This window comes from Dongia sp. (genome assembly GCF_041905885.1).
GTDB lineage: Bacteria > Pseudomonadota > Alphaproteobacteria > Dongiales > Dongiaceae > Dongia.
This window is the reverse complement of sequence record NZ_JAYRKD010000011.1, coordinates 115,344-161,034: the sequence shown is the minus strand read 5'-3', so window position 1 is coordinate 161,034 and position 45,691 is coordinate 115,344. Positions and strand designations below refer to the sequence as shown.

Sequence of the window (45,691 nt, the reverse complement as noted above, 5' to 3'; positions counted from 1 at the left end):
AGGCCGATGGGCACTTTCCAGGATAGAACCTCCATGGACCGCATCCTGTTCGCCGTCTTCACCCACGAAAACAAGTCACAGGGCGTCAGTACCCTCTTCCTCCTGACACACAACAATTGACGTTACCCGCGCTCATATTCAAGCTGCGCGAATTCCGCGCGATCCCGAATTCTTCTGCGACGCTCCAACATCAGGCATCGAAGCGATGGTATTCGCGGTGCCACTTCAAGAAGGCCGGGTGCGGACGTTCAAGAGGATTCCGCGGCTGCAGCGCATAGCCGCTCTTGTTGATCAGGCCGCGGACACCGTCAGCATCGTTCACCTTCCGCGAGATCAAGATGCGCAAGTCGTCCGCCAGGCTGAGCAAGCCTCGATCGAACATCCAATTCACGGTGCCCGATAGGGGCGATCCCGTTGCAGGGCCCGTTTCGTTCAGCAGTTCCGACGTCGGTGTGGCGCAAGGCGTGTTGAACGAGCAAGAAGGGATATCGGGACGCGCGCACAGTCCGCAGGCACCCGAAAGCCAATCCAAAGCACCCAACCGATTTGAAAACAGCACAGCTTGTTTTGCACGGTATTATACCGTACATTGATCAAGAAGGAGAGTGCTATGCCTACAGCCTCGAATCGCCAGAAATCGTCCTCCGAAATCAAGCGCGAACGAATCGAACTGCGCGTCGGCACCTCGGCCAAGGAACTGATCCAGCGAGCCATGGCCGTCACTGGCCTGACGGCGGGCGACCTCGCCTATGAGGGTGCGCGCCGGGTGCTGGACGAACACGAACGGATGATGCTGGCCGGTGCCGACCGGGAAGCCTTCTTCGACGCGCTCATGAATCCGCCGGAACCTTCCGAGAAGCTCATTGCCGCCCTTCGCCGCCATCGCGACCTGATGGGCTGACGATTGGGCATCATCCTGGAGCCGCTCGGCAGGCATGATCGGACGAAGTTTGCTTGCGGAGAGGCCGAGTTGGATGACTGGTTCCGGCGACGGGCCAGCCAGGACGAGCGCCGCAATATCGCGCGCGTGTTCGTTGCTACGGACTCAGAACTGGGCGTGGTTGGCTTTTACAGTCTGAGCTCCTTCAAATTGGACGTGGGCGATCTTACGGAGGAGATCGCCCGCAAGCTTCCCCGTTATGACAGAATTCCGGCCGCGTTGATCGGACGCTTGGCCCGCGACATCCGTGCGCGTGGCAAGGGCGTCGGTGAGCTTCTCGTGGCGGACGCGGTGCGGCGCATCCTGAGTGCCGCGCAATCGCTCGCTGTCTTCGCGATCATGGTTGAAGCCAAGGATGAGCGTGCGGCCACGTTTTATGAGCGGTTCGGCTTCCGCCGCTTCCCGCTGCGTCCGAACCGTCTATTCCTGCTGGCATCGTCCGCGGCGACGGCGTTGGAGCGAATGTAGGCATGGCGGCGCTCCGGTATTTTGCCTATGGCTCGAACTTGCTTACCGAACGTCTGCGCGCACGCTGCCCGTCTGCAAGGGTTCGGCAAGTTGCGCGGGCTGACAAGTATGCGCTGACGTTTTGCAAGAAAAGCGGCGATAGATCGGGAAAGGCAATGCTTTCGCCGACTTGAAGTTTGGCAGGATCAGGCCGGACGTCGCCGCAGCAGACTTGTCGGGCGAAGGAGCACAAGGTCCCGTTGCGAATCGTGAGCCAACCCTCTTTTAAGTCCACGCGGCTGGACCCGAGAGGTGTCTCGGGTCCCGACCCTCGGAAGACTTCGCGCTCCGGGCAATCCACGGAAGAAGCCCAGGACGAGCCTCAGGCCGCAGGCGACTTTTCGACGTCGTCGGAAGAAATGGCGCGCCCGAAGAGATTCGAACTCCTAACCTTCTGATCCGTAGTCCGAACGGGAGCCTGAACATAGAGGAGCATAGAAGCACTTAAGTCACTTAGATCATTGGCTTTTTCGGTGATACAATGGTGCATAGAAGTACCCCGAAAAACCCTGCTACGCCAACGATCGAGGAGCCTAGGAAGTGCCTAAGATGCGTCTTAGCGACCTAGCCCTCCGGTCGCTCAAACCTCCTGCTGAGGGTCAAATCACCTACTGGGATGAACTACCGGGTTTCGGTGTCCGCGTCTCTCAAGGCGGTGCCAAGACCTTCATTCTCCAGCGCGGAAAGGAGCGCGCCCGGACTACGATTGGCAGATACCCGATCATATCCCTTCTCGACGCCAGAAACGAGGCTAAGCGCCTTCTCGCCGAAGAGACCCTAGGAAAGCCCAAGGAGGCGTCCATAGCCTTCTCAGAGGCCCTAGAAGGCTTCGCAGCCGTCAAGGAGAAGAAGAACCGGGCAAGGACGGCTAAGGAGACCAAACGGCTTCTTACGAAGCATTTTAAGCCGGATCTCGGTTCGACCCTGGTTTCCAAGATTACCGAGGCCGACATTTCGAAAATCCTCGACGGCCTGGCCCAAACTCCCCAGACCGCCAACCACGCCTACACCGCCCTCAAGACCTTTCTCCGTTGGGCCGTTCGGAAGCGTTATCTTTCGCACAGTCCCCTTGAAGACATGGAGCGGCCGGCGGCGATCGTTTCCCGAGACCGGGTTCTTACCGACCGGGAACTTGTCCACATCTACCGCACAGCGGAACAGTACGGCTACCCCTACGGGACGATCGTGCAGCTCCTCATCCTCACCGGCCAGCGCCGCGGGGAGATTGCAGCTCTCGCCGAGCACTACATTGTTTCGGCCGAGTCGCTCGTTAATCTTCCTAAAGAGCTGACGAAGAACGGGCGACCGCACACGTTTCCCTTTGGCCCGATGACGGCAAAGGTTCTTGCCGGCATCCCGAAGTTCGGAACAGTACTCTTCCCGGCACGGGGAAACTCTGAGGCGATCTTCTCAGGCTGGTCTAAGTCCAAGGACGCTTTCGACAAACTCTGTCCGATCGATCATTGGACCTTGCACGACCTGAGGCGAACTCTCGCGACCGGCATGGCCGCCCAAGGCGTCCAGCCGCACATTGTCGAGAGGTACATTAACCACGCCTCCGGCGTCGTCTCGGGCGTCGCCGCGATCTACAACCGCTTTCAATACCTACCCGAAATGCGGGACGCGGCTATGCGGTGGGAACGGCACCTTTCTCGACTCCTCTCCGACCCGTGCCTATAGTTGTGGTCGCCTCCGGATGGCTTTTGTAACCGGAGCACCGGTGCTCCCTTCAATGGGAGTTACCGATGTCTCACGAACTGAAGCTCATCACGAAGAAGGAGTTGAAGGGTGTATACGGTATCCCTTACTGCTCACAGCATATCCAGCGCCTCGAAGATGCTGGGAAGTTCCCGAAGCGGTTACAGCTCGGCAAAAATCGCGTCGCTTGGTACGCAGTTGAGATAGAGAAGTGGATAACGGAGCGCCCTCGCAGCGCTTGAGAAAGCCTGACTCCCCTTAAGGGGCAGGGAGGGACCTTCGGCAACGTCCGGAGGTCCCTCTTTTCATTTCCGGCACGGCAAGCAAGCCATGCATACGGATATATATACTGTATGTACCCTTCAGCCTTACTTTTCCCCTTATTCCGCCACACAGTCCGTCGGCCTCACGGCACGACTCCTCGCCGCTATCGGCGTCCCTATCGGTCCAGCCGCTCGCGCCCACGCGGGCGCTCGTAAACGACACCGTAGGATGTCCTTTACATTCGCTTCCTTGGGGATTGCGGCGAGGAGTCGTGCCGCTTCGCGTCACCGACGGACTGTGGGCGGCACACTTCATCCCGCTTGCGCGGTATACTTACGGAAGAACTGTTCTTTTCTGGCCTCACGGCCAGACCCGATCCGCGATGACGCGAGCGCACGGTTACCCATGCCCTCTGCCGCTCATCCTTCGCGGCTCGGTCCTGGACATGAACCACTCACACCATTACGCGATCGGCCAAACCGGCACCGGCAAGACTTCGTTTTTGAAAAATCAGATCGCGCGAAACATCACGGCTGATGTCGGCTTCTGTTTCATCGACCCTCACGGCGACGCTGCAAACGACGCCCTTTTCCTCATTCCCCGAGAGAAGCAAGACCGCGCAATCTACATCGACGTTGCCGACACGGCGTTTCCTGTCGGGATCAACCCCATCTCTGCCGTCCCTGTGGACGAAAGGGCGCTAGTTACCGAAGAGATCGTATCAGCCTTCATCCACCTGTTCGGGCAAAACGCTATCGGCCCCCGCTCTGCCCAAGTCCTCAGAAACTCTGTGAGGACCCTTCTCGACTATCCAAACGCCTCCCTCCTCCAGATCCCTAAACTTCTCACCGATCAGACATTTCGCAAAAGGACATATGGCTTTGTCCTTGAGCCTTCCGTGCTCTCCTACTGGCGCGACCAGTTCGACAAATACGACGACCGCTTCCGGACCGAAGTTATCTCACCCATCTTGAACAAGCTGGATGCCGTCTTCTTCTCACCAGCTCTCCGGAACATCATCGGGCAAAGGAAGAGCACCGTAGACTTCCGCCGCGCGATGGATGAAGGACAATTCATCATCGTAAACCTGGCTAAAGGACAGATAGGCGAAGGCCCGGCGCACATCCTCGGAGCCCTTATAGTTTCAGCGATTACTCAAGCCGCCTTTTCCCGCTTCGATACTTCCCCGGACGACCGGCGCCCTTTCTGCCTGATCGTTGACGAGTTCCAGAACTTCACCACCGATGCTTTTCCGACGATCCTTTCCGAGGCTCGGAAGTATCAGCTCTACCTCACGCTCTCTCACCAGTTCATGTCGCAGCTTCCCGAGGCAATCCAAGATGCCATCCTGGGAAACGTGAGCCACATGCACGTCTTCCGGATCGGGGCAAAGGATGCCGCAATCCTGGGCCGCCATATCGACTTCAACCCTCAAGCTCTCATGGACCTACCAAACCACGTCGCCTTTGAACGGCGAATTGAGGCCGGATCGGTTTCCGAGGCACGGCAGAAAATACAGCCTCACCCTCCTACCCCAACAATCACTGACGCTCAGGTCATGCTCCGCCATTCTCGCCGAAAATACGGCTCATTACGCGAGAAAGTTGAGAACTACATTAGACGTACCCTTGACTCTTAGCCGACCCCCTGGATTCCTAATCGGGGGAGCTGCCTATGAGCGGGTTTGTCCTTATCCTGATGATCGGCGGGGTCTGCTATGGCCTGTGGTGGGCCTTTCAGCAGTATGAAAAGAACGAACGCGACAAGCAGGACAAGGCCATTATCCAGAAGTACCGCCTGCCAGAGTTGGAACAGGCGGCTTCAAAAGCCTTCCGAACTCGTCAGCCAATCTCAGTTGAAGGATTGAAAGAGCGTCTTACCGCGATACTTGTCGGCAAGGACTACCCCGTCACCGCAGCTTACCTTCTCGGATGGGCAGCGGCTTTTTATGAAAAGAAACGCTCGAAGCTAGCATTTGGCGAACCGCCGCAGTTTGGCGAGCTGCCGGTTGGGATGGTACGCGACGGTCAGATGGATCCGATCGTTACCCCCGTCGTGGACTACATCGAGAAGGCGAAGAAACTTCAGGAAGAGAGCCAGCATCTAACCGGTGAAATTGAAAGACTGATTGCGGGTTATTGGAGAGCCCTCCCACCAGAGGCACCCGACGGGTTCTTAGCCGTCAACCTTGAGGACCTTTACGAGGCTCCTCCAATGGAGAAAATCTATCACCTGGAATACAGCGATCTTCGCTCATACGCGATCGGCTTCTTTCCGCCAGAGAAACTTCGCTTCGAGCATCAATGGATCGTCGCAGGATCGGGGCACGGTAAGACCCAGCTTCTTCAGGCGATGATAGCTACCGATCTTCCTCGCGTCGCTAAAGGGGAATGCTCAATCGTAGTGATCGATAGCCAGAAGGATATGATCCGGAACCTTTCATCCCTCAAGTTCTTCGCGGAGCACCCTGACCGACTGGTGATCGTAGACCCTGAAGACATGGAGTATCCCATTGCCCTCAATCTCTTTGATATGGGCAGGGGTCGCTTCGATAAGCGCTCGCTCGCTGAGAAGGAGATGCTGCTATCGAGCGTAACCCAAGTCCTCGATTATGTCTTAGGGGCGTTGCTATCAGACGACCTTACCGCGAAACAGGGCACGCTCTTCCGCTTCGTCACCAGGCTCATGCTTGAGATCGAGGGCGCGAACCTCCGGACTTTCCTGGAGCTGATGACTAAGGAGGGGTATGCAAAGTACGAGGACTATGTATCTCGACTTGGCAAAACGGCGCAGGAGTTCTTTCGCACCCAGTTCAACGTAGACAAACAATACAAGGAGACGAAAGAGCAAATTGTCCGCCGCCTTTGGGACATCATGGAGAGCGGGGCGTTTTCGCGAATGTTCTCAAACCCGCGCAGTAAGCTGGATCTCTTTAAAGAGATGAACAGCGGTAAGGTCATTCTGGTAAACACCGCACAGAGTATTCTCGGAGAGGAACCATCAAAGCTCTTCGGCCGCTTTTTCATAGCGCTTATAACGCAGGCAGCTCAGGAGCGGGCGACCCTTCCAGAAGATCAACGCCTGCCAACATTCGTCTACGTTGATGAGGCACACGAGTATATAGACGACCGAGTTGGGGTCATGCTTGAGCAGGCGAGGAAGCGTAAGATCGGCTTGATTCTTGCCCACCAGTACCTCGGGCAGCTCAACAGCAAGATCTACGAGAACCTTAAAGCGAACACCTCAATACAGCTCGTCGGTGGTGCATCCATAGATGACGCGCAGCAATTCGCGAAGATGATGCAGAGGGATGTTGCGGAAATTAAGGCTCTCCCCAAGGGCAAGTTCATGGGCGCGTTCGGGCCGATGTTTTCCGGCAAAGGCGTTACGGTTTCAGTTCCGCATCGCGTCGTTGAGACGATGCCCCAGATGACAGCCGCGGAGTTCAAATGGCTCCAAACCCAGCAACGAGCAAGGTATGCTGTTCACGTCTCGGAAACGGAAGTTCCGGATGAGCCAGCACCCGCTATGAAAGACATAACGCCCGAACCGTCTGGCAGCTCTGGCAATGCCAAGCTCATAGAGTACCGTGGGCCTAGCTCAGACCAGCCCGGAGAATGGTAGTCTGTGCTACAATGTGATGAGTGCGCACCGTAGAACACTGCGGTAGCCCTCAGCCTCTCGCAACACTTGGCTCACGTTGCCTCCGCGCGATCTCTGCGCGACTACATCTCCATGAAAGAACCCAAAGAACGACGGAACCGCTGGGAGCGGAAACCGACCGGCCGAAAGGTCGAAGTTACCGACCGCGATCTTAAATGGTTGACGGCGCTTGCCCGCTACCAGTTCCTCAATACGAACTACCTTCACGCCTTCGCTGGCGGCAGCCTCGCACGCTTCAATCATCACTTGGGCGATCTTCACCATGAGCGGAAACTGACCGACCGACCGCTTGAAGCGCGCGACTATCCGAACGAAAACTACCGGCCCATCGTCTACGAGCTAAATCACAAGGGCTATCAGTATCTCCAAGAGCGCGGCATCGTCCTGCCGAAGCGGTATGTCATCGACCGCAAGGGAGAAGGTGGACACCGGAACTTCAGCCATCAGCTCGGGGCCTGTGAGGTTATGGCTTCTATCGAGCTTGAGATCAGGAACCATCCCGATCTTGAGTTCATCCCGCAGCACGAGGCGATAAAGAAAGCGCCGCAGGCGACCTTAGAAGCCCGCGTCCCATTCGCAATTCCGGACAGCGAAGACCGGGGAAGCGCAAAGACGTTCCTGATCCCTGACGGCCTCTTCGGTATCCGTTACCTCAAGGCGCCGAGCAATCGGAACGTCCGCTTCTTCGCTCTTGAGTTCGACAACGGCACAATGCCTGTGGAGCGCGCCGAATCTCGTGGAACTTCTGTTGAGCGCAAGTTTCTCTCCTACCAAAACATCATCAACCGCCGGCTCTACGAGAAGCATTTGGGTATTCCGAGCTTCATGCCGCTCTTCGTTACGATTTCGGAAGAGCGCATGGAGAACATGCTGCGAGTTCTCGACAAGATCCCAGGCGCTTCCAAGAACGCCTTTATCTTCCAATCGACCTTCCCATTAGGCGACATGAGGAAGTCGCCCCGCCCCGAGCCTGGTTTCCTCACCGGAGCATACAAGCGCGCCGGCCAGCCAGACTATTTCATCCATACCCCGACAGGAGGTTTGAATGGCTAACTTCGACGACCGCCTAGCACGCATCAAGACACTCATCGAAGACCGAGAGAAGATAGACGCAGAGCTTGCGTCGTACCTGGGAGAAGCACCGAAGCGGCAGCCGCAGAAGTGCGGGAACTGTGGACAAGAAGGACACAGTGCGAGGACATGCCCAAGCAAATCGCAGGAATAAGAAGAGACCCCCGCCTTAAACAGCGGGGGTTTTAGTTTGAAGCGCATTGCGCTCCGGTATGAAGGATCACCGTCCTTCCTTGGGCTCAGGAGTCGTCTTCCTTCGGCGGCACGAGGATGAAGTCGCCATCCCACTGGATCGGGAGGCTTTGAAGCTTCACGACCATGCCTTCGCCTTCCTTGAACGGCCAGGCGGCGCCGATCGTGACCATGTAATCGCTGTCCGGGGATTGCTTCACCCGAGCGATCATCGAAGGCTTGCTGCCGTTCGATTTCTTCTGTGCCATTTGGCACCTCTCTTTCCGGGAACATTCCCGCTCCTAAGCATATCATAGTATGCATGCTAGACTTAGAGCAGGCCTGCACATCAAAAGGAGAGCAGAGATGGCCGAGCTCGTTTCTTTCGACGACCTCAAGGCTCTCGTGAGCATTGAGGAAGTCGCCACTTGGCTAGGCATCCAAACCAAGCCGAGCGGAACTAATGGAGCTTTGCGCGGCAAGTGCCCGCTGTGCTCCGAAGATCGGACTTTCACCATCACTCCCGCAAAAGGTCTCTTTGGTTGCTTCAAGTGCCAGAAGAGAGGTTCGATCCTCGACCTGGTGCACCACGTCCGACGGACCAAGAACGTCCGGGAAGCCGCCTTGCTGATCCAGGAACAGTTCCTCGGGGATGCGGGTGGTAAAGTACCGTCCCAGGAGCTTCGGAAGAGTACTGTACCAGCCGAGCGGAATAGTACTGTTCCAGCCCGTCAGGAGGCCCCACAAAGCCCGTTAAAGCCTTTGGAGCACCTGACGACCAACCACCCGGCTATCGAGGTCCTTGGCCTCACCGCCGGGGCCTGTACGGCTATCGGTATCGGGTACACCAGCAAGGGCATGATGCGGGGTCGCGTAGCAATCCCCCTTCGGCTCCCCGATGGCTCATTGGTCGGCTATCTCGGCATCGCCACGTCGGGCGACCAACAGCCCCTCCTCCTCTTCCCCAAGAACCTGGAGGAGAAAGCCACTGCGGCGGCGACGCCAGCAGCGGAAAAAGAAACGAGCGAGCCCAAGAAGCCCGCCGAAGAACTCCGCAAGCTATTCCGGGTAGTGGGATAAACCCACTCTCTCTTTCCCAAACTGGAACGCCTCGCACCTAGGCAGATCCGGAACGACACCCGAAGCGGTCTTGGGTGCCGGCTGGCGACCGTCTGGAGTTTCCGCCCGCCGCGAAACGCGGTCACGCTCCCACCAGTGCGTTCTTTCTTTAAGGCCCCCGATAGCGAAGGGGGCCTTGTTGTTGTCCGCGACGCCCTATCGAAAGATTTGATATGATGACCTCATATCGCACTTTCGCGCGTTACAGCGCATAGCGGCACATGCCGCACTTTTACCCGCCACATTTCATCTGATTATTCAGGTGTCCTCGCAACTTCGAGGACATCACCGACATGACTGAGAAATACCAAGTTATCTATGCAGACCCGCCGTGGGAGTATCGTCAATCCGGCAGCGCGACAAGCAGCAGAGGTATGGCAAAGCAACACTACCCAACGATGACAACAGAGGCGATCTGTCGCTTACCAGTCGCTCAGTTGAAGACAGACGACGCAGTGTGTTTTATGTGGGCGACATTTCCAAATATAGCTGAAGCATTAAAGGTTTTGCAGGCGTGGGGATTCGAGTACAAAACTGCGGCATTTGTTTGGGTCAAGACTAACCCTCGTTCGGGCAGTCCATTCTGGGGTATGGGCGCTTACACACGGGCCAATGCAGAAGTCTGTCTGCTAGGGATTTCGCCAAACACCAAGGCTAAGACTCAGGTTCAATCGAAGGCAGTCCACCAAATTATTCACTCACCAATTGAGCGTCATTCTAAAAAGCCTGATGAAGTAAGGCGGCGAATTGAGCAGCTTCTCGGTGATGTTCCGCGCCTTGAACTATTTGCAAGGGAAAAGGCAAAGGGGTGGGACGCTTGGGGCAACGAGGTACAGAACGATCTGCAGCTAGTCGCATGACTAAAGCCCCGCTCATTGCGGGGCTTTTTTGTTCGGGGCAACATCAGCAACAAACCGCGCAAGCGCTTCTGGCTTCTCGACTTCGCATTCCCAGATCACCATCGGACGCCAGCCTGCATCTGTGAGCTGTGACCGCACTTCCACATCACGAGCCTTATTGCGATCAATCTTTGCGGTCCACCACTCTACCCGCGATTTCGGTATGCGATGCCGCGGGCAGCCCTCATGGCCGTGCCAGAAGCATCCATGCACAAATACCGCGATCTTGCGAGAAGTGAGAGTCAGGTCCGGGCGACCAGGTACACGCTTATCGTGAAGCCGATACCGCAGGCCCGCACTCCAAAGCGCTTTACGGACGGTCAGCTCGGGAACTGTATTCTTTGATTTGACCCGCGCCATCACCTCGGAGCGGGTCATAGGGGGTCTCTTTTTCCGCTTCGCCATCAGCGAATAATGTCTTTGGCGTACGGATAGTTCTCGTGTTCGGGATAAAGAATGACGCGATTCGAGAAAACGGTAGCTTGCCAGCCAGGCAGTTGCGCGACGACCAGCTTTAGGACATCGCGGAAGGTTAGCGCCGTCCCATGCGGCAACATCACTTGCTTGCCCTGATAGTCTTTGTGACCGACCGTGTACTTCGCGTAGAGCGGCTTTCCATTTTTCTTTTTGCCGATTAGATCGGTGTCGTACCGAAACGTATACGGCAGGTTATCTTTCATCTGAATCAGAAGGCCGAGCAGATCGCGCGGACCTTTCTGGCCAGGGTCAATCTCCATATCAAGATCGATGGGCCATTGCTCATCAATATCCGCTGGCGCTTGCCCATCGCGATTGCGGCCGGGGTCATTCGACCCGAAGCCTGAGTCATTCCATTCAAGGTAATTCGGATCGATAGCGCGCATGCGCTCTATCAGGATGGCTTCCACATCGAAGTTCGAGAACACCATCACCCGCACCGCCTTGAACGACATGTCCGCGATGTCGAGGCCTTTGCGGTGCTGCAGGGTGAACCAGTGGCGATCGAGCCGATTTCGAAAGCCGTGCCGCGTGTCAGTCTTCCCGGCGTAAACCGGCACTCCCTTGTGCAGGAGGATGTAGGCACCCTTGGCTTTCGCCGGGATAGTTTGGATGTTGGCTTGCGTGAGAGGCGCGGAGTCGATTTGGCCGAAGAAGTCCGCAAGCTGCTCGCGCAGCACGCGTTCAATATCCAGCTCGAACTCGTTGTAACCCGGAATCGTTCCCACCGCAGGCGCCCCTTTGGGAGCCCTGCGGGCCATTTCAGGCGGCCCTTCGGGAAGGTTTGCGGTTCTTCAGGCCTCTCGTAACCCAACCGCCGAGCGCGGTAGACAGCTCGACAGGTACAGCGTTGCCAAGCTGCCTCATGCTCTCGCTCCAAGAGGATGCGAATGCCCAATCATCAGGCAGGCCTTGAAGGCGCGCAGCTTCCCGCACGGTGAAGTAACGAACCGAACCGTCGTCCTGCACCATCATATTCTCGCCGCCGGGCACGCCGTGATCTCCGGCCTTGAGCGCTTTAGCCGGTTCATCGAGCGGGCTGCCAGTGTGGCCGACATAAGAGCGAGCGCCAGCCTGGAAGACGTGGTTCGCCTTGCCATTCGGCTTTCCGAGCCCATCAAGGCAATCGCGCACGGTGCGCCAGGCCTCGCCGGCAGGCGGCACCAGCTCATGCTTGAGCGCTTCAACTATATTCAAGTCGGCCGAGGACGGCTCACGCCCGCGCGCCTTCAAGCCGTGACGCTTCCAGTATTCTCCCGTGACGTACTGATCCCACAGGAGCCGTTCGCGCGAGTGGGTCGGGCGGAACTCACCGAGATCCAGGTCAAGATCAGAGCGAACGCCAACGATGACGACGCGGTTTCGCTTTTGAGCCGCGCCATAGTCCGCTGCATTAACCTTGAGTACGCGGACCTGGTACTCGGTCCGGCGGGAACGCCGAATACGGTCGAGGTGGTCGAGATGCGCCTCGCCGCGCTTCCGCTCTACCGAAGGAGCTTGGAGGCTGTGACAGATCCAGTTGAGATAGTCGGAAAACGCGGGCCGAGCGAGGCCGCGGACGTTCTCGAAAACAAAGGCGTCGGGCGACAGCTCGCGCACGGCCCGGACGGCTTCTGGCCACATGTCGCGGGCATCGGCATTGCCGCGGTGCTTGCCGCCAATGGAGAACGGCTGGCAGGGCGGCCCGCCGGCCACCACGTCAACAGAGCCGACCCGCTCAGCCCAATCGATCTCGCGAACGTCCGCCTTCTCGATCGGCCAGCGCTTAACGTGCTCGACGCCGTTCTGTTTGTTGAGGTTCAGGGTGTCGATAGCGTCGATATTCCACTCGACTAGGAGGGAATGCTTGAAGCCCGCTCGGGCCATGCCAAGCGCCAAGCCCCCGCAGCCGGAGAACAACTCCACGCTTCGCATTCCACCCCGCTCCCGCGACTCGACACACACAATTTTCTTTTGTGGGTACCTTATTTGTTCCATGGATTCAAGCAGCTAAGACGAGTCTACCCCGCCAGTCATTCCACAAACTGTGGAAAACTGGCGGGGTAGGTACGGGATAACCTCAGGCGACCACCCGAAGGCGTGGCCGGCGTCGGATGCGCTGCGGCTGGGCCGCCGCTTCGGGCTGCGCCAGCAGCTCTCTCAGTGTCTCGTCTCCAATCACTTCACGGGCGAGCGCCCTGATATCAGCCTTTGAGAGCGAAATCGTGAGGAGGTAGTCGCCCTTCATCTGCACATAGGCTGATTGCGCTTGAATGGTGATCACCGGGTCAGAATCGGTGAGCTGTGCGGTTTCTTTCGTAATGTAGACATTCCCCGCCGTGAGCCAATCCGGCCGGCTATCACGAACCTCGCGCCCTTGAAGCTCACGATCAAACAATGTGTGCGTCAATTCTCTGCGGCGCCATCCGCGTGCTTTCACTTGCATTGCTATCTCCTATTTTTGGGCGTTGGAGGAGTTAGCCTAGGACAGCGGTAGGAGCGGTCAAGCTCCTGCACCCTGAAAAATGCAATTCGCAATCCTGCTATGCGTCCGGGAGCGCGTGCGCCCTTAGCCACGCAGCGGCCCGTTCGTGGTGGACGGCCCAGGAACCGCGCCCGCGCGGCGAATAGAAGAGGTCATCCTCCGCCTTGCCGTTCCAACGGCTCGACTGGCGCGTATGGTGATTGATACAGCTCCGAACGGTCGCCTCGTATTCCTTTGGCTTAGGCAGATCCACCGAGTATCGGATCGCCCACACATCTCGGTAGAGATGCTGCAGGTCGCTTCCGTTTGGCCGGCCATAGAGGACGCGGATTATTTCATAGGTCCACGGCCGCTCTTTGCGCAGCTTCTTTAGCTGCTTCTGCCGCGCATACTGCTCGTCCCATTCTTTGAAAAATGCATCTAGGTCGAGATCCGCTAATGGGTTCTCAAGCATCGCATCACCCAATCCCCAGCCCGACGTGAGCAAAGAGGTTGGTACGCGGTATAATGATTTCAACCACCGCGTATGCAGCTCAAACTATTTCTTTCGATAAAGCCGTATCGCGTTAATCAAGGTTTCGGCCGCGACAACACCGCTGCCTCAGCGCTTCAGACCTACCGAAATCTAGGACTCAACGGCCACAATGGACTCGACCTTCGAGCGAGTCATGGTCAGCCGGTCTACGCTGCTCATGCGGGAGTCGCTTACTACGAGATCGACTCCAATCAAGGCGAGGGAGTCGTCATCCGCACGGCGGAGCCGTTCGACTACAAAGGCGGCCAAGCTTTTTTCAAGACGATCTACTGGCACCTTTGCCATCCAGCGAAGGAGCCCAAGCTTGCCTCTCCTGTCTTTCTCTTTGAGCAGCAGACTCCCGGCCAGGGAATGCCGGTCAAGGCTGGCGATCTTATCGGCTACGCCGACAACACCGGCCTCTCGACCGGCGACCATCTGCACTTCGGCCTTAAGCCGATCCTTCCAGGCGATAACAACGGCACTGACGCCACGGACTTCGGCATCGGCGATTTCTATAACGTCGAGCAGGCGAACGGATATTACGGCGCGATCGATCCGACGCCTTACCTGGTCAACCAGTACGCCCAGGATCTCCCGATGATTGAGGAAGGGCTCTCTACAGCGAAGAAGGCCGCTCAGCTTATCGTCGAGGCCAATCTACCCGACCAGGTGAAGCGCTCGTTCCTTCAGGTGCTCGTCGATTTCCTCAAGAGCATCCGCTTCTAACCGCCATGTCGAGAAACTCGGGCCATCCTCTCAGCTTCGCGGATGCCGAGTATTGCGGCGACAAGCGCAAGTACGACAAGAAGGGCGCCGTGACAGCGAAGAACAAGCGCTATCGCGAAGACCACGAGCGTCTCCGGATTTACCACTGCCCGCGCTGCAACGGCTGGCACCTGACCAGCCAGCCACTCATGACCCCGTACGGCTTGACTCCCGACCGCCGTGCTGGAATCGATAGCACAGTCCCAGGAACGGATCAAGAACATGCCGAACCCCTCAATGCGCCTGCACGATTTAAAGGAGGGCGACGCCCTCGAAATCGCTTGTTGGGAGTGCAAGCGGAAGTCGCTTGTGAGCTATCTTGGTCTGATCGCGAAGGGGATCGCGCCGAACACGACGTTCCTTGAAATCAAAAACCGCTCCGTGTGCAGCAAGTGCGGGAGCCGCTCTGTCTCGGTGACGATCGCGAAGAAGAGGGACTAGAGGTTATCGCGTCCGCTTCCTGCTGAATATCGGTATGAGCTACACCTACGACTTCAAGGGAAAGTAACGTGGCCGGCAAAGAGAAGTCTTCGACTATGAAGGCGCTGGCGAAGCTCATCATCGCCCCAACAGACATCGATGATGCTATGGCCTTCAAAAAGGAGATGAAGCAGCTCCGCAATGATCGCGGCTTCGCAATCCTTGTCGCTGCCAATCTCGAGAATGTAGTTGAGGAAATAATCGCTCGGTTGGTGGTTCCCGATAAGAGAGAAGAGCTATTCGACGGGCCGCTTCACACTTTCTCAGCGAAGCTCCTCATGGCCTATTCCCTTGGAGTGTACGGAAGGGAGACGTATCGAAACCTCGACCACATCAGACAAATACGAAACGTCTTCGCTCACTCAAAGAAGCCCATCACCTTCAAAACGCCCGAGGTGAAGGCGGCATGTGATCTTCTCTCCATTCAGGAAGCGGTTTTTCCCAAGACAGTTCAATCAGCCAAGCTTCGCCCGCACGGCTACTCAGGACGCAAGCGCTTCAATCACGTCTCACAAGTTCTCAGTCATAATTTGGTTTGGCACTCTCTGCGCCTCATCGATCACAAGGGGATCGCGCGTGGTGCTCTCAGGCCGGAGATCGAGAAGAACTTGGACCCTCGGTATCAGCTCCGGCTCATGCCAGATCCGTTGCCCTGAATGGCGGCGCCGGCCTCCGAAACAGAAGGAGCCCGGCCATCTCTGACCAGGCTCCCTCCTAACGATTTCCTCGTCTCCAGCCAGGCCGGAGCCTGGCAACGCCAGAGCCCACCGATTGCTCGGAGCTTCAACGACCCTGGCGATTAAAGATACTCTAGGCTGTTTGCTAAAACAAACTTAAAGCCGAGCAGGGACTTAGGAGACGAGGGTGGGATTTGAACCCACGATGGGGGTTGAAGGCCCCAGCAGATTTCAAAGCTGCTCCGTTCGACCGGGCTCCGGCACCTCGTCAGGGCTACCTTCTACCCCGTCTCGCTGGGTGAGTCCAGAAAAATTATCAGCCCAGCCCATTAAAGACCCAAATAGCGGGTCTAGACCCGCCATCAATGTTGATAATGGGGATAACCTATGATAGGCACTCAGCATGGTTGAAACTCTTAGAGATACACTCGCTAGACTCCAAGAAGACTTGGAATCGAAAATTAGCGAGCTACGCAAACAACTAGCTCCACTTGAGAGAGAACTCGCTGAGGTTAAACGAGTACGAAACACAATCGTACACGGCGAGGTAATGGAGACTATGTTTGATAACCCCCACAGGGGAATGACAGTCTCTTTTGATGATGCTTACAAGAACCTCACGATGAAAGAGTTAGTGAGGATGGCCCTACATGAGCAGTTTAGAGAGGGCGCCACAGCTAAAGAGCTTTTGGAGTTCTTTCACAACGCTTGGCACAGAGAGGACATCACTAGAGAGAGCCTCAGTCCTCAGCTTAGTAGATTGAGAGCAGAGGGTGTCCTAGGCCGATCTCAGAAGCGTTGGTACCTGATAGACGAACCTCCCGTTCACCTACGGAAGCTAGTCAGCAGCTCATAAGAACTACCGTTCTATGGTACAATTCTGAGGTATGGCGAAAGCCAAGCCTCCAAAGAAAACGGGCCGTCCCACCGACTTTACTGAAAATCTAGCCACAGAGATCTGCCTTCGCATTTCCGAAGGCGAGAGTGTGCGCAGCATTGTGAAGGATGAGGACATGCCCTCCTCCTCAACGATTTTCCGCTGGCTACTTGACGAACGCTACAAGACGTTTTGGGAGCAGTACGAGAAGGCTCGAAACATCCAGGCCGAGCTCATGTTCGAAGAGCTGCTCGAAATCGCTGACGACGGCACGAACGACTACACCACCCGAATGCGCGGTGCCGATGGTGAAGAGGAGGAGCATCAGATTCTCAACAGCGAGCACATTCAACGCTCACGCCTCCGCGTAGATACTCGCAAGTGGTATCTCTCCAAAGTCCTTCCCAAGAAATTCGGTGACAAGCTCGACTTGACCTCCAAGGGAGACAAGTTCCCTCAACCACTCTTGTATGCCTTACGCGATAACGACCGCGACGAAGAAGATAGCGGCGCTCAAGAAACGAATTAAAGCCATTCAGGGCGGCACCAGCGCCGGCAAGACCGTCGGCACTCTTGAAGTTCTCATAGACCGCTGCCAGAGCGAAGACGGGCCAGGCGATGTTACGAGCGTCGTTTCCGAGACCTTTCCACACCTCAAGCGTGGTGCGATGCGCGACTTCCTCAGCATCATGGAAGTTCAGGGCTACTTCGAACCGTCGCGCTGGAATAGGTCTGATTCCACCTACACCTTTGAGACAGGCGCCATCCTTGAGTTCTTCTCCGCCGACCAGCCGGGAAAGGTTCGCGGCCCTCGCCGCAAGCGCCTCTACATCAACGAGTGCAACAATATCCCCTATGAGACCTTCGATCAGCTCGAAGTGCGCACGAAGGGCGAGATCTTCCTCGACTGGAATCCGACGAATGAGTTTTGGTTCTACGACAAGGTTGCTCAGCGGGACGACGTTGACCACATCATCCTCACGTATCGCGACAATGAAGCCCTTGACCCTGCAATCGTCGCTTCGATCGAGCAGCGCCGCAATCGGCCGGAATGGTGGAAGGTCTACGGCGAAGGGCAGCTTGGCGAAGTAGAAGGCCGCATCTTCCGAGGCTGGAAGACCGATGTAGACGAGATTCCGCACGAAGCCCGCCTTGAGCGCTACGGCCTCGACTTCGGCTATTCAAACGACCCTACCGCCATTGTCGCCATCTACTACTACAACGGCGGCTATATCCTGGACGAGATCGCATTTCAGAAGGGTCTCAGCAACAAGCAGATCGCGGACATCTTCCTCAACCAGCCTAAGGCACTCATCATCGCCGACAGTGCAGAGCCCAAGTCCATTGACGAGCTGAAGAGCTACGGCCTCAACGTCCTGCCGGCGACGAAAGGACCAGGCTCCGTCCTTCAGCGCATACAGATGGCGCAGGATCAGCAGATAAGCACCACCAAGCGCAGCACCAACGTCATTAAGGAATACCGCAACTACCTTTGGGAAACGGATAAGGATGGTAGAATAATCAATGAGCCCGAGCACGCCTGGTCGCACAGCATGGACGCGTTCATGTACGGCCTCAGCTCGGTAGCGCCGATTATGCGAGCGAGGGAGATGCAGGAGCACCTACCCCGCCGCGAAAGCAAACCTAAGACTAACCGCGCCCTATGACACCCGAGACAGATCTTCGCGACCTCTCGCGCAACAACCGGCGCGCTATAGGCAACGCCATTCCTAACCCCAACCGACTCAAGCTCTACCCTCAGAACATCGGCGAATGTTTCTACTGCGGCGACTATGTTTTCGCGGCACCAGGCCAGGCTATTACATACAAGATCATCACGGACAAGAACGGGAAGTCCGTCTCTATCCCCACCCACAAGGCTTGCAGGAAGAACGCGTGATATAATCTTACTTGTATGCCAACTCCTAAGAAGGCGCGCAAAGCGTCCAAGACCAAGAAGGCGAAGGCCCCGCGCAAGCCACGCACATCAAAGCCGCCTCAGCTCCTTTTTACCGTCACACTCTACGTCAATCGCCTCTTTTTTACGGCCTCAGCGCCTTCAATGCTTGAAGCGGTCGAGGCCACTCTCGCCAAGGCTCCCCAGTTCAAGACCAGAGCATCGCTGAGCGGTGCCTACCGTGAGAAATCCCTCTCTGTCTCGCTGACAATCCCTCAACTCAAGAAGCTCAAGGCCAGCCCCCTCTTCCGCCAAATACTTGCGAAGCGATTAAACTCGGCTGTGACCTGGCATGGATAACTACGAGACAATCTATCCGTACATTGTCGCCGAGGAGGCTGCATATAAGACCGTCGCCGTCCCGATCGCGGACGGCTATGACTGGAATATGTACGAGCACATTCGAAAGTCGGTGCTCTACAAGAACGGCATGTTTGCAAAGGGGAAGAACGACGACACCCGCCCATTCAAGAACATCACCCGCCCGATTCTAAACTTGCAGTACCGCACAGAAGGCTTCGACGTGAAGGACATTGTCCTTTTCGTCAATGACCCCGACGCCTACTACCTCTCATTCCTCATCAAGAAATATCACGAGAAGTGGGCACGAGATAACGACATCGACACCTTTATCGACGATATGGTGGAGAGCTATGTCGATTTTGGCGGCGCACTCATCAAGGATGTGAACGATAAGAAGCCGGAGGTGGTCGAGCTACAAAGCATTGCCTTCTGCGACCAGACCAACCTCCTCGGAGGCCCGCTCGGCATCAAACACAATTTCTCCCCGAGTGATCTCCTCGATATGGCCGACCAGCACTGGGGCGATGAGAACTATGGCGCGACGGTCACGCTAGAGCGACTGATCGAGCTTGCTATGACTGGCAAGAGCGATCCTCAGAACCAGAAGGGCGAGGAGACTAAGACCCCCGGCAAATACATTGAGGCGTACGAAGTCCACGGCTCATTGCCGACCAAGTGGCTCAAGGCTGTCCCCGAGGGGAGCACGGTTAAAAAGTACACGCCTCAGCTTCAAGTCGTCGCCTTCTACCACGATGAGAAGGGCGAGAAGCAGTGGGTAACGCTCTTTAAGGGCAAGGAGACTACAAGCCCATTCAAGAAGGTAATCCGCCACAAGATCTTCGGCCGCGCGCTTGGCATGGGCGGCGCTGAGGAGCTTTTCACGCCTCAAACCTTCACCAACCTGCGGGAAATCCAGATGACGGACATGCTTGAAGCAGCCTCAAAGATCGTCCACGTCACCGACGACGAGACCTTCGCAACGCAGAACAAGCTTTCAGACATTGAGAATAACGAAATCCTGAAGATCACGCCCGAGCGCACCGTTCGCCAGCTCAATACCCAGCCGGTAAATCTTCCCGCCTTCGAGAAGGCATCTAACGAGTGGGAGACGCATGCCAAACTGATCGGCGGCGCCGCAGAGGTGCTTCTCGGTGAATCTCCTACCTCGGGCACACCGTTCAAGCTTCAAGACCTTGTCGTCAGCGAGGCTCACTCCCTGCATGATTACCGCAAGGGCCAGCTCGCCACCTTCACCGACACCATCTATCGTGACTGGGTAATCCCCAACCTGGCCCGTGACATCGCCCAGGGCAGCAAGTTCCTAGCCGAGCTCGCCCTCGACGAATTGCAGGCCGTAGCTGACAGCCTAGTAGCGGTTAAGGCTCATGACCTCATCAAGGAGGAGATACTTGCCGGCCGCAATCCGTACCCGGCAGACATCGAGACCTACAAACAGAAAGTCCGCGACGAGTTCATGAAGGGCGGCAATAAGCGCTTTATCGAAATCTTCAAGGACGAGATGAAGGGGCTTCCGCTTGACGTTTACACCAACATCGCCGGCAAGCAGAAAGACCTCAATAAGATTACCGACAAGCTAGTCAACGTCTTCCGCCAGATGCTTGCTACCTACAATCCTCAGACCGGAAGCTTCGCAATCTTCGACGATCCCCGCATGTCCAAGCTCTTCAACGAGATCATCGAATACTCTGGCCTCTCCCCGATCGACTTCTACGCCAAGGCTGAGAAGAAACAGCCGACCGAACTTCCCACCCCTTCCCAATCAAAGCCTCAAGCCGAGGCACCTATAGCAGCTTAATTTTGTAACCATGAGTGCAACACGCAAAGCACAGGCAGATCTTTATCTCAATGATGTCGAGAAGGCGCAGCTAGCCGCCTTCGCTGACAATCCGACGATGTTCGAAGCGGTTAAAAAGGTGATCTTGGCGCCAGCCCTCTACGATGGCCGCATGTTCCCAGGCGAGGACTTCGACCCGTCTTACAATCACACCCTTAACCTGGTTTCTAAAGGCGACCGAAGCGACGAGGAGATTGCAAAAAAGCTCAGGGCACAGTGGGAAGCGATCAATTACATCGGGCATGCTTTCGCAGAAGTGCTCTCGCTCTATGCTTCCCCAAAGTCAGGAAAGAAAGCTATCCACAACCGCGGCCTATAGCCTCTGGTGCTATAATCTCACCATCGATCTATGACTGATTCTCGCAAGGACACGCTTAAGCTTCTCGCGATCATTGCCGCGATTTTCATAACGGCCACCGCGATCGTACTCACGTCGGAAAGTCGCACGGCTAGAGCCTCAGCTCCCTCAGGACTTCAGGCCACGAACGCGACTTCATCAACAATCACCGTCGGGCCGCAGAGCGTGACCACGATATTCGGTAAATCCCAGTGCGCCGCTCGTGTCATCAGCACCGCTGGCCAGTCGATCATGCTCTCGTACAACTCTGCTGTGACACCAACCGTCGCAATCGGCCACCCGCAAGGCACCAGTACAACTCAGACCTATGACAGCGGGCTCACTGGCTGTGGCACCACCACCGCCTACGCTCTCGCGTCAACGACCATTACTATCAGCGAATTTCGCTAACCATGCTTCATCGCACACATTCATTGAAGGATAAGCTCGGCACGCTCAGTACTCTGCCGCCTAAGACAGTCGGCAAGAAAAAGCGCCGCGCCTCGAAGCCTAAGTCGAAGATTAAAAGCTCTAAGAAAAAGCGCTAATGCGAAAATTCGCAAACATCCTCACCGTCCTCATTGTCCTAGTCCTTCTAGGCTCCGGCGGTGTGTATCTTTACCAGAAGGCCCACACCTCATCAGAGGGCACCGGGGGCCCTTCCGGCCAGGACGTATATGTCCCGACCCTTTATCATGGCGGTGTAGTCACCGGAGGCCCGGTAAGCTCGACCTCCACAAACGCCACCAGCGCCACCTTCCTTGCCTCCAATCTTCTCAATAACCAGGGCTATGTGAGCAAGATTAGTTTCACGCCGAACGTCTCCGGCATTACCGCGACCCTTCCTGCCACCAGCACCTTGAAGAACTATCTCCCTCTCGCAGGCGACCACTCGACCGTACTTCTCTGTAACGCGACCACGACGGCCACCATGCCATTCACCCTCGCCGTGGGCACCGGCATGAACCTCTTTCAGGCTACAGCCACGATGGCAGTCAACACCGGCCATTGTGCCAAGCTCGACTTCTGGCGCGCTACCAACCGCGACATCGACGTTTACTACGACCTCGGCTACTAGCCGAACCGGGTTATCGCTCCCGCCATCAAAAGTGACTTATTAGGGTTCTCACTTCCCCTCTGAAGTGACTAACACAACATCTCACTATGCCTAGTGATTCAGACGAAAAGGAGAAGGACGCCGCCGCCGCTGAGGAGGAAACCTCCGAAGAGGAAAAGGACGACCACCAGGACGACGCCGATGAGGCCGACTCCGGTAAGGAATCCAAAGACGATAAGCCTGCGGAAACCTTAGAGCAGAAGAAGTCTCGCCTAGAGCGACAACTCGAATCCGTAAACCGGAAGCTCGGGAACAAGAAGGAGGCTCCGGCGCCGACTGACACTGCCAAACCCAAGTCAACCGATCTCGACTACGCACAACTCGCCTTTGCCACCTCGAAAGGTATCGATACCGACAGCGAGGAGGAAATGGGCCTTGTGAAGGATTACATGAAGAACACCGGCAAGGACCTTAAGGCTGTCCTCGCCTCACAGTTTTTCAAGAACGACCTCAAAGAACTCCGCGAAGCAGCAGCGACGAAAGCCGCTATCCCGAAAGGGAACAAGCGCTCAGGCCAAGCCGCTTCAGATACCGTCGATTACTATCTCGCCAAGGGTGAAATGCCTCCGGCAGACAAGCCGGAACTCCGGCGTCAGTACGTCGATAGGAAAGCGGGGATCACGCCCGGCAAAACCAAGGGCGGAGCGCAGTTCTACAACTCCAAGAAATAGTCGCTGAGATTAGCGGTTGACCTGGTCTACCAGGCATAACCACTAAATCCCTTGAGTAACACAGTCGTCTACCAGGAAGACTGGGAAGTAAAGCTTCAGGAGAGGCTTGACCACCCGCTTACCTGGAAAGAAGTCTGCAAGGTCACGTACACCGATACGAAGGTTCTCCATAACCCGTATCTTTCCACCGAGCCCGCCGTTCAGGCTGGCACGCGCGGAACGGCGTACTCCTTCCAAGACTTCGCCGAAACTGACGAGTCCATCTCGATCGACGTATATAAGGAACTTCCTATCTACATCGACGACGCGGATCTCGCTCAGTCCACTTACACGAAACAGATGGAGATGGCGGACCTTCAAGGTACGCTCGTCAACGAAGCCATCGAAGCCTATGTGCTCGCCCAGCATGCAGCCTGGACGAACATCGGCGACGACGGCAACGGCAACATCGTTTCCGGCTCCACAACCGCGATCACCGTGTCGCCGACCAACATCGATGACATCATCCGCGGCCTCAAGCGCATCATTCGTAAGGCGAACGGCCACCGCAAGGCGGGCCGCAACGGCATCTTCATTGTCTGGCGCCCAGAAGACTTCGAAATCCTCGAAGCCTTCGTCCAGGCCAACGGTTTCTCGACCGCTGACCAGGCGCTCAAGAATGGTACGGATGTCGGCATGCCTTACATGGGCGTGTACCACTACTATTCGAACGACCTCACCGCAGGACACCTCTTTGCGGGAGTTCGCAACCTCTTCAACGTCGGTATCTGCAAATCGACGTTCGGCAAGGTCACCAAAGTCATTCACCCTGCGGGGTCGAGCGGCGGCAACCTCTCCGGTATCGGCATGCACACGCGCGTCGATATGAAGACGAAGGCGTGGGCCAAGGACGCCACCCTTATCTACGACATCAACGTAGCTTAAACCGGCACTAGCTCCCTTGTGGGGCTAGTGGAACTCCCGAGGCCTCGGGATTCCCACTAACCCCAGAAGCATGTTAATTCCCTTCTCAAATCCAACAGACGGCGACGGGCTCATTGAGCTTATAGGCGACATGACCGGCAACCCCTCTGCCGGCTCTTACACCCTTAAAAAGAAGACGCGAGACATAAACTTGGCCTTGGCCTGGTTCTTCCTTCTAGCTGGCGAGGCGGCTGGAAAATGGCAGCTCGACGATACCAACCAGACCGACTACCCCATCATCAAAATCGACCTCGTTGCGAACCAGCGTGACTATCCGTTCACCGTAGACGGATCGAGCACTCCGAACCAAATCCTCGAGATTTTGCGTGTCGAGCGCGCCGCAGAGAACGGCACCTTTGAAGTCCTCGATCCCTTCGACCAGACGGAAGAGCCTGAGGCTCTCGCCCAGCTCGCCACCGTCTCCGGCACTCCTCAGAGATACGACAAGCTCGCTAATGGCCTCTTCCTTGATCCCAAACCGAGCTACAGCTACACGGCTGGCCTATGGGTCTACATCAGCCGAACCCCCTCTTATTTCCTCAGCACCGACACCACGAAGACCGCAGGCATTCCGGACTTCGCGCACGAATACCTCGCTCTACGTCCGGCGTGGAAATATGCCGTATGGAAGGGTCTCAAGAACAAGGCCGACCTTGAGCGCGATGTGCTCCGGATGGAAGCGAAGATCCGCAGCTTTTATTCCCGCCGCAACAAGACCGAGAACTCGCGCATCCGCACCGCCCCTCGCTGCGCCATCTAGCCTATGGTCACCAACCTTTCCAAAAGCACCATCACGATCGGCACCATCGAGAAGGGTGGTGAAGGTACGTGGGACAGTTCAGCTATCGCATGGGACGATGACCGTTACCGCTGGGACGGCGGCGCCCAACTCCCGATCAACGCAACACAAGGAGCCTCTACTATCAGCCCAACACCTAAGTCATGAGCACCGGCTTTCCAACCAGTCTCGATAACCTTGACCCTACCCGCGGAACGACGGGACAGAAACTCAGCACGCCGAACCACATCACTCATCACCAGAACGAGGATGACGCGATCGAGGCGCTTCAGGTCAAGGTCGGTATCAACAACTCAGCCGACACATCCTCACTCGACTACAAGCTCAAGAACACGGCTTCGAGCAATCCGGGCCATAAACATACGCTCGCACAGGGCGCGACCGATGTAACCGCTACTTCGACCGAGCTAAACTACATGGGCGGCGTCACCTCAGGCGTCCAAAGCCAGCTCAATACCCTCAGTAGCTCCAAGACCGACAAATCGACCCTTACGACGAAGGGCGACTTCTACGTTGCCACTGCTTCGGCAACGCTCACCCGCCTTCCGGTTGGCTCAGACAACCAGGTTCTAACTGCCGATAGCTCCCAGGCTTCAGGCGTCAAATGGGCTTCGGTCTCTACCAAGTTTGGCGGCACTGGTGCGGATGGCGCTCTCACCGTCAGCTCAGGTACCACGTCGATTGATCTCGGAAGCGCTGCCGTTGTCGTCAAGAACTACACGACCATCTCTATCACCGGCACGGGCGCAATCAATTTCATCAATCCCCACGCCAACGGCACCATCGTCATCATCAAGGCGACGGGTAATATCACGCTGACTTCTTCCGCGGCGCCCATGATCGATTGCTCCAACACCGGAGCGGCAGGAGGCGCTGGCACCACATCAAGCGGTGGCACCGGCACCAGCGGCAACAACTCCAACACCTTCACCTACTTCCGAAACCTCCTCGGTACTGGGGGCCAAGGAAGCACGACGGGTGGCACTGGCGGCGCGGTCCCAACTGCCTTCACCCTGCCTTCGACTTTCCATTCGATAGAGCTTCTCAAGTACCAGTCCGCTTTCTGTGGCGGAGGCGGGGGCGGCGGAGGAGCGACGTTCTCAAACGGGTCAGCCGTTGCAGGAACCGGAGGACGAGGCGGCGGCGGCCTCATTATCGAGTGCGCTGGCGCCTGGAACTTCACCACAGCAAGCGGTATCTCTGTATCAGGTCAGAATGGCGCTAATGGGGTCTATACCCCAGGATCAAACGGAGCTGCGGCCGGTGGCGGAGGTGGCGGCGGCGGGTTCTGCCTCATCCTCTATAACGCGCTCACCGCTAACTCCGGAACCGTCACTTCAGCGGGCGGAACTGGCGGCAACACGAACGGCCTCAACAGCAACAATCCGGCTGGTGGCGGCGGCGGTGGTTCGACTTTCAATGCAGGGTCTAATGGCAGCAATCCAGCGACGAATAGCGGCAAATCAGGCGGCGACGGAGGCGCAGGCTTCTCACTCGTGACCGCGAATACGATCTACACTTAATGCCAAGCGTTTCGATAAAAAACTTCTCCGGCAGTATCGCCAAGGACGCCCGCGAAGCGTCAACCTCGAAATGTGGTTTCACGAGTAACTTCGACGTCCTCACCTACCCGTTCGCTCTCAAGCCCTTCCCAGGCATGGTGGCGAATGAGAACACTTCTTTTGTCATAACCGATTTCTTTTACGGCGTGTTCGGAACCGGCATCGGCACCAATGTCCTAGGCTATGGCCGACAGACCGGAGCCGACAGGCCAGAGATCTACATGAAGACCGGCGATGTCGTTACTTCAGGCTGGACGACCGCCCTGAGCACCACTGGCGCCGCTACGCAGACCCGTAGCTCAGGGTCTAACCTTTGGCACCTGTACAAAAACTATGGCTATTTCGCCTGCGGCAATCGCTATATCGGCCGCGTCGGTGATCTCAGCAGCGGCACTTCCGCAACTTTGGTTGATAACTACTACGACCTCACCTCTTTCACGACCGTGACCCAGGCAATCACGCATCCAACCGACGACCGGATGTATTTTGGCGTCGATAACAAGGTCTATGTGAACAACGCAGGCACTATTTCGCTCGCACTCACCCTGCCCTCTTTTCTTACGATTACTTCAGTCGAGGCACAGGGGAATTACCTCTCAATCGCTTGCAAGCCTTCGAGCAATATCGGCAATTCCATCGTCTTCCTCTGGGATCGCGACACCTCTCTTGCGACCGTTTCAGAATCGATCGATTGGGGAAATGGCATGCTCAATGTGATCGGCACTGTAGACGGCATACTCATCGGCGTCTCGCTTCTCGGTGCCACTTCCTTCAATCTAGTCCCCCGCATTGTCGTGAAGGCCTACGCGGACGGTTATCCGGTAGTCGTTGGAGAGATCGTTTCAGAAAGCTCAGCTATCGACCTCCGCATGCGCAAATGGAAGTCCAACAACACGCTCTATTTCGCGGCGAAGCTCACCAAGAACGGGGTAGTCCGCAACCAGCTCTTCGCCGTTGGAAAAGACCCGAACGGCCGCATTGTCGTGGTCGGAGACGTGCTTGTTGATAACGACACCGCGCTCTCCGGCAACATCAACGGCTTCGCGAAGTTCGAAGACGTTTGGTTCATAGCCCACAACGACAACGGCTCAGTCAACCGCACCATTTCCGATGGCTCATACTCGGGCACCTCGACCTATGACACGCTCAAGAACCATGGCATGCCGCTAGAAGACCGACACTCTCTCAAGAAGCTTGAGGCGGTTGGTATGCGCTACGACCCACTCGCCTCTACAGCAACCGCAGGCATCGAGTATCGCGTGGATGGCAGCACCTGGACGGAGGCTTTTACCGACACAGCCGACAACGGCACCGTCCTAGAAGCAACCGCAGCGGCGGACGGCACCCCATTCCTGGAGGGCCTCGACTATGAGTTCCGAGCCAAATCAACCGGCGGGGCACGCATCAACGAGATCTTCTACCGCTATTCGACCGTCACTTCCCAAACCGATGGATAAAAGCGTTGAACAGCAGATCGCAGAACTTGAAGGCGCTCTTGAGCAGCTCAAGCGCATTGTCTTCAAGGGCGAGCTTTCAGACCGTGAAGTCAAGTCCAAGCTGGTAGTGCTTAATGCCGGCGCGCGTCTAGCAGACGGCCGCCACATCGCCACCGGCAAGACCACCGGCTCCTCGTTCGGGTCGGCCACCACCGACAAGATTTCCTTCTATGGGAAACCGTCGATTACCCAGCCAGGTGCGATCGCTTCTCCGGCTGGCGGGGCAACAGTCGATTCGGAAGCGCGCACCGCTATCGATGCAATCCGCCTGGCCCTCAAGAACCTTGGCGCGACTGCGTGATATAATCTTTCAAAGCTATGCCGCCTGAATACAACCCGAACACCGACTACTTCAACAATGGCGCTGGCCAGTCGATAAACTCATCGACGCTCTCCCCCACTCCCGAGCTTTCATACCTCTCCCCGAAGACAGTCCCGGTCTATCCGGTCAAGAACCTCAACGCCGATGTTGAAGGCCTCTTCGATCTCACCGGCCCGGAAAATGAGGCATCTAGCCTCATCAGCAAGCTCACGTCGTTGAACTCCGACCTTGTGGGCGAGTCATCCTTCCGCAGTCAGCAGGAGAACGCACAGGGCGTCCCGGAGCTAAAGAAATCTGTCACCGACCTCTCCTCACGCCTCAAGACTATCCAGAATGAGGCTGAGGCGATTCCCCTTCAGCTTCAGCAGGAGGCTACCGGCCGTGGGATCACCGAAGCCGGGTTACGCCCTATCCAGACCAGCGCACTCCGCAACAACGCTATTGCAGCCCTCTCTACCTCATCGCTCTTAGAGTCCGCCAAAGGCAACCTCACGACCGCGCTCGACCTGGCCGACCGCGCCGTGAAGCAGAAATATGACCCTATTCGGGAGGAGATAGCGACGAACAGCGCCAACCTCGATCTCATTCTTAAGTCCCCTGCGTACAGCCAGGCCGACAAGCAGCGTGCCCAGAAACAGAAGGAAGCCAACGACGCCAAGCAGCGCGCAATCGAGAATGAGGAGGAGAACTCCAAGACCGCGCACGCGATGGCTGCCGCAGCAATCACCAACAACCCCGGCAACCAGGCGGCATCTCTGGCCGCACAACAGGCCCTCTCGCTCGACCCGGCAGATCCCTACTATCTTCAGAAGCTTTATAGCCTTGTCGGGCAGTATCAGACCGATCCCACAAAGGTAGCCTCCGACCTAGCTGACCTTGATCTAAAGCGCGCAAACGCCGCCAAACTACGCGCAGACACAGCCCTCACAGAAGCCCAGCGCGCGAAGGTTCTCGCGGAGACCGCACCAGCGAACGATCCGAAGAAGGCCGCTCAGAACGCCCAGGCTCTTTCCCTTGCCGTTGCTCTCCGCAAGGATGACGCGCCTGGCAAGGGTAGCGCCGTTGGAGCCAGCATCGCCAAGTTCGTGCCCTACGGCCAGGCCCTTGGCTTACAAGGCAATCGCACGGCCTTCGAAAGCCGCGTTGATAGCCTCAAGGCGAACCTCACGCTCGACAACCTCAAGCTCCTCAAGGGCGCGATGTCTGACAAGGACCTCCTCTTCCTCAACAGCATCGGATCTTCCCTCAACGTCAACATGTCCGAGGAGCAGTTCAATTCCGAGCTGGATAAGATCATCAAGAAGTTCGAAGACAACGGCGTTTCCCTTCCCGAAGACGCTGGCAGCCCCGAGAGCGCCTCGGTCGGATCTACTGTAACTATCAACGGCAAGCGCTATCGCAAGGTCGGAGCAGATGCTTATGAACCCCTCTAGCTATGGCCCAATCCCTCGCAGAAATCAGAGCACAGAGCAGCGGCGGGCCGACAGGCACGCTTACGCTGGCCCAGATCAAAGCGAAATCTTCCCCTAGCTCAACCTCACTCGCCTCGACCATCTGGGGCGACATCGCTAATCGCGGTGCAAGCGCCTACAACGCCGTTACCGACACTACTCGGAACCCGATCGTCAGCGGCGTCAAGGCGGCCGCTGAAGGTGCCGGAGCTATCTCAGACACAGGACGGGACGTGATTGAAGCCGTACCCGGCGCGGGCGGCATTCTCAAGACCATCGGCAAGGTAATTTCCAAGCCCTTCAAGGCAGCCACAGACGCGCTCTCCGACACCAAGCTTTTCAAAGAGGCAGCCCAGTACCCCGAGCACACAAGAACGCTTGAAGACTTCCTCTCAGCAGGAGGATCGCTCGGCGAAATTGCCGGGACGGTACTTGGGGCTGATGGCGCTGCTGCTACCGCCGCCAAGAGCGCGGCGGCCGTTCGCAGCCTCACCACTAAGAGCGAGGAGGCTATAGAGCGCTCTATCGTCACCAACTACGAAAAGGGCGTGAAGCCAGGGCTCGCAGGCCGCAACACGAACGCCAAACAAGCGCAATATCGCGAAGACATCATCGAAGGCGCGAAGACCATACGGGACAACAAGCTCAACTTGGAACTCACCGGAGAGCCAGCAAACGCCTTTGAAGGCTCCGGCCAGGTTCCTACCAGCCTTCAGGGACTATCCGATGCGATCGAGCAAACGAAGCGCGTCATTTTCGACCAGTATGACGGACTAGCTACCCGAGCCGGCAACAAGGGGCTCGAGCTCAGCACCGAACCTATCGGAACCGAACTTGACGCGGTTATCGGGAGTAAATCTCTCGCGCTCACCAATCCCCGCGCTATCGCTTACGCCAAGGAATTAAAGCAACGGTATGGCGAGATAGGTACGCTCGACGCTAAGACCGCTCAGGAGGTCATCCAGAACTACAACAAGTCGCTGGAAGCCTTCTACCGAAACCCCTCTTACGACACCGCTTCCCAGGCTGCCATTGATGCAATGGTCGCAAACAAGCTCCGCCAGGCGCTTGATGACGGGATCTCGGGCATCACCGGAGAGCAGTATTCCGCTCTCAAGCGTCAGTACGGATCACTCAAGAGCATCGAAAAGGACGTGGTGAAGGCCGCCCTTAGAGACGCACGCAAGAACACCAAAGGCCTAATCGACTTCGCCGACATCTTCTCCGGCGGCCAGGTCGTGAATGGCATCCTCTCTCTCAACCCGCACGTCATAGCCTCAGGCGCCGCTCAGAAAGCCATCACCGAGTTTTACAAGTACCTCAATGACCCGAACCGCGCCATCGAGCGCATGTTCAAAGAGGTAGATAAGCTACCGAGGTAAGTTTATGCGCTCCAACCGCTTCCAGACCACCGTAGCGATCAGGCCGAGGACGAGCCGCGCCAAGATTTCCATATCTCGACCCTACCATGCCTGACCCCAAAATCAAAAAACTCGAAGGCCTCATGTCGCTCCTGAATGACGGAGTGTCTAAAGCCGACCTCGATACCTTCGCAGAGACGATTATTCAGCTCGTCTCGAAAATGCACGAGCGGAACACCAGTGCCAAGGACGAGGTGGAAAAAACCTATCAAGCGATCATCAAGCAGTTCGGGCCGGAAGGTCTCGAAACCCTCCGCACTGCCATCTCTACCTTACAGACTAAGCTACGCGAGATAGACCAGAAGCTAGGCTCTGTGCGCGACGGCCGCGATGGAATCGACGGCATAAGTCCAAACCCAGACGACATTATTTCCGAGGTAATGCGTCGCCTCCCGAAAGCGAAGAACGGCCGTGACGGAAAAGACGCCGACATCGAAGCCATAGTTAGCGAAGTCCTTAAGCGGCTACCGCAGCAACCACAGTCAACCGGCGGCCTTCGAGCAGTCGGCTTCAGAGGCGTACAGCTCTATGTGGACGGCCTCAAGAAAGGCATAGTGCAAGTCGTCAACTTCATCGCCGGAGCCGGCGTCACGCTCACCCATACGACCGCTCAAGGCCGCAATGACATTATCTTCTCCGCAGCGAGTTCCAGTTTCTCGGTTCTCACCGCGACCGGCACCAAGAACGACAGCAACTTGGATTTCGTCTTCGCCTCGCAACCCACGGCCCTTGTTATCAACGGCGCTTGGTACATCCAAACCGGCGGGGCGATCACTTGGACTTGGAACAGCGGCACGAGTACCGCAACGCTTTCAGTGCCTGTGGGGACAGGCGGATCAATCTATGGAGTCGCATAATGCTATAATCACCTGAGCATATGAAAAAGCTTCTCGTCGCGCTTCTTCTCTCCATATCTGTCTTCCCCTCTCTGAGCTTGGCTCAGCTAACGGTGCCTCAAGGCGGCACTGGCACGACCACATTTCCCGCTAATTCTTTTGTGGTCGGCAATTCGGCTCTACGCCTGACATCAACGAGCTCGCCGTACTTTCCCAACGGCGTCACCGTCAGCGGAAATTGTATCGGTTGCGGCGTATCACAGATCAACACCACGTTCCCGATTACCGGCGGCCCTATCACGACGACTGGCACGCTTGGCTTCGCCGGCATCTCTACATCATCAGCTACCAGCATATCTGGTGTCCCGTACTGGACTTCAGCGAACCTCCTCGGAACGATAGCGACCGGCACAATCTCAGCTTCGGGTGGTGTAACTGTCACCGGCTCTCGCTACGCGCTTAACGGCGCAACAGCAATCACCTGCACCACGGCAACCATCACATCCCAAGGATGTATCTCAACTGCGAGCTTTGGCACTTTCAGCAACAAAGTCGGCACGTCGTCCAGCGCCACCGCTGGCCAGCTCGCCTACTTCACAACGACGAGCGGAACCCCCGCCCTGATCTCTGGGGTTGCCACCACAAGCGCCACCTGCGGCACAGGACTTTCCTGCACCGGTTTCTCTGTACTTGGATCGAGCCCCATCACGCTTACGGCTACCGGTGCCTCGTCCACCCTATTAGCGGACACGAACTCTTGGAGCGGTTCCAACACTTACGGCGCGACGACGACCTTTTCGCTGGCAGCGCAAATCGGATCAACCGCTGGCGATCACCAGCTCACCATCACCCCGTCTCGCACCTATGGAGCCTCGGTTTCGGCAGGCGGAGCACTTCTTCTTACAAACACCTCAAACGACGGCGCAGGAGCAGTCTTCTTTACAAACCATACTAGCGGTGCAACCGGTCGCCTCGTGGTCGTGAACTGCAACCAGTCCACCTTCGACCAGAACTGTCTCCACATCCAAAGCAACTCCGATACGGCTTCGGCGCTCAACCTATCCGCAGCGCCTTCCGGCCTTGGCGCCTTTAAATGGTCAGCTTCCGCAGCCGGCAATTCCAACTCCTCTGGTATCTCTCTTGACGCATCAACCAATAGCTTTGCGGGCCAGGCGCTTTTTGGAAAATGTGGCAACGCGTCAGGCTCTACTAGCCCTTGCTACACGTTTACAGACGCATACTCCGGGACAATCTTCCGAATGACGAATGGCGGAAACTTCGGCATCGGCACGACTTCTCCGGGCACCCTTCTCTCGATCGCGAGCAACGTGAACATTGGGAATGGTACGACTACGCAGCAGAATGGTGGCATCGACATTGCGGCCGGCTGCTTTTCAGTAAGAGGCACATGCCTCACATCTGGAGGAGGCAGCGGAACTCCCGGCGGCTCTAACACTCAGGTTCAGTTTAACGACAGCGGTTCCTTTGGCGGAGACGCGGGCTTCACTTACGACAAGGTAGCAGACCGCGTAACCGTCCCTTATGCCTCAACAACCGCCGTCACAGTCTCGTCCGAACTCACCATCCCCAACAGTTCTTCGCAAGCACCTACCACTATCGGAGACATTGGAGTTGACACCACAAACTTCCAGATAAAGGTCGGGAGCGGCATAACCTCAACGGTCTTCGATTACCGCCGCTTCTACTCGTTCGGCTATGCGACCTCGACGTGGGCAGGAACGACTACAGCCACCCAAGCACCCTTTCCTGTAGCTGGCGAGTTAAACCGGATTTCCTGCACTACGAACCAAGGAAGCGTAACTGTTCGCCTCCAATATGGCCCGACGCCAACCTCGGTTTGGGTTATCGGCGCGTCAACCACGCCGGGCATAATTTCGTTCTCATCCGGCAGCTTCGTAGTGGGCGCTCTCGCATCATCCACAGCATCGTTCGGTAACCCTTCAGGCTCACCGACCTCTGTAGCTTGCACCGCGACGTTCAGCATTAGCGGCACATAGTATGATGTCCCGTTCGCTTCCTAGCCGAATACTCGCCGCCATCTCGATTGTTGCTGTCTTCCTGTTCTTTGCCCCTCAGTCGCGGGCCGCTGGCATCGCCTTTGACCAGGCAACGAACGTCCAAATCAGCTCCTCCGGGGTCACCTCTCTCACCTATTCAGCGACCGTCGCAGCTTCCAATGAGACCCTTATCGTCGCGGTGCACAACGTCTCGGGCGACACCGTTACCGGCGTAACCTATAACGGCGCGGCGATGACCCTGGTGACTAAGGCGGAGGGCTTCGCCTCGGGGCAATATATGTACCTTTACTACCTAACGAACCCTTCGACCGGCACAAACAATGTCGTTGTCTCCCGAAGCAACACGACCAGCGTCATTGTCTCCCAGGCCGCAGCATATTCAGGAATGAGCCTCACCGGTCAACCAGACTCCTTCAACTCGGGCAATAGCCTCTCGCCCGTCGCCTCGCTTACCGTGAACACTACAGTGGTGCTGTCCGGCTCCTGGATTGTTGCCTGGTGCGAATACGACAACAACCCCACCTGTGCCAGCTCTCAGCTTACATTTCGCGGAGCCAACAATAACGGCTTCTCAATGGGCGACACCAACGCTGGAGTTTCATCGGGGAGCAACAGCATTACGCTCAACAACCAAGGCGGCGGAGATCAGCGAGCCGGAATGTTAGTTGCTTCTTTCGCTTCAGATGCTACCGCCGCACCATCCATCGGCGACTGGTTTTCCTTCTGGTGGTAACAACTATGCGATCTAAAATCCAACCGAGCGAAGCGCCTTATCAGAACCGCGAAATCCGCGAGATGGTTGACGATGTGCGGAACTCTCTCACTCGCATCGAGCTTCAGACAACACGCACCAACGGCCGCGTCACCAAGCTTGAGCGCACCATGCTCATAATCGTCACGGGCACCGCCGTCTATGCAGTGCCGCACCTGCCCGGCTTCATTGCAGCAATCCTAGCCGTTCTCTAATGCGACACGACTTCCGCCGGCAGGCGGAACAGTTCCGCTTGCTCCGACACCGACTTCGCCACCCCGCTTTCCGCACCCTCTGTGGATTACTCTGGAGACAGTGGGGTGGTACAATGCCGAGGTAGGTCGATAGCTCTAAGCTTTCCCATTTATGTTCAATACACTTTCGATGACGGGCACCGGCCTCATAGGTCTCGCCATCGCATACGCTTTGCATTTTTTCGGTCTTACCGCCTCACTCGATAGCATTTCCGGCATTGTGACGGCGGCCATTACATTCGGTTCCGCGCTTCTCTCTTTTATAGGTCAGGTACGGCGCCCGGAACTCGTCGGCGGGATAGCGCGCAAATATCCTCGCTAGCGATTTCGACAGCAGAAAGGCCCCTCGCCGGGGGCCTTTTGCTTTACTTGAACTCGATCATCCCTAGCTGATTGAGAGAATCAATGACCGGCCGCCATCTATGCGTCGGGCACGGATGCTTCCGTATGCTGCTCTTGCGGTTCCATGCCTTGTGCTTGGTTTTGCCGAAGTGAGCGAGCGCATGCGCGATCCAGCACGTCTTCGGCGTGAACTTGTAGTGTCGCTTCACATACGCCTGGATTTCTTTGTAGGTCGCCATTGACGCCTCCGCGCCTTATGGTCTGGTGTGTCTGGAAACCCTTAATCTAAGCCATTTGTGGATAACCTGGCTAGCCACGGCGAGCCAGCGTGATACGCTTTGGTCATTAGAAGCTAATGCAATTAATTGCGACGTGCATTTTACGACAAGATAGACCTCTCGACGCGGACGAGACGCTATCAGGCGAAAATCCGCAGAGTGTTCTTCTCAGCATTATTAATCGGTTTTGTTCTCGGAGTAGCGGCGGCCGTTCTCACAATCGACAGCGCCCTCACCTCAATCACCTACGCGGCGACGGAGGAAGTCACCGAAACAAAGCCGTTCCCCGCCGTCCTCAAAGAAATAGCCCGATGCGAAAGCAAAGGCCGACAATTTGAAGACGATGGCAGCGTAGTCCGCGGCGAGATCGATCCCCGCGACACCGGGAAATATCAGATAAACACGTTCTATTGGGCGGACACCGCCAAGGCGCTCGGCTTTGACATCTACACCGAAGCAGGCAACGAGCAAATGGCCGCCTGGCTCCTAGAGCACGAAGGCACCGACCCGTGGAACGCAAGCGCCCATTGTTGGCGCGCCTAGAAAATGTCTACCAAGAAAACAAAGAAGTCTCAAAAGAAAGCACCGTTCTTCGTAGGTCACACCTACTACGGTATCACTCGCTCTGCTGTCGCAGACGACGCTCCCATCATGGTTAGGAACACGAGGGAAGAGGCTTGCGGGGGCCTAGACGATAATTGGGACACCGTTGTTGAACTTCGAGTAACAAAGGCGTTCAAACGCTCACCAGCCACGCTAATCCGCATAGAGTAATGTCCCGGCGCAAACGCTACAGCTTCGGCAGCACCCGCGACCCGAAGCCAGCAAATATCCTCGACAATGAGCTACGGAAGCAAGGAACGCCTCATGCGAAGGCAGCCCTGGTCACCAAGCTCATAGTCAACTGCAAGTGCGGGATTATCAGCTCTAACCACCGCTCATGACCGAGATACCTGCAATCGAGCAGTACAAGCCTTCCTGTCACCACCCAGACCGTTGGTTCGACAAGATCGTTTTCGGCTACTGCACCATGTGTCACCGCTGGAGCCCGAGCCCCTCATTATCCGCCAAACCCACTCAAAATGCCTTGGCCGACAACAAAGCTTGAGGCCTTCAACGAGGCAGTCCGCAAAGCGCATCAGAAGTACGGTCCGTACCTTCCTATCAACATCCGCATGTTCCTTCACTCAGAAGCCTGGTTTCTAGGCCTCAACCCTGAGACCAAGGGACTGCCGGACGACCTCCACTTCGATCCTAGAGAGGACGAGGCAGAGAAGATGGACGAAATGACTTTCGACACCATCGACGAACTTAACAGCAGACGAATGGAGCAAGGCTTGCCCATGCTCTACTAACTATCCACTCAAATGTCAGATTTCGACTTCCTTCCCAACGATTACAAGATCCCGACCAGCTCTAACTACCTCAAGCTGACTGAGGGCGAGCACACCTTCCGTGTCCTCTCCTCCGCCATCACCGGCTATGAGTACTTCAATGTCGATAACAAGCCGGTTCGCTCCAAGGAGCAATTTGAGGACGTACCGACCGACATGAAGAAGGGCGGCCGTATCAATCCCTTCTGGGCTTTCGTGGTCTGGAACTACGATGAGGGCCGCATCCAGATACTCGAGCTCACGCAGAAGAGCATCATGTTCCCTATCAAGGCGCTCACGGAGAACGCCAAGTGGGGCAATCCTAAGAACTACGACATCACCATCACTCGCAAAGGCACAGGCCTTCAGGACACCGAGTACTCAGTGATGCCGAACCCGCACACTGAACTCGCGCCGGAGATTGCCGACGCCTACGCGAATAAGGTGATCGTGCTTGAGAACCTCTACCGAGGCGAAGACCCGTTTGCGGTCAAGCAAGACTAGTATGAAGCTGCCCAACTGGATCAAGAACGCCTACAAGGGCACGGATGTCCACTGGTCACGATCTCAGACCGAAATCTATCGGATGCTCAATGAGCTTGGCATATACGACATTCGCTTCACGAACCTCAAAGACAAGTTTCTCCTTGAGTTCCTTGTGCAGCTTGACCAGGGCGAGAAGCCCCGCGCGGTGCGGATAACCTCGCCGATCATGCATCAAGAAAGCACCGAGGAAAAACGCACCAAGCAGCTCAACATTGTTCACCGCATGCTCGTCGCACATCTCAAGGCGAAGTTTGTAGCAATCGGCCGAGGACTTACTGAGTTTGAGCAAGAGTTCATGGCTCATCTTGTCATTACAGACAAAGCAGGCAACTCGACGACCATCGGCGAAGCGATGCTCCCTCAGTACCGAGGCAATCTTGAGAACGGCGGCGGCGACCTTAAGCTCTTACCCTAATGACTATTCCTCCTACATTTCCCAAGGAAGGGTCTCAGAAGGATAGAATCCTTCAAGCCCTTCTGCGGGCGGAGGGGGATTGGATAAACGGCCAGTATTTCCTCCGCACGCTCTACCTCTCGCAGTTCCACGCACGCATCAAAGAGCTAGAGGACGACCACCATTGGCCGATCGAGCATAGCGAGTTCAAGGACGAGCATTTATTCATTAGCTATCGGCTGCCGAGGCAAGAGCCCATGCAGCAATCACTACTATGAGCAACATCAAGAAGCGCGGTTTCGGTTCAATGGATCGAGTGATCCAGCGAGAGATCGCACGCGAAGGCGGTTTGGCCGCTCACCTCAAGGGCACCGCCCACGAGTTTACTAGCGCAGAGGCACGCGAGGCTGGCCGGAAAGGAGGGTTGGCGCGTCAGCAGAGGCAGCGCGAGGCGCAAGCTCAATAGCAATGAAGGACACCTACCTACAAACCCTCCGCCCCCTCATCCACCAGGCCTGCCCGGAGCTTTTGGAATTGAGCTTTGGAGCGCATGTTGAAGTTTTGGGAGGAAAACTACGGCGCATTACTGACGTACTCGCAGATGGCTGGATAATGGTTGACCGATACAAGGTTCAAAGATTCTCGCCTGACGAATATACTCTCCTCGGCCACCCCATCCGCCTCTCCCATGTGTTGCGAGTACTAAAGGTTAGACGAAACCACACGGAGACCTATGCATATGGAATAGACAATAGCGGTCATTTTCTTCAGTGCCGCCCAGACTCAGAGTGGGAATGGGTATTCGTAGACCACGCTGCTATTTACTGGAGCCTCTCCTCCGACCGCCTCGAAGACCAGAGCGAGGAGACGTTGAAGTGGCTTTGTGAAACCCTCTCAAACTAGCAATGTCCGCAACCCGCTCCCAACAGAAAGGCAAGCGCTTCGAGAAACACCTACTCGCCATTCTGCGCGCCGAAGTAGACGCAAACACCCGCTTCCAGATCGGAAGCGGCAACGGAACCGAGAAGGGCGATATCTACATCCCTTCCCATTCGATCTACCTCGAAGCCAAGAACGAGGCCGAAACCCGTCTCATCCCGAATTGGGAACAGGCTAAGGCTCAGGCGCTGGGCGATAACTACCCCGTCCTCGCTATACGCCATCCTCGCAAGGCCGAGTTTCAAGAAACGCTGATCGTCATAGACCTTCCGCACTTCATCGAGCTTTTGAACGGCCAGAAAGGAAAAGTCGAAGTCACGGCCAAGCTCTCATGGCAAGACCGCAACGACCTTAATAGCCTTATCCGCGCCGCCAAATCCGTTCTGGAGCGCTTCGATCACGAATGAAACACCCCTGCCTCAACATTGCCGATTGCGGGAACACAGTCGAACGCGCATCCCAAGCTGGGCCAGGCCCTTTCATGTGCTACCCCTGCACACGAGCGTCACATCGGGGTCAGAACAAGGGCGGCCCGCGCAGAAGCCAGGTTCTATGAGCAGAGAACGCACCGCCGGCCGCCACGAAGCCTTCACCGTTCTAGGTGAGATAGTCCTCAAGGATGGCGCTAAACGCTTCCAGGCCGCTTCTAGCGCCTACCTACAGCACAACATCAACCGCTATCCGGTGGGCACCAAGCTTGCCGCCGTCTTCGAGGAGCACAAGGCGACCAGGAGCGGGAGCCAGCTTCGATACTATTGGGTTATCTGCGGCCTCATTGCCGACCACACCGGCTACACCAAGGAAGAGACACACGACGCGCTTATGCGCGCGAAGTTCGGGACAAGGCGCATTAAGATCGGAAGTATTGAAACGGAAGTCCGGCAATCGATCGCCGACCACGCCCGCATGAACCAGGCCGACGCAGTTGAGCTGATCGACTTCTCGCTTCAGGTGGCCGGCGAGCTAGGCTTGCATATCCCTTCGCCCGAGGAAATTGGGTACATCAGCAATCACGGAGACAAGTACGAGAAGCTTCGCCAGGCTAAGGCAGCTTAGTTCCGAGGTGGGTAAACGAGGCCTTCCGCAGCTTCTCTATCACTTCGCGGATGTATTCGGTCAACTGTGTGATGTCAGTCAGCTTCGCTTCGGCCGACGTGCCACCAGGATTCTCGAAGTAGGTCAGGACGTACCAACTCCGGCGCTCACCTTTAGCAATCCCTTTGCCCCATAGCCCGTGAACAAAGAGGTTTCGCCAGAAACGGATCTCTTCAAGTTCGTCAATGATGCCGAGATAATGTTTGCCGGCGGCCGACTTCTCTCCGAACTTCCCCACCGCGACGTTCCGCATAGTCTTCACCTTGCGCCTCGTCATCATCCCGACTGTTTTGGTTCGTCCCACCTTCCGGTCATGCCCCTGTATCGCCCAGATCGTGCGCTCCACGTTCCATTCAAGCACGGAGAACTCCACGCATAGTCGGCCGAGTGCCGTGCACATGCGATTACTGACCTTCGCAGACGTGTTGTAGACGGCCATGAGTTATCCCCACTCTCGGTTGAGCGGCCATCTTGCACTCGTGATATTCTGAAGTCACCTTTGCGCTGAAAGCTCTCACTCACTCGCAAAGGGGGTGAGAGCTTTCAGTTAAAGGCACAGGTTCTCTAAAGCGCTTTCGGTGAACTGCGCTCTAAACATCACCGCAGGAGGTTCTCTGAAAACTGGATAGGGCGCTAACATCTAAAGCTCCAATGGAGAACACGAAAACCAGCGAGTTATTGGATTTGATCTGGGAGTTGGAAAATACTCCCGAAGAGAAAGTGAAAGACGATCACTACGACCGCCTCGACGAGGCCAACGCAGAACTAGCAAAGCGTTCGCCGTTCGACCGAATAATCGGTGTCTCTGATTCCGTAAACGACCCCACGCTCGAAGAGCGGGCGGACGAAATGGCGGGCGACATCAAGCTCCTTAAACGTCACAAGCACGACGACAAATCGGGCGACGTGATGGTTCGGATTTAACAACATAGCCCTATTCAGCTTCCAGAGAGCCTCAAACAACAGGTTCTCTCTCGATGCAAAACCACGCTCTTCCTAACCCTGGAAACGTGGTCTGGGACCGGGAGGGAACTGACGCAGGACATCTAGTAGGTAGGCACCTTGAAAGGCGGGTTGAATGAAGGGGTGGCGGAATAGATAGACGCTCAAAGGCGCAACCTTTGCTCGCTCGAAATATAAGTAGGTAAGTCGATGCCCCATTTACGAAGCCGGTGAGGACTGTTGCGGCCCGGCTTCACTGCGAGGTGACTATACGCGTTCGTTGCAGGTGACTTTACCTGCTGTAAAGAATGATCGACGTTGCGGCAAATCCTCGCCCCCTTCATTCAGCCCATCTTTCAAACAGGCCAGACAGGCTAGGAACTAACTGCACCAGAGAACTACCGACCAGCCTTCCTTCCCGCCGGGATCTCTTCCCAGGAAGAAGGGTGCTATCTCAATCTCATTTCATGGACGACGAACCAACAAAACAGCCGGCCACGATTTCCGCTCTTTCAGGAGCCTCGTATCTTTCCCGTTTCCAGGTAACGGGTCGGAAGGTTGGCGACCGGCAACGCCTCCTCGGAGACATCGGTGAGCTGATAGGAGACCGCAATTACGGAAAGCTGGCCCGCCGCTTTAAAGGCATCCCGACGTTTAAACTGGAGGAATGTTACGACAAGGCGAGAAGCTGGCCGACGAACCCGCCAGCGCTGTTCCACAAGTTAGTTAACGAGGAGCTGAAGCAGCCAACGACATGAACCAGGAACCAAACAAAGGAAAAAACTTTGAATTTCGATGTGGCTGTACGATCACCGAGCCTCACAGTCACGATCTAAAACCGAACTGTCATTGCGATTGTGAAAGAGGGCGGCGTAACAAAATCGCTGCGTAACAGAAGGCCTATTTTCCCGGTTATATATAGTTAGAGGGTTCTGCTTCCGGTGCGGTCGTTTAAACGCCGCAAACTAGAGCAAAAATTATTTTCGATTTCGGCCTGAAAAACGGGCTCGGGCGCCTCGTGCCCTTATAAGTACATATATCGCAACAACACGAAGGAGTCAGATGACCGCTATTCTTGTTCTTAAACTTGTCGCTTCCGCCATGTTCACCATCGCTTATGCAATTTCATTCGTGATTTTGATCTTGCCGCTGCTGTGAGCCTTTAGAGATTTTTCCAGTTCGCGAAGTTCTCCTGACGCTGACCAGCGTCAGGCCGAACAAGAGCTCAACCGGCCAATAATTTTTAGGTGTACCACTTGAAATCGGTGTGGTTCGCCACCATGTATTTAGGGTCGCGGAGTTTAACCGCGATAGTCCAGAAGAGAGGGGGTGCCCATGTCATAGTGTTCGAACTACTGCTGCCATATTTGGCGATAGCAGCTCATGTTTTGTTGATAGCTTTTGAAATTTACAAGCTGATGCACTGAGCGAGGGAGATCGGGCGGCGCGATATTATGCTCCGCCGCCCATCGGCCTAGCTCCCTCCCCGGAGGCATAGTGGACAAAGACAAAGCGGCCAAAGATATGATGGCCCTCGCCCACGGCTTCGCCACCATCGCCATGTCCAAGCCGAAGCACGAGCGCGAGGCGTATCTTCAGGAGTGCCGTGCAAACTTCAAAGCCGAGGCACTTTCCGAAACCGGCAACGAGGAAGGCAGCGAAGGTTGGGCCGACATCATGGACCGAACCGTGCGCGGCCTCGTCCAGATCATCGAACAAGGCGGCGCGCCAGAAGGCGGCCGAGCCTAAGAGCCTAGGCGGAGCCTAAGCAAACGCTGGATTTTCTAAGCCATTGAAATAATGGCGCGCCCGAAGAGATTCGAACTCCTAACCTTCTGATCCGTAGTCAGATGCTCTATCCAATTGAGCTACGGGCGCGTCTTGGTGGCGGGCCGGGGAAGAATTGGACCGCCGCTGCTGCGATCACCCCTCCTCAAGGACGGCGGGCCGGTCGCGCGGTGGCGGAACCTAAACAAACACCCCCGGCATGGCAAGTCTTAAACCCGGCCTCGAACCCGGGGCGGATTGCCGCCCCTTCTCTAGGTCCCGGCCGAGGGAATCGCGGAGGGAATCATCGCGGGGCACCCCCACCCTGCCCTCCCCCAAAGATGGGGGAGGGAAAGCAGCGACCCCCGGTCTCGCCATTCCGACCCCGCCGCCCCGTTTTGCCCCCGTGTTCCCGGGGCCACGGCCGCTTGCAGAATGGACACAGTCAAAGGGAATCCAGCTTGAGGGTCATTTAGGCGCCTTATAAGATGAGACCCTGCCGTTGCGGCATGAGGGGATCGCCGGTTCGGGACATGGGATGCACTTCGCACGAACCGGCTTATGCCGGTAAAGCAGTTGATTCTTATAAGAAAAACTGCAAAGTACGGGCAAACAGGATGGGTGGGCGGCTTGTCCCGGCCGCATTAAGGGGTTCTGACAAGTCATGATGGGATTCGGGAAGCTCGCGGTCCTTACCGCCGCCCTGGCGTTGCTGGGCGGCTGCGAAGTCGCCGACAATGCGGTGAAACCCTCGATCACCGGCACGCCGCCGGGCGGGACCGAGGCTTCGGCCTCGATGCCGGCGCCGAACGCGCCGGTCGGGGTGATTCGCAACTCCGACGGGTCGGTCACCGTCCCGCCACTCGACAATTCGCAACCCGACCAGCCGACCGGCACCGCCGTCGGCCAGAAGGTGACCGAGCTCAAGTCGGACCTGGCCCGGCTCCAGGACACGCTGAAGGCGCAGACCGCGCGCCAGCAGGCGCTGCACGGCGACATCGAGGCGAACGCCGCCGCCTACCAGGCGATCACCGGCGCCATCGCCGGCAAGCTGCAGGTCGGCACCACCCCGGGCAACCCCGGCATCGTCCAGGCCTGGCAGCAGGCGCAGCAGAACCTGAACGCGGTCGAGACCGATATCGGCCAGATGAACGCGCTCTCCAACGAGGTCGCCGGCAACGCCGCCTATGTGGCCTTCCTGCAGGACTCGGTGCGCGCGGCGTTCGGGGTGTCGGGCGCGGTCGATGAGGATCATCGCCAGCTCCGCCGGCTCCAGGACCAGGTCGCCCAGACCAATGTGGACGTGGACCGGCTGTTGAGCCTGATCTCCTCCGACGTCGCCCGGCAGAACGAGTATCTCGCGACCGAGCGCAGCAACCTCACCGCCCTCGCCAGCGGCGTCAGCAAGGGCGATTTCTACGGCACGACCTTGGCCAGCAACACCGTCCCGGCCCCGGCCCAGCCGACCCTGCCGCCGGGTGCGGGCGCCGCCACCGGCCGGCCGCTGGTCACCATCCGCTTCGACCGGCCGAACGTGAACTATGAGCAGGCGCTCTACCAGGCGACCCGCAAGGCCCTGGAAGTCCGCCCGAACGCCGCCTTCGACGTGGTCGGTGTGGCGCCCGCCAGCGGCGCCGCCGCCCAGCAGGCGCTGAACGGCGACATCGCCCGCAACAACGCCGACCGGGTGGTCCGCGCGCTGCTCGGCATGGGCCTGCCGGCCGACCGGGTCAGCTCCGGCCAGACCAATGACCCCGGGATCCAGTCGAACGAGGTGCGGATCTACGTCCGCTAGCCCTGTCCAAGCGTTAAGCCTTCAAACGGCGCTTTCCGGGGAACCGGGAAGCGCCGTTTTCGCTTCTTGGCCTGCGGTGTGATCCGGCGCAAGCTCCGCTGCGTAGAGTCATCGTCATGCTGCCGGAAGGGGGTGTCCGATGATGATCCAGTCCGCCTGCCGCGTATTGCTGCTGGCCTTCCTGATCGCCCTGCCCGGCTTCGCTGTCGCCGAGGACGCGCCCTCGACCCTGGCCGAACCCGACCAGCAGGCGATCCGCCAAGTGATCCAGTCGCAGCTCGACGCCTTCCAGCGCGATGACGCCGCGGCCGCCTATTCCTACGCCACGCCGATGATCCGCGAGAAATTCGGCGACGCCCGCAACTTCATGCAGATGGTGAAGCAGGGCTACACACCGGTCTATCGCCCGCAATCGGTCGCTTTCGACAAGCTGGTCGACACCGAATACGGCCCGGACCAGGTGCTGCGCCTGATCGGCCCCGACGGCCGCGCCTATACCGCGCATTACATGATGCAGAAGCAGGTCGACGGGACCTGGATGATCAACGGCTGCTATCTGACGCGGGCGGAGGATCAGAACGTCTAGCGCGCTTGCTGGATCTTCCGGCCGGCCCATGCAGCCGTGATGTTCCGGACTTCGCGCTTACCGAAAATCCAGCGCTAGATTTCCACGCGCGCGCCGAGCTCGATGATGCGGCCGGCAGGCAGGCGGAAGTAATCCGAGGCGCTGGTCTCGTTGTGCGAGAGCAGGATGAAGAGCCAGCGGCGCCAAGCCGACATCTGCGAGCGCGCATGCGCGACGATGCGCTCGCGCCCGAGGAAGAACGAGATTTGCTGCGGTTCGAGCTCCAGACCGAAGCGCTTGGCGCCGCGCAACGCCACCGCGATGTCCGGCGTCTCGTAGAAGCCGAAGCGGCAGATCAGGCGATAGAAGCCGCGCCCCAGGTCCTTCACCGTCACCTTCTCGATATCGGGCACCACCGGCACCTCTTCGGTAAGCACGCTGGTCAGGATCACGCGCTGATGCAGGATCTGGTTGTGCCGCATGTTGTGCAGCAGCGAGAACGGCACCCGCTGCGGATCGCCGGTCAGGAACATGCCGGTGCCGGGAACCCGCGAGAGATGCCGCTCGCTGAGGGCGGCGAGGAACTCGTCCTCGGTCAGCGCGGATTGCCCCTGGCGACGCGCCAGCAAGGCGCGGCCCGCCATCCAGGTCGAGAACACGAAGAAGATCGCGGCGCCGATCACCAGCGGGAACCAGCCGCCGGAGCCGATCTTGAGCAAGCTCGCGACGAAGAAGGAAAGCTCGACCGTCAGGATGCCGCCGAAGATCAGGCCCGCCTTGGTCCGGCTCCAGTTCCAATGACTCTGCACCACCATGAACCCGACGATGGAGTCGATCATCATGGCGCCGGTCACGGCGATGCCGTACGCGCTGGCGAGATTGGCGGAGCTCCGGAAACCAAGGATCAACATGCAGACCGAGACCATGAGGAT

At 57.0% G+C, this 45,691-nt stretch carries 50 protein-coding genes and 2 tRNA genes (1 of these 52 running past the window's edge); 40 read left to right on the top strand and 12 right to left on the bottom strand.

Translation table 11 applies throughout. From position 1 onward, the window contains the following. Nucleotides 1-190 precede the first annotated feature (190 nt). A complete protein-coding gene (locus ACH2CY_RS13710) occupies nucleotides 191-382 on the bottom strand; it encodes a hypothetical protein (protein ID WP_395019823.1) in 192 nt (63 codons plus the stop codon). Nucleotides 383-610: 228 nt separating this feature from the next. Here ACH2CY_RS13710 and ACH2CY_RS13705 point away from each other — a divergent pair, with 228 nt between their 5' ends. From ACH2CY_RS13705 to ACH2CY_RS13675, 7 genes are all read left to right on the top strand, one after another. Next, the gene (locus ACH2CY_RS13705; protein WP_395019822.1) at nucleotides 611-901 is read left to right on the top strand and encodes a DUF1778 domain-containing protein; all 291 of its coding nucleotides are present in this window, start codon (nucleotides 611-613) and stop codon (nucleotides 899-901) included. Between the two features lie 3 nt (nucleotides 902-904). Next, on the top strand, nucleotides 905-1,408 hold the full coding sequence (locus tag ACH2CY_RS13700; RefSeq protein WP_395019821.1) for a GNAT family N-acetyltransferase: 504 nt from the start codon (nucleotides 905-907) through the stop codon (nucleotides 1,406-1,408). A gap of 588 nt (nucleotides 1,409-1,996) precedes the next feature. After that, on the top strand, nucleotides 1,997-3,127 hold the full coding sequence (locus ACH2CY_RS13695) for a tyrosine-type recombinase/integrase (RefSeq protein ID WP_395019824.1): 1,131 nt from the start codon (nucleotides 1,997-1,999) through the stop codon (nucleotides 3,125-3,127). Between the two features lie 65 nt (nucleotides 3,128-3,192). Next, nucleotides 3,193-3,387, top strand: a complete 195-nt coding sequence (locus ACH2CY_RS13690; RefSeq protein ID WP_395019820.1) for a helix-turn-helix transcriptional regulator — start codon at nucleotides 3,193-3,195, stop codon at nucleotides 3,385-3,387. Nucleotides 3,388-3,680: 293 nt separating this feature from the next. After that, nucleotides 3,681-5,048 (top strand): type IV secretory system conjugative DNA transfer family protein, encoded by a 1,368-nt coding sequence (locus ACH2CY_RS13685; protein ID WP_395019819.1) that lies wholly within the window; start codon nucleotides 3,681-3,683, stop codon nucleotides 5,046-5,048. 35 nt (nucleotides 5,049-5,083) lie between these two features. Then, a complete protein-coding gene (locus ACH2CY_RS13680) occupies nucleotides 5,084-7,033 on the top strand; it encodes a type IV secretory system conjugative DNA transfer family protein (RefSeq protein ID WP_395019818.1) in 1,950 nt (649 codons plus the stop codon). A gap of 111 nt (nucleotides 7,034-7,144) precedes the next feature. Next, entirely contained in the window at nucleotides 7,145-8,125 is a 981-nt protein-coding gene (locus ACH2CY_RS13675; RefSeq protein WP_395019817.1) for a replication-relaxation family protein, read from the top strand. A gap of 257 nt (nucleotides 8,126-8,382) precedes the next feature. On the opposite strand, the gene ACH2CY_RS13670 is transcribed toward ACH2CY_RS13675, so the two are convergent. Beyond that, nucleotides 8,383-8,583: a hypothetical protein gene (locus ACH2CY_RS13670; RefSeq protein ID WP_395019816.1), complete on the bottom strand. Its 201-nt coding sequence runs from the start codon at nucleotides 8,581-8,583 to the stop codon at nucleotides 8,383-8,385. A gap of 97 nt (nucleotides 8,584-8,680) precedes the next feature. On the opposite strand from ACH2CY_RS13670, the gene ACH2CY_RS13665 reads away from it, so the two are divergent. Both ACH2CY_RS13665 and ACH2CY_RS13660 read left to right on the top strand, forming a co-directional pair. Then, on the top strand, nucleotides 8,681-9,394 hold the full coding sequence (locus ACH2CY_RS13665) for a CHC2 zinc finger domain-containing protein (RefSeq protein WP_395019815.1): 714 nt from the start codon (nucleotides 8,681-8,683) through the stop codon (nucleotides 9,392-9,394). A 332-nt stretch (nucleotides 9,395-9,726) separates the two neighbouring features. Continuing rightward, entirely contained in the window at nucleotides 9,727-10,293 is a 567-nt protein-coding gene (locus tag ACH2CY_RS13660; RefSeq protein ID WP_395019814.1) for an MT-A70 family methyltransferase, read from the top strand. A 12-nt stretch (nucleotides 10,294-10,305) separates the two neighbouring features. Here ACH2CY_RS13660 and ACH2CY_RS13655 read toward each other — a convergent pair whose 3' ends face one another. From ACH2CY_RS13655 to ACH2CY_RS13635, 5 genes are all read right to left on the bottom strand, one after another. Then, nucleotides 10,306-10,710, bottom strand: coding sequence for a very short patch repair endonuclease (locus ACH2CY_RS13655; RefSeq protein ID WP_395019813.1), 405 nt, complete (start codon nucleotides 10,708-10,710; stop codon nucleotides 10,306-10,308). 26 nt (nucleotides 10,711-10,736) lie between these two features. After that, entirely contained in the window at nucleotides 10,737-11,537 is an 801-nt protein-coding gene (locus ACH2CY_RS13650; protein ID WP_395019812.1) for a hypothetical protein, read from the bottom strand. Between the two features lie 34 nt (nucleotides 11,538-11,571). Next, the gene (locus ACH2CY_RS13645; RefSeq protein WP_395019811.1) at nucleotides 11,572-12,723 is read right to left on the bottom strand and encodes a DNA cytosine methyltransferase; all 1,152 of its coding nucleotides are present in this window, start codon (nucleotides 12,721-12,723) and stop codon (nucleotides 11,572-11,574) included. Between the two features lie 145 nt (nucleotides 12,724-12,868). Continuing rightward, nucleotides 12,869-13,234 (bottom strand): hypothetical protein, encoded by a 366-nt coding sequence (locus tag ACH2CY_RS13640; protein ID WP_395019810.1) that lies wholly within the window; start codon nucleotides 13,232-13,234, stop codon nucleotides 12,869-12,871. A 97-nt stretch (nucleotides 13,235-13,331) separates the two neighbouring features. Next, on the bottom strand, nucleotides 13,332-13,727 hold the full coding sequence (locus ACH2CY_RS13635) for a hypothetical protein (protein WP_395019809.1): 396 nt from the start codon (nucleotides 13,725-13,727) through the stop codon (nucleotides 13,332-13,334). 72 nt (nucleotides 13,728-13,799) lie between these two features. Between ACH2CY_RS13635 and ACH2CY_RS13630 the strand changes: the two genes are divergently transcribed. Together ACH2CY_RS13630 and ACH2CY_RS13625 are read left to right on the top strand one after the other, a co-directional pair. Beyond that, entirely contained in the window at nucleotides 13,800-14,516 is a 717-nt protein-coding gene (locus tag ACH2CY_RS13630; protein ID WP_395019808.1) for a M23 family metallopeptidase, read from the top strand. A gap of 548 nt (nucleotides 14,517-15,064) precedes the next feature. Beyond that, nucleotides 15,065-15,691: an MltR family transcriptional regulator gene (locus tag ACH2CY_RS13625; RefSeq protein WP_395019807.1), complete on the top strand. Its 627-nt coding sequence runs from the start codon at nucleotides 15,065-15,067 to the stop codon at nucleotides 15,689-15,691. Nucleotides 15,692-15,891: 200 nt separating this feature from the next. Here ACH2CY_RS13625 and ACH2CY_RS13620 read toward each other — a convergent pair. After that, a tRNA-Ser gene (locus tag ACH2CY_RS13620) sits at nucleotides 15,892-15,982 on the bottom strand. A gap of 617 nt (nucleotides 15,983-16,599) precedes the next feature. On the opposite strand from ACH2CY_RS13620, the gene ACH2CY_RS13615 reads away from it, so the two are divergent. The 17 genes from ACH2CY_RS13615 to ACH2CY_RS13535 all read left to right on the top strand — a co-directional run bounded on the left by ACH2CY_RS13615 (nucleotide 16,600) and on the right by ACH2CY_RS13535 (nucleotide 34,684). Beyond that, a complete protein-coding gene (locus tag ACH2CY_RS13615) occupies nucleotides 16,600-17,118 on the top strand; it encodes a hypothetical protein (RefSeq protein WP_395019806.1) in 519 nt (172 codons plus the stop codon). After that, nucleotides 17,060-18,256 (top strand): PBSX family phage terminase large subunit, encoded by a 1,197-nt coding sequence (locus ACH2CY_RS13610; RefSeq protein WP_395019805.1) that lies wholly within the window; start codon nucleotides 17,060-17,062, stop codon nucleotides 18,254-18,256. The genes ACH2CY_RS13615 and ACH2CY_RS13610 overlap by 59 nt, the downstream gene beginning before the upstream one ends. Before the next feature lie 582 nt (nucleotides 18,257-18,838). Next, the gene (locus tag ACH2CY_RS13605; protein ID WP_395019804.1) at nucleotides 18,839-20,665 is read left to right on the top strand and encodes a hypothetical protein; all 1,827 of its coding nucleotides are present in this window, start codon (nucleotides 18,839-18,841) and stop codon (nucleotides 20,663-20,665) included. Between the two features lie 10 nt (nucleotides 20,666-20,675). Beyond that, nucleotides 20,676-21,023 (top strand): hypothetical protein, encoded by a 348-nt coding sequence (locus ACH2CY_RS13600; protein WP_395019803.1) that lies wholly within the window; start codon nucleotides 20,676-20,678, stop codon nucleotides 21,021-21,023. A gap of 565 nt (nucleotides 21,024-21,588) precedes the next feature. Continuing rightward, a complete protein-coding gene (locus tag ACH2CY_RS13595) occupies nucleotides 21,589-22,119 on the top strand; it encodes a hypothetical protein (RefSeq protein ID WP_395019802.1) in 531 nt (176 codons plus the stop codon). Nucleotides 22,120-22,205: 86 nt separating this feature from the next. Next, nucleotides 22,206-22,829 carry a hypothetical protein gene (locus tag ACH2CY_RS13590; protein WP_395019801.1) on the top strand — a complete coding sequence of 208 codons (624 nt, stop codon included), beginning with the start codon at nucleotides 22,206-22,208 and terminating at the stop codon, nucleotides 22,827-22,829. Between the two features lie 51 nt (nucleotides 22,830-22,880). Beyond that, nucleotides 22,881-23,753 carry a hypothetical protein gene (locus ACH2CY_RS13585; protein WP_395019800.1) on the top strand — a complete coding sequence of 291 codons (873 nt, stop codon included), beginning with the start codon at nucleotides 22,881-22,883 and terminating at the stop codon, nucleotides 23,751-23,753. A gap of 130 nt (nucleotides 23,754-23,883) precedes the next feature. After that, nucleotides 23,884-24,552, top strand: a complete 669-nt coding sequence (locus tag ACH2CY_RS13580; RefSeq protein ID WP_395019799.1) for a hypothetical protein — start codon at nucleotides 23,884-23,886, stop codon at nucleotides 24,550-24,552. A gap of 182 nt (nucleotides 24,553-24,734) precedes the next feature. Beyond that, complete coding sequence (locus tag ACH2CY_RS13575; RefSeq protein ID WP_395019798.1) at nucleotides 24,735-26,114, top strand: hypothetical protein; 1,380 nt, start codon at nucleotides 24,735-24,737, stop codon at nucleotides 26,112-26,114. Continuing rightward, nucleotides 26,114-27,610 carry a hypothetical protein gene (locus ACH2CY_RS13570; protein WP_395019797.1) on the top strand — a complete coding sequence of 499 codons (1,497 nt, stop codon included), beginning with the start codon at nucleotides 26,114-26,116 and terminating at the stop codon, nucleotides 27,608-27,610. The genes ACH2CY_RS13575 and ACH2CY_RS13570 overlap by 1 nt, the downstream gene beginning before the upstream one ends. Then, nucleotides 27,603-27,950 (top strand): hypothetical protein, encoded by a 348-nt coding sequence (locus tag ACH2CY_RS13565; RefSeq protein ID WP_395019795.1) that lies wholly within the window; start codon nucleotides 27,603-27,605, stop codon nucleotides 27,948-27,950. The genes ACH2CY_RS13570 and ACH2CY_RS13565 overlap by 8 nt, the downstream gene beginning before the upstream one ends. 17 nt (nucleotides 27,951-27,967) lie before the next feature. Then, the gene (locus ACH2CY_RS13560) at nucleotides 27,968-29,404 is read left to right on the top strand and encodes a hypothetical protein (RefSeq protein WP_395019794.1); all 1,437 of its coding nucleotides are present in this window, start codon (nucleotides 27,968-27,970) and stop codon (nucleotides 29,402-29,404) included. Between the two features lie 2 nt (nucleotides 29,405-29,406). Continuing rightward, on the top strand, nucleotides 29,407-30,804 hold the full coding sequence (locus ACH2CY_RS13555; protein ID WP_395019793.1) for a hypothetical protein: 1,398 nt from the start codon (nucleotides 29,407-29,409) through the stop codon (nucleotides 30,802-30,804). An 86-nt stretch (nucleotides 30,805-30,890) separates the two neighbouring features. Next, nucleotides 30,891-31,700: a hypothetical protein gene (locus ACH2CY_RS13550; RefSeq protein ID WP_395019792.1), complete on the top strand. Its 810-nt coding sequence runs from the start codon at nucleotides 30,891-30,893 to the stop codon at nucleotides 31,698-31,700. A 20-nt stretch (nucleotides 31,701-31,720) separates the two neighbouring features. After that, the gene (locus tag ACH2CY_RS13545; protein WP_395019791.1) at nucleotides 31,721-33,697 is read left to right on the top strand and encodes a hypothetical protein; all 1,977 of its coding nucleotides are present in this window, start codon (nucleotides 31,721-31,723) and stop codon (nucleotides 33,695-33,697) included. 4 nt (nucleotides 33,698-33,701) lie between these two features. After that, a complete protein-coding gene (locus ACH2CY_RS13540) occupies nucleotides 33,702-34,451 on the top strand; it encodes a hypothetical protein (RefSeq protein WP_395019790.1) in 750 nt (249 codons plus the stop codon). A 5-nt stretch (nucleotides 34,452-34,456) separates the two neighbouring features. Beyond that, nucleotides 34,457-34,684: a hypothetical protein gene (locus ACH2CY_RS13535; RefSeq protein ID WP_395019789.1), complete on the top strand. Its 228-nt coding sequence runs from the start codon at nucleotides 34,457-34,459 to the stop codon at nucleotides 34,682-34,684. A 404-nt stretch (nucleotides 34,685-35,088) separates the two neighbouring features. On the opposite strand, the gene ACH2CY_RS13530 is transcribed toward ACH2CY_RS13535, so the two are convergent. Next, entirely contained in the window at nucleotides 35,089-35,304 is a 216-nt protein-coding gene (locus ACH2CY_RS13530; RefSeq protein ID WP_395019788.1) for a hypothetical protein, read from the bottom strand. Nucleotides 35,305-35,502: 198 nt separating this feature from the next. On the opposite strand from ACH2CY_RS13530, the gene ACH2CY_RS13525 reads away from it, so the two are divergent. The 7 genes from ACH2CY_RS13525 (at nucleotide 35,503) to ACH2CY_RS13495 (ending at nucleotide 39,651) form a co-directional block, all read left to right on the top strand. After that, nucleotides 35,503-35,886 carry a hypothetical protein gene (locus ACH2CY_RS13525; RefSeq protein WP_395019787.1) on the top strand — a complete coding sequence of 128 codons (384 nt, stop codon included), beginning with the start codon at nucleotides 35,503-35,505 and terminating at the stop codon, nucleotides 35,884-35,886. Between the two features lie 539 nt (nucleotides 35,887-36,425). After that, nucleotides 36,426-36,698 carry a hypothetical protein gene (locus ACH2CY_RS13520; RefSeq protein ID WP_395019786.1) on the top strand — a complete coding sequence of 91 codons (273 nt, stop codon included), beginning with the start codon at nucleotides 36,426-36,428 and terminating at the stop codon, nucleotides 36,696-36,698. 12 nt (nucleotides 36,699-36,710) lie between these two features. Beyond that, nucleotides 36,711-37,220 (top strand): hypothetical protein, encoded by a 510-nt coding sequence (locus ACH2CY_RS13515; RefSeq protein WP_395019784.1) that lies wholly within the window; start codon nucleotides 36,711-36,713, stop codon nucleotides 37,218-37,220. Between the two features lies 1 nt (nucleotide 37,221). Further along, nucleotides 37,222-37,677, top strand: a complete 456-nt coding sequence (locus tag ACH2CY_RS13510; protein ID WP_395019783.1) for a hypothetical protein — start codon at nucleotides 37,222-37,224, stop codon at nucleotides 37,675-37,677. 447 nt (nucleotides 37,678-38,124) lie between these two features. Next, on the top strand, nucleotides 38,125-38,559 hold the full coding sequence (locus ACH2CY_RS13505) for a hypothetical protein (RefSeq protein WP_395019782.1): 435 nt from the start codon (nucleotides 38,125-38,127) through the stop codon (nucleotides 38,557-38,559). Nucleotides 38,560-38,561: 2 nt separating this feature from the next. Next, complete coding sequence (locus tag ACH2CY_RS13500; protein WP_395019781.1) at nucleotides 38,562-39,002, top strand: hypothetical protein; 441 nt, start codon at nucleotides 38,562-38,564, stop codon at nucleotides 39,000-39,002. Nucleotides 39,003-39,147: 145 nt separating this feature from the next. Next, the gene (locus tag ACH2CY_RS13495) at nucleotides 39,148-39,651 is read left to right on the top strand and encodes a hypothetical protein (protein ID WP_395019780.1); all 504 of its coding nucleotides are present in this window, start codon (nucleotides 39,148-39,150) and stop codon (nucleotides 39,649-39,651) included. Here ACH2CY_RS13495 and ACH2CY_RS13490 read toward each other — a convergent pair. Continuing rightward, nucleotides 39,638-40,129, bottom strand: coding sequence for a hypothetical protein (locus ACH2CY_RS13490; RefSeq protein WP_395019779.1), 492 nt, complete (start codon nucleotides 40,127-40,129; stop codon nucleotides 39,638-39,640). The two genes, ACH2CY_RS13495 and ACH2CY_RS13490, sit on opposite strands and share 14 nt — an antisense overlap. 212 nt (nucleotides 40,130-40,341) lie before the next feature. Here ACH2CY_RS13490 and ACH2CY_RS13485 point away from each other — a divergent pair, with 212 nt between their 5' ends. From ACH2CY_RS13485 to ACH2CY_RS13475, 3 genes are all read left to right on the top strand, one after another. Continuing rightward, nucleotides 40,342-40,614: a hypothetical protein gene (locus ACH2CY_RS13485; protein ID WP_395019778.1), complete on the top strand. Its 273-nt coding sequence runs from the start codon at nucleotides 40,342-40,344 to the stop codon at nucleotides 40,612-40,614. 485 nt (nucleotides 40,615-41,099) lie between these two features. Further along, on the top strand, nucleotides 41,100-41,390 hold the full coding sequence (locus ACH2CY_RS13480) for a hypothetical protein (protein ID WP_395019777.1): 291 nt from the start codon (nucleotides 41,100-41,102) through the stop codon (nucleotides 41,388-41,390). Between the two features lie 739 nt (nucleotides 41,391-42,129). Then, nucleotides 42,130-42,381, top strand: a complete 252-nt coding sequence (locus tag ACH2CY_RS13475; RefSeq protein WP_395019776.1) for a hypothetical protein — start codon at nucleotides 42,130-42,132, stop codon at nucleotides 42,379-42,381. Between the two features lie 52 nt (nucleotides 42,382-42,433). On the opposite strand, the gene ACH2CY_RS13470 is transcribed toward ACH2CY_RS13475, so the two are convergent. Beyond that, nucleotides 42,434-42,510 (bottom strand) — tRNA-Arg (locus tag ACH2CY_RS13470). Nucleotides 42,511-43,063: 553 nt separating this feature from the next. Here ACH2CY_RS13470 and ACH2CY_RS13465 point away from each other — a divergent pair. Both ACH2CY_RS13465 and ACH2CY_RS13460 read left to right on the top strand, forming a co-directional pair. After that, nucleotides 43,064-44,194 carry a hypothetical protein gene (locus ACH2CY_RS13465; protein ID WP_395019774.1) on the top strand — a complete coding sequence of 377 codons (1,131 nt, stop codon included), beginning with the start codon at nucleotides 43,064-43,066 and terminating at the stop codon, nucleotides 44,192-44,194. 139 nt (nucleotides 44,195-44,333) lie between these two features. Then, nucleotides 44,334-44,780: a DUF4864 domain-containing protein gene (locus ACH2CY_RS13460; protein WP_395019773.1), complete on the top strand. Its 447-nt coding sequence runs from the start codon at nucleotides 44,334-44,336 to the stop codon at nucleotides 44,778-44,780. A gap of 74 nt (nucleotides 44,781-44,854) precedes the next feature. Here ACH2CY_RS13460 and ACH2CY_RS13455 read toward each other — a convergent pair whose 3' ends face one another. Beyond that, on the bottom strand, nucleotides 44,855-45,691 hold the 3' end of the coding sequence (locus tag ACH2CY_RS13455) for a potassium transporter Kup (protein ID WP_395019772.1). 1,098 nt of this gene lie beyond the right edge of the window; 837 of the gene's 1,935 nt are visible here — the last part of the coding sequence; its start codon lies beyond the right edge, outside the window; the stop codon is at nucleotides 44,855-44,857.

Coding starts and splice junctions, on each gene's coding strand:
- ACH2CY_RS13710 (WP_395019823.1), bottom strand. CDS start 382: ATGTTCGATCGAGGCTTGCTCAGCCTGGCGGACGACTTGCGCATCTTG.
- ACH2CY_RS13705 (WP_395019822.1), top strand. CDS start 611: ATGCCTACAGCCTCGAATCGCCAGAAATCGTCCTCCGAAATCAAGCGC.
- ACH2CY_RS13695 (WP_395019824.1), top strand. CDS start 1,997: ATGCGTCTTAGCGACCTAGCCCTCCGGTCGCTCAAACCTCCTGCTGAG.
- ACH2CY_RS13690 (WP_395019820.1), top strand. CDS start 3,193: ATGTCTCACGAACTGAAGCTCATCACGAAGAAGGAGTTGAAGGGTGTA.
- ACH2CY_RS13680 (WP_395019818.1), top strand. CDS start 5,084: ATGAGCGGGTTTGTCCTTATCCTGATGATCGGCGGGGTCTGCTATGGC.
- ACH2CY_RS13675 (WP_395019817.1), top strand. CDS start 7,145: ATGAAAGAACCCAAAGAACGACGGAACCGCTGGGAGCGGAAACCGACC.
- ACH2CY_RS13670 (WP_395019816.1), bottom strand. CDS start 8,583: ATGGCACAGAAGAAATCGAACGGCAGCAAGCCTTCGATGATCGCTCGG.
- ACH2CY_RS13665 (WP_395019815.1), top strand. CDS start 8,681: ATGGCCGAGCTCGTTTCTTTCGACGACCTCAAGGCTCTCGTGAGCATT.
- ACH2CY_RS13660 (WP_395019814.1), top strand. CDS start 9,727: ATGACTGAGAAATACCAAGTTATCTATGCAGACCCGCCGTGGGAGTAT.
- ACH2CY_RS13655 (WP_395019813.1), bottom strand. CDS start 10,710: ATGACCCGCTCCGAGGTGATGGCGCGGGTCAAATCAAAGAATACAGTT.
- ACH2CY_RS13645 (WP_395019811.1), bottom strand. CDS start 12,723: ATGCGAAGCGTGGAGTTGTTCTCCGGCTGCGGGGGCTTGGCGCTTGGC.
- ACH2CY_RS13640 (WP_395019810.1), bottom strand. CDS start 13,234: ATGCAAGTGAAAGCACGCGGATGGCGCCGCAGAGAATTGACGCACACA.
- ACH2CY_RS13635 (WP_395019809.1), bottom strand. CDS start 13,727: ATGCTTGAGAACCCATTAGCGGATCTCGACCTAGATGCATTTTTCAAA.
- ACH2CY_RS13630 (WP_395019808.1), top strand. CDS start 13,800: ATGCAGCTCAAACTATTTCTTTCGATAAAGCCGTATCGCGTTAATCAA.
- ACH2CY_RS13615 (WP_395019806.1), top strand. CDS start 16,600: ATGGCGAAAGCCAAGCCTCCAAAGAAAACGGGCCGTCCCACCGACTTT.
- ACH2CY_RS13610 (WP_395019805.1), top strand. CDS start 17,060: ATGCCTTACGCGATAACGACCGCGACGAAGAAGATAGCGGCGCTCAAG.
- ACH2CY_RS13605 (WP_395019804.1), top strand. CDS start 18,839: ATGGATAACTACGAGACAATCTATCCGTACATTGTCGCCGAGGAGGCT.
- ACH2CY_RS13600 (WP_395019803.1), top strand. CDS start 20,676: ATGAGTGCAACACGCAAAGCACAGGCAGATCTTTATCTCAATGATGTC.
- ACH2CY_RS13595 (WP_395019802.1), top strand. CDS start 21,589: ATGCGAAAATTCGCAAACATCCTCACCGTCCTCATTGTCCTAGTCCTT.
- ACH2CY_RS13590 (WP_395019801.1), top strand. CDS start 22,206: ATGCCTAGTGATTCAGACGAAAAGGAGAAGGACGCCGCCGCCGCTGAG.
- ACH2CY_RS13580 (WP_395019799.1), top strand. CDS start 23,884: ATGACCGGCAACCCCTCTGCCGGCTCTTACACCCTTAAAAAGAAGACG.
- ACH2CY_RS13575 (WP_395019798.1), top strand. CDS start 24,735: ATGAGCACCGGCTTTCCAACCAGTCTCGATAACCTTGACCCTACCCGC.
- ACH2CY_RS13570 (WP_395019797.1), top strand. CDS start 26,114: ATGCCAAGCGTTTCGATAAAAAACTTCTCCGGCAGTATCGCCAAGGAC.
- ACH2CY_RS13565 (WP_395019795.1), top strand. CDS start 27,603: ATGGATAAAAGCGTTGAACAGCAGATCGCAGAACTTGAAGGCGCTCTT.
- ACH2CY_RS13560 (WP_395019794.1), top strand. CDS start 27,968: ATGCCGCCTGAATACAACCCGAACACCGACTACTTCAACAATGGCGCT.
- ACH2CY_RS13555 (WP_395019793.1), top strand. CDS start 29,407: ATGGCCCAATCCCTCGCAGAAATCAGAGCACAGAGCAGCGGCGGGCCG.
- ACH2CY_RS13550 (WP_395019792.1), top strand. CDS start 30,891: ATGCCTGACCCCAAAATCAAAAAACTCGAAGGCCTCATGTCGCTCCTG.
- ACH2CY_RS13545 (WP_395019791.1), top strand. CDS start 31,721: ATGAAAAAGCTTCTCGTCGCGCTTCTTCTCTCCATATCTGTCTTCCCC.
- ACH2CY_RS13540 (WP_395019790.1), top strand. CDS start 33,702: ATGTCCCGTTCGCTTCCTAGCCGAATACTCGCCGCCATCTCGATTGTT.
- ACH2CY_RS13535 (WP_395019789.1), top strand. CDS start 34,457: ATGCGATCTAAAATCCAACCGAGCGAAGCGCCTTATCAGAACCGCGAA.
- ACH2CY_RS13530 (WP_395019788.1), bottom strand. CDS start 35,304: ATGGCGACCTACAAAGAAATCCAGGCGTATGTGAAGCGACACTACAAG.
- ACH2CY_RS13520 (WP_395019786.1), top strand. CDS start 36,426: ATGCCTTGGCCGACAACAAAGCTTGAGGCCTTCAACGAGGCAGTCCGC.
- ACH2CY_RS13515 (WP_395019784.1), top strand. CDS start 36,711: ATGTCAGATTTCGACTTCCTTCCCAACGATTACAAGATCCCGACCAGC.
- ACH2CY_RS13510 (WP_395019783.1), top strand. CDS start 37,222: ATGAAGCTGCCCAACTGGATCAAGAACGCCTACAAGGGCACGGATGTC.
- ACH2CY_RS13505 (WP_395019782.1), top strand. CDS start 38,125: ATGAAGGACACCTACCTACAAACCCTCCGCCCCCTCATCCACCAGGCC.
- ACH2CY_RS13500 (WP_395019781.1), top strand. CDS start 38,562: ATGTCCGCAACCCGCTCCCAACAGAAAGGCAAGCGCTTCGAGAAACAC.
- ACH2CY_RS13495 (WP_395019780.1), top strand. CDS start 39,148: ATGAGCAGAGAACGCACCGCCGGCCGCCACGAAGCCTTCACCGTTCTA.
- ACH2CY_RS13490 (WP_395019779.1), bottom strand. CDS start 40,129: ATGGCCGTCTACAACACGTCTGCGAAGGTCAGTAATCGCATGTGCACG.
- ACH2CY_RS13485 (WP_395019778.1), top strand. CDS start 40,342: ATGGAGAACACGAAAACCAGCGAGTTATTGGATTTGATCTGGGAGTTG.
- ACH2CY_RS13480 (WP_395019777.1), top strand. CDS start 41,100: ATGGACGACGAACCAACAAAACAGCCGGCCACGATTTCCGCTCTTTCA.
- ACH2CY_RS13465 (WP_395019774.1), top strand. CDS start 43,064: ATGATGGGATTCGGGAAGCTCGCGGTCCTTACCGCCGCCCTGGCGTTG.
- ACH2CY_RS13460 (WP_395019773.1), top strand. CDS start 44,334: ATGATGATCCAGTCCGCCTGCCGCGTATTGCTGCTGGCCTTCCTGATC.